This window comes from Microbacterium sp. Soil_C_42 (genome assembly GCF_057656735.1).
Window position 1 is genome coordinate 57672 of sequence record NZ_JBDGJU010000007.1, and the last position, 56400, is coordinate 114071.

General features: G+C 68.7%; 53 protein-coding genes and 1 tRNA gene (1 of these 54 cut by a window edge). 26 read left to right on the forward strand and 28 right to left on the reverse strand.

Annotated elements, in window-relative coordinates; translation table 11 throughout:
* Window positions 1-143: 143 nt before the first annotated feature.
* From AC3A46_RS06650 to AC3A46_RS06675, 6 genes are all read left to right on the forward strand, one after another.
* Window positions 144-1532, forward strand: coding sequence for an AAA family ATPase (locus AC3A46_RS06650; RefSeq protein ID WP_487664415.1), 1389 nt, complete (start codon window positions 144-146; stop codon window positions 1530-1532).
* Between the two features lie 96 nt (window positions 1533-1628).
* Window positions 1629-3671, forward strand: coding sequence for a vWA domain-containing protein (locus tag AC3A46_RS06655; RefSeq protein ID WP_487664416.1), 2043 nt, complete (start codon window positions 1629-1631; stop codon window positions 3669-3671).
* A 1303-nt stretch (window positions 3672-4974) separates the two neighbouring features.
* Complete coding sequence (locus AC3A46_RS06660) at window positions 4975-5139, forward strand: hypothetical protein (protein WP_487664417.1); 165 nt, start codon at window positions 4975-4977, stop codon at window positions 5137-5139.
* 82 nt (window positions 5140-5221) lie between these two features.
* Window positions 5222-5536 (forward strand): TraR/DksA family transcriptional regulator, encoded by a 315-nt coding sequence (locus AC3A46_RS06665; protein WP_311292758.1) that lies wholly within the window; start codon window positions 5222-5224, stop codon window positions 5534-5536.
* 544 nt (window positions 5537-6080) lie between these two features.
* Window positions 6081-6794, forward strand: a complete 714-nt coding sequence (locus AC3A46_RS06670) for a head GIN domain-containing protein (protein WP_487664418.1) — start codon at window positions 6081-6083, stop codon at window positions 6792-6794.
* A 157-nt stretch (window positions 6795-6951) separates the two neighbouring features.
* Window positions 6952-7746, forward strand: a complete 795-nt coding sequence (locus AC3A46_RS06675; protein WP_487664419.1) for an IclR family transcriptional regulator — start codon at window positions 6952-6954, stop codon at window positions 7744-7746.
* Between the two features lie 15 nt (window positions 7747-7761).
* Here the strand turns inward: AC3A46_RS06675 and AC3A46_RS06680 are convergent, their stop codons facing one another.
* The 3 genes from AC3A46_RS06680 to AC3A46_RS06690 are packed head-to-tail and all read right to left on the reverse strand — an operon-like array spanning window position 7762 to window position 11252.
* Complete coding sequence (locus AC3A46_RS06680) at window positions 7762-8514, reverse strand: IclR family transcriptional regulator (protein WP_487664420.1); 753 nt, start codon at window positions 8512-8514, stop codon at window positions 7762-7764.
* A 39-nt stretch (window positions 8515-8553) separates the two neighbouring features.
* The gene (gene alr, locus AC3A46_RS06685) at window positions 8554-9702 is read right to left on the reverse strand and encodes an alanine racemase (RefSeq protein WP_487664421.1); all 1149 of its coding nucleotides are present in this window, start codon (window positions 9700-9702) and stop codon (window positions 8554-8556) included.
* A gap of 26 nt (window positions 9703-9728) precedes the next feature.
* Window positions 9729-11252 carry an amino acid permease gene (locus AC3A46_RS06690; RefSeq protein WP_487664422.1) on the reverse strand — a complete coding sequence of 508 codons (1524 nt, stop codon included), beginning with the start codon at window positions 11250-11252 and terminating at the stop codon, window positions 9729-9731.
* Between the two features lie 285 nt (window positions 11253-11537).
* Between AC3A46_RS06690 and AC3A46_RS06695 the strand changes: the two genes are divergently transcribed.
* From AC3A46_RS06695 to AC3A46_RS06705, 3 genes are read left to right on the forward strand one after another with little or no spacing between them, the layout of a single operon-like run.
* Window positions 11538-12593: a homoserine dehydrogenase gene (locus AC3A46_RS06695; RefSeq protein ID WP_487664423.1), complete on the forward strand. Its 1056-nt coding sequence runs from the start codon at window positions 11538-11540 to the stop codon at window positions 12591-12593.
* Window positions 12590-14002, forward strand: a complete 1413-nt coding sequence (locus AC3A46_RS06700) for an aldehyde dehydrogenase family protein (protein ID WP_487664424.1) — start codon at window positions 12590-12592, stop codon at window positions 14000-14002. Before AC3A46_RS06695 ends, AC3A46_RS06700 begins: the two co-directional genes overlap by 4 nt.
* A complete protein-coding gene (locus AC3A46_RS06705) occupies window positions 13999-15378 on the forward strand; it encodes an aspartate ammonia-lyase (RefSeq protein ID WP_487664425.1) in 1380 nt (459 codons plus the stop codon). The genes AC3A46_RS06700 and AC3A46_RS06705 overlap by 4 nt, the downstream gene beginning before the upstream one ends.
* Window positions 15379-15410: 32 nt before the next feature.
* On the opposite strand, the gene AC3A46_RS06710 is transcribed toward AC3A46_RS06705, so the two are convergent.
* Window positions 15411-15854 (reverse strand): Lrp/AsnC family transcriptional regulator, encoded by a 444-nt coding sequence (locus AC3A46_RS06710; RefSeq protein WP_487664426.1) that lies wholly within the window; start codon window positions 15852-15854, stop codon window positions 15411-15413.
* Between the two features lie 120 nt (window positions 15855-15974).
* Here AC3A46_RS06710 and AC3A46_RS06715 point away from each other — a divergent pair, with 120 nt between their 5' ends.
* Both AC3A46_RS06715 and mmuM read left to right on the forward strand, forming a co-directional pair.
* Window positions 15975-17246, forward strand: coding sequence for a trans-sulfuration enzyme family protein (locus AC3A46_RS06715; protein ID WP_487664427.1), 1272 nt, complete (start codon window positions 15975-15977; stop codon window positions 17244-17246).
* Complete coding sequence (gene mmuM / locus AC3A46_RS06720; protein ID WP_487664428.1) at window positions 17243-18142, forward strand: homocysteine S-methyltransferase; 900 nt, start codon at window positions 17243-17245, stop codon at window positions 18140-18142. The genes AC3A46_RS06715 and mmuM overlap by 4 nt, the downstream gene beginning before the upstream one ends.
* 1095 nt (window positions 18143-19237) lie before the next feature.
* Here mmuM and AC3A46_RS06725 read toward each other — a convergent pair.
* The 4 genes from AC3A46_RS06725 to AC3A46_RS06740 form a co-directional block, all read right to left on the reverse strand.
* Window positions 19238-20479, reverse strand: a complete 1242-nt coding sequence (locus AC3A46_RS06725; RefSeq protein ID WP_487664429.1) for a WD40 repeat domain-containing protein — start codon at window positions 20477-20479, stop codon at window positions 19238-19240.
* Window positions 20480-20694: 215 nt separating this feature from the next.
* Window positions 20695-21297: a hypothetical protein gene (locus AC3A46_RS06730; RefSeq protein ID WP_487664430.1), complete on the reverse strand. Its 603-nt coding sequence runs from the start codon at window positions 21295-21297 to the stop codon at window positions 20695-20697.
* Window positions 21298-21446: 149 nt separating this feature from the next.
* Window positions 21447-22094 (reverse strand): DUF5701 family protein, encoded by a 648-nt coding sequence (locus AC3A46_RS06735; RefSeq protein ID WP_487664431.1) that lies wholly within the window; start codon window positions 22092-22094, stop codon window positions 21447-21449.
* Window positions 22095-22259: 165 nt separating this feature from the next.
* Entirely contained in the window at window positions 22260-22646 is a 387-nt protein-coding gene (locus tag AC3A46_RS06740) for a hypothetical protein (RefSeq protein WP_487664432.1), read from the reverse strand.
* A gap of 144 nt (window positions 22647-22790) precedes the next feature.
* On the opposite strand from AC3A46_RS06740, the gene AC3A46_RS06745 reads away from it, so the two are divergent.
* Complete coding sequence (locus tag AC3A46_RS06745) at window positions 22791-23105, forward strand: hypothetical protein (RefSeq protein ID WP_487664433.1); 315 nt, start codon at window positions 22791-22793, stop codon at window positions 23103-23105.
* Between the two features lie 118 nt (window positions 23106-23223).
* On the opposite strand, the gene AC3A46_RS06750 is transcribed toward AC3A46_RS06745, so the two are convergent.
* The 4 genes from AC3A46_RS06750 to AC3A46_RS06765 all read right to left on the reverse strand — a co-directional run bounded on the left by AC3A46_RS06750 (window position 23224) and on the right by AC3A46_RS06765 (window position 25924).
* Window positions 23224-23799, reverse strand: a complete 576-nt coding sequence (locus AC3A46_RS06750; protein WP_487664434.1) for an alpha/beta fold hydrolase — start codon at window positions 23797-23799, stop codon at window positions 23224-23226.
* 164 nt (window positions 23800-23963) lie between these two features.
* The gene (locus AC3A46_RS06755) at window positions 23964-24242 is read right to left on the reverse strand and encodes a DUF4190 domain-containing protein (RefSeq protein ID WP_487664435.1); all 279 of its coding nucleotides are present in this window, start codon (window positions 24240-24242) and stop codon (window positions 23964-23966) included.
* A gap of 155 nt (window positions 24243-24397) precedes the next feature.
* The gene (locus AC3A46_RS06760; protein ID WP_487664436.1) at window positions 24398-24871 is read right to left on the reverse strand and encodes a DUF1643 domain-containing protein; all 474 of its coding nucleotides are present in this window, start codon (window positions 24869-24871) and stop codon (window positions 24398-24400) included.
* Between the two features lie 135 nt (window positions 24872-25006).
* Entirely contained in the window at window positions 25007-25924 is a 918-nt protein-coding gene (locus AC3A46_RS06765; RefSeq protein ID WP_487664437.1) for a helix-turn-helix transcriptional regulator, read from the reverse strand.
* A gap of 146 nt (window positions 25925-26070) precedes the next feature.
* Between AC3A46_RS06765 and AC3A46_RS06770 the strand changes: the two genes are divergently transcribed.
* Window positions 26071-26910: an SDR family oxidoreductase gene (locus AC3A46_RS06770; RefSeq protein WP_487664438.1), complete on the forward strand. Its 840-nt coding sequence runs from the start codon at window positions 26071-26073 to the stop codon at window positions 26908-26910.
* Window positions 26911-27021: 111 nt separating this feature from the next.
* Here AC3A46_RS06770 and AC3A46_RS06775 read toward each other — a convergent pair whose 3' ends face one another.
* Window positions 27022-27408, reverse strand: coding sequence for a hypothetical protein (locus AC3A46_RS06775; RefSeq protein ID WP_487664432.1), 387 nt, complete (start codon window positions 27406-27408; stop codon window positions 27022-27024).
* Window positions 27409-27925: 517 nt separating this feature from the next.
* On the opposite strand from AC3A46_RS06775, the gene mobF reads away from it, so the two are divergent.
* Window positions 27926-30679: a MobF family relaxase gene (gene mobF, locus AC3A46_RS06780; protein ID WP_487664439.1), complete on the forward strand. Its 2754-nt coding sequence runs from the start codon at window positions 27926-27928 to the stop codon at window positions 30677-30679.
* Between the two features lie 63 nt (window positions 30680-30742).
* On the opposite strand, the gene AC3A46_RS06785 is transcribed toward mobF, so the two are convergent.
* Complete coding sequence (locus AC3A46_RS06785) at window positions 30743-31942, reverse strand: Fic family protein (RefSeq protein WP_487664440.1); 1200 nt, start codon at window positions 31940-31942, stop codon at window positions 30743-30745.
* A gap of 94 nt (window positions 31943-32036) precedes the next feature.
* Window positions 32037-32249 (reverse strand): helix-turn-helix transcriptional regulator, encoded by a 213-nt coding sequence (locus tag AC3A46_RS06790; RefSeq protein WP_487664441.1) that lies wholly within the window; start codon window positions 32247-32249, stop codon window positions 32037-32039.
* A gap of 95 nt (window positions 32250-32344) precedes the next feature.
* On the opposite strand from AC3A46_RS06790, the gene AC3A46_RS06795 reads away from it, so the two are divergent.
* Both AC3A46_RS06795 and AC3A46_RS06800 read left to right on the forward strand, forming a co-directional pair.
* The gene (locus tag AC3A46_RS06795; RefSeq protein ID WP_487664442.1) at window positions 32345-33031 is read left to right on the forward strand and encodes a hypothetical protein; all 687 of its coding nucleotides are present in this window, start codon (window positions 32345-32347) and stop codon (window positions 33029-33031) included.
* The gene (locus AC3A46_RS06800) at window positions 33018-34172 is read left to right on the forward strand and encodes a tyrosine-type recombinase/integrase (RefSeq protein WP_487664443.1); all 1155 of its coding nucleotides are present in this window, start codon (window positions 33018-33020) and stop codon (window positions 34170-34172) included. The genes AC3A46_RS06795 and AC3A46_RS06800 overlap by 14 nt, the downstream gene beginning before the upstream one ends.
* Before the next feature lie 33 nt (window positions 34173-34205).
* Here the strand turns inward: AC3A46_RS06800 and AC3A46_RS06805 are convergent, their stop codons facing one another.
* Entirely contained in the window at window positions 34206-34541 is a 336-nt protein-coding gene (locus tag AC3A46_RS06805) for a helix-turn-helix domain-containing protein (RefSeq protein WP_487664444.1), read from the reverse strand.
* Between the two features lie 210 nt (window positions 34542-34751).
* A tRNA-Met gene (locus AC3A46_RS06810) sits at window positions 34752-34827 on the reverse strand.
* A gap of 186 nt (window positions 34828-35013) precedes the next feature.
* On the opposite strand from AC3A46_RS06810, the gene AC3A46_RS06815 reads away from it, so the two are divergent.
* The 5 genes from AC3A46_RS06815 (at window position 35014) to AC3A46_RS06835 (ending at window position 38630) form a co-directional block, all read left to right on the forward strand.
* Window positions 35014-35838: a DUF4397 domain-containing protein gene (locus AC3A46_RS06815; RefSeq protein WP_487664445.1), complete on the forward strand. Its 825-nt coding sequence runs from the start codon at window positions 35014-35016 to the stop codon at window positions 35836-35838.
* Window positions 35839-35849: 11 nt separating this feature from the next.
* Window positions 35850-36497, forward strand: a complete 648-nt coding sequence (locus AC3A46_RS06820; RefSeq protein WP_487664446.1) for a class F sortase — start codon at window positions 35850-35852, stop codon at window positions 36495-36497.
* 37 nt (window positions 36498-36534) lie between these two features.
* Window positions 36535-37086 carry an RNA polymerase sigma factor gene (locus AC3A46_RS06825; protein WP_487664447.1) on the forward strand — a complete coding sequence of 184 codons (552 nt, stop codon included), beginning with the start codon at window positions 36535-36537 and terminating at the stop codon, window positions 37084-37086.
* Window positions 37073-37873 carry an anti-sigma factor gene (locus tag AC3A46_RS06830; RefSeq protein ID WP_487664448.1) on the forward strand — a complete coding sequence of 267 codons (801 nt, stop codon included), beginning with the start codon at window positions 37073-37075 and terminating at the stop codon, window positions 37871-37873. The genes AC3A46_RS06825 and AC3A46_RS06830 overlap by 14 nt, the downstream gene beginning before the upstream one ends.
* A gap of 160 nt (window positions 37874-38033) precedes the next feature.
* Complete coding sequence (locus tag AC3A46_RS06835) at window positions 38034-38630, forward strand: fasciclin domain-containing protein (RefSeq protein ID WP_487664449.1); 597 nt, start codon at window positions 38034-38036, stop codon at window positions 38628-38630.
* A gap of 90 nt (window positions 38631-38720) precedes the next feature.
* Here the strand turns inward: AC3A46_RS06835 and AC3A46_RS06840 are convergent, their stop codons facing one another.
* Entirely contained in the window at window positions 38721-39254 is a 534-nt protein-coding gene (locus tag AC3A46_RS06840) for a hypothetical protein (RefSeq protein WP_487664450.1), read from the reverse strand.
* Complete coding sequence (locus AC3A46_RS06845) at window positions 39251-39658, reverse strand: DUF4383 domain-containing protein (RefSeq protein ID WP_487664451.1); 408 nt, start codon at window positions 39656-39658, stop codon at window positions 39251-39253. The genes AC3A46_RS06840 and AC3A46_RS06845 overlap by 4 nt, the downstream gene beginning before the upstream one ends.
* 233 nt (window positions 39659-39891) lie before the next feature.
* Here AC3A46_RS06845 and AC3A46_RS06850 point away from each other — a divergent pair, with 233 nt between their 5' ends.
* Window positions 39892-40881, forward strand: a complete 990-nt coding sequence (locus tag AC3A46_RS06850) for an NADP-dependent oxidoreductase (protein ID WP_487664452.1) — start codon at window positions 39892-39894, stop codon at window positions 40879-40881.
* 81 nt (window positions 40882-40962) lie between these two features.
* On the opposite strand, the gene AC3A46_RS06855 is transcribed toward AC3A46_RS06850, so the two are convergent.
* Window positions 40963-42570 (reverse strand): flavin monoamine oxidase family protein, encoded by a 1608-nt coding sequence (locus tag AC3A46_RS06855; RefSeq protein ID WP_487664453.1) that lies wholly within the window; start codon window positions 42568-42570, stop codon window positions 40963-40965.
* Between the two features lie 305 nt (window positions 42571-42875).
* Between AC3A46_RS06855 and AC3A46_RS06860 the strand changes: the two genes are divergently transcribed.
* Window positions 42876-43514 carry a Rid family hydrolase gene (locus AC3A46_RS06860; protein WP_487664454.1) on the forward strand — a complete coding sequence of 213 codons (639 nt, stop codon included), beginning with the start codon at window positions 42876-42878 and terminating at the stop codon, window positions 43512-43514.
* 272 nt (window positions 43515-43786) lie between these two features.
* Window positions 43787-44680, forward strand: coding sequence for an aldo/keto reductase (locus AC3A46_RS06865; RefSeq protein ID WP_487664455.1), 894 nt, complete (start codon window positions 43787-43789; stop codon window positions 44678-44680).
* Window position 44681: 1 nt separating this feature from the next.
* On the opposite strand, the gene AC3A46_RS06870 is transcribed toward AC3A46_RS06865, so the two are convergent.
* The 7 genes from AC3A46_RS06870 to AC3A46_RS06900 all read right to left on the reverse strand — a co-directional run bounded on the left by AC3A46_RS06870 (window position 44682) and on the right by AC3A46_RS06900 (window position 53807).
* Window positions 44682-45983, reverse strand: coding sequence for a glycosyltransferase (locus AC3A46_RS06870; RefSeq protein WP_487664456.1), 1302 nt, complete (start codon window positions 45981-45983; stop codon window positions 44682-44684).
* Window positions 45980-48172: a glycosyltransferase gene (locus AC3A46_RS06875; protein WP_487664457.1), complete on the reverse strand. Its 2193-nt coding sequence runs from the start codon at window positions 48170-48172 to the stop codon at window positions 45980-45982. Before AC3A46_RS06875 ends, AC3A46_RS06870 begins: the two co-directional genes overlap by 4 nt.
* A gap of 123 nt (window positions 48173-48295) precedes the next feature.
* Window positions 48296-49159 carry a helix-turn-helix transcriptional regulator gene (locus tag AC3A46_RS06880; RefSeq protein WP_487664458.1) on the reverse strand — a complete coding sequence of 288 codons (864 nt, stop codon included), beginning with the start codon at window positions 49157-49159 and terminating at the stop codon, window positions 48296-48298.
* 42 nt (window positions 49160-49201) lie between these two features.
* Window positions 49202-50149 carry an SDR family oxidoreductase gene (locus AC3A46_RS06885; protein WP_487664459.1) on the reverse strand — a complete coding sequence of 316 codons (948 nt, stop codon included), beginning with the start codon at window positions 50147-50149 and terminating at the stop codon, window positions 49202-49204.
* 108 nt (window positions 50150-50257) lie between these two features.
* Window positions 50258-50749 (reverse strand): heme-degrading domain-containing protein, encoded by a 492-nt coding sequence (locus tag AC3A46_RS06890; RefSeq protein ID WP_487664460.1) that lies wholly within the window; start codon window positions 50747-50749, stop codon window positions 50258-50260.
* 121 nt (window positions 50750-50870) lie between these two features.
* Window positions 50871-52601 carry a cation:proton antiporter gene (locus AC3A46_RS06895; RefSeq protein ID WP_487664461.1) on the reverse strand — a complete coding sequence of 577 codons (1731 nt, stop codon included), beginning with the start codon at window positions 52599-52601 and terminating at the stop codon, window positions 50871-50873.
* Window positions 52602-52784: 183 nt separating this feature from the next.
* Window positions 52785-53807 (reverse strand): helix-turn-helix transcriptional regulator, encoded by a 1023-nt coding sequence (locus tag AC3A46_RS06900; protein WP_487664462.1) that lies wholly within the window; start codon window positions 53805-53807, stop codon window positions 52785-52787.
* 61 nt (window positions 53808-53868) lie between these two features.
* Between AC3A46_RS06900 and AC3A46_RS06905 the strand changes: the two genes are divergently transcribed.
* A complete protein-coding gene (locus AC3A46_RS06905) occupies window positions 53869-54927 on the forward strand; it encodes an ATP-binding cassette domain-containing protein (RefSeq protein ID WP_487664463.1) in 1059 nt (352 codons plus the stop codon).
* Window positions 54924-55730 (forward strand): ABC transporter permease, encoded by an 807-nt coding sequence (locus AC3A46_RS06910; protein ID WP_487664464.1) that lies wholly within the window; start codon window positions 54924-54926, stop codon window positions 55728-55730. The genes AC3A46_RS06905 and AC3A46_RS06910 overlap by 4 nt, the downstream gene beginning before the upstream one ends.
* A gap of 112 nt (window positions 55731-55842) precedes the next feature.
* Here AC3A46_RS06910 and AC3A46_RS06915 read toward each other — a convergent pair whose 3' ends face one another.
* A protein-coding gene (locus tag AC3A46_RS06915; RefSeq protein ID WP_487664465.1) for a sensor domain-containing protein crosses the window boundary here: on the reverse strand, window positions 55843-56400 show its 3' portion. It continues 789 nt past the right edge of the window; 558 of the gene's 1347 nt are visible here — the last part of the coding sequence; its start codon lies off the right edge, out of view — the gene reads right to left on this strand; its stop codon occupies window positions 55843-55845.

A 56400-nucleotide genomic window follows, 5' to 3' on the forward strand; every position in this document is an offset into this window, starting at 1 on the left:
CCCCTGGTGCGGGTGAACTTCAACTGACGCGGGCGCGCGCCGCCGCGGCGCGGCTGGGAGGGGGCGCACGGGACGCGGCTCGCGTCGCGATGGATTTCCCGCATCCGGCCCCGACGCCCGCGCACCAGGCGTAGCGTGCCGACATGACGCCTTCACCCGCGATCACCACCGTCGACCAGCTGCGCGCATCGGGTCACACCTACCGGCCCGTCCGCATCGAGATGCGCGAGAACCTGCTCGCCGCCCTCGCGAACGGCGACGATCCGTGGCCGGGCATCCACGGCTTCGACACCACCGTCATCCCGCAGCTCGAACGGGCGATCCTCGCCGGCCACGACATCGTCCTCCTGGGTGAACGTGGCCAGGGCAAGACCCGCCTCCTCCGCAGCCTCAACGGCCTGCTCGACGAATGGTCGCCGGTCATCGAGGGGTCGGAACTCGGCGAGCATCCGTTCCACCCCATCGCCCCAGCATCCATTCGTCGTGCAGCCGAGCTGGGCGACGACCTCCCCGTGAAGTGGCGCCACCGCCGCGAGCGGTACGCCGAGAAGCTCGCCACGCCCGACACGTCGGTGGCCGATCTCATCGGCGACGTCGACCCGATCAAAGTCGCCGAGGGGCGCTCGCTCGGCGATCCCGAGACGATCCACTACGGGCTCGTGCCGCGCAGCAACGGCGGCATCGTCGCGATCAACGAGCTGCCCGACCTCGCCGAGCGCATCCAGGTGTCGCTGCTGAACGTCATGGAGGAGCGCGACATCCAGATCCGCGGCTACGTGCTGCGCCTCGACCTCGATGTGCTCGTCGTCGCCACTGCGAACCCCGAGGACTACACCAACCGCGGCCGCATCATCACGCCGCTGCAGGATCGCTTCGGCGCCGAGATCCGCACGCACTACCCCCAGACGATCGATGAGGAGATCGCCGTCATCCGCCAGGAGGCCGACCTCGTCGCCGAGGTGCCGGCGCACCTGCTCGAGATCCTGGCTCGGTTCACCCGTAATCTGCGGGAGTCGGATGCTGTGGACCAGCGCGCGGGCGTATCCGCGAGGTTCGCCATCGCCGGCGCCGAGACGATCGCGGCCGCGGCTCTGCATCGCGCGACGCGTCAGCACGAGGAGGTCGCCGTCGCCCGTCCTGTCGACCTCGAGACCGCCGTCGACGTGCTGGGCGGCAAGATCGAGTTCGAGACGGGGGAGGAGGGTCGCGAGCGCGCCATTCTCGAGCACCTGCTGCGCACCGCGGTCGCGGACACGGCGCGGGCGCATCTGCGTGGGTTGGACTCGCGTGCGCTGGCCGACGCCCTGCACACCGGCGCGACGGTGATGACGGGGGAGCAGGTGCCCGCGGCCGAGGTGCTGTCGGCGATGCCGGTGCTGGGCGAGTCGGACCTGTACGACCAGGTGGCCGATCGGCTGGAGGCGGTGACGCCGGGTGAGCGGGCTGGTGCGCTCGAGCTGCTCCTCGAGTCGCTGTACCTCGAGAAGAGGATCGGCAAAGACAGTGCGGGCGGTGAGACGGTCTATGGCTAGGTACCCGGCGTCAAACCCCCGCTCGTTGAGCGAGCGAGGAACGAGCGAGTCGAAACGCCCCGAACGCGGTCGCAACCCATCCCTGAGGCATCCGTAATGCCCCGCTCCTTCCACCGCACCCCCGCGCACACCTCCCGTTACGGCCGTTACGCCGGCGGTGACCCGCTCGCGCCTCCCGTCCCCATCCAGTCCGCGCTCGAGGCGATCGGCCGCGAGGTCATGGAGGGAACCTCCGCCGAGCGCGCGATGCGCGAGTACCTCCGTCGCGGCGACCAGAACCGCCTCGGCCTCGACGAGCTCGCCCGCCGCGTGCGCGAGCGCCGAGCCCAGCTCACCCAGCGTCACCGCCTCGACGGCACCCTCGAGGAGGTCCGCCGCCTGCTCGACCACGCCGTGCTCGAAGAGCGCAAGCACCTCGTCCGCGACGTCGATCTCGACGACGACACGCGAGCCTTCGCCGAGATGCGGCTCGAGAATCTCCCCACCAGTACCGCCGCGGCGGTCAACGACCTCGCCGACTACGACTGGCAGAGCCCGACCGCACGGGCCGATTACGATCGCATCCGCGAGCTGCTCGGCCGCGAGCTCCTGGATCAGCGGTTCGCCGGCATGAAGAACGCACTCGAGAACGCGACGGATGCCGACCGCCAGGCGATCCGCGACATGCTCAACGATCTGAACGACCTGCTCGAGAAGCGCCGGCTCGGCGAAGACACGCAGGAGGACTTCGACGAGTTCATGCGCACGCACGGGGATCAGTTCCCCGAGAATCCGCAGAACCTCGACGAGCTGCTCGACGCCTTGGCGCAGCGTGCCGCGGCGGCGCAGCGGATGCTCAACTCGATGACCCCGGAGCAGCGCGACGAGTTGATGAGCCTCGCCGAGCAGGCGTTCGGCTCGCCCGACCTCATGCAGTCGCTGTCGCGCCTCGACGACAATCTGCGGTCGCTTCGGCCCGGCGAGGACTGGTCGGGTTCGGCATCCTTCTCCGGCGATCAGCCGACGGGTCTCGGCGAGGCGACCGGCATCATGCAGGACCTCTCCGACCTCGATTCGCTGACCGATCAGCTCGGCCAGATGTATCCGGGCGCGCGCATGGACGACATCGATCTCGACGCGCTCGAGCGGCTCATGGGCGAGGACGCGGCCGTCAGTGCCCGCACCCTGCGCGAGCTGGAGCAGGAGCTGAGGGATACCGGGATGCTGCAGCGCGCGTCGGACGGACAGCTCAGGCTGACCCCGCGGGCGATGCGGCAGCTGGGGCGCGCGTTGCTGAGGGACATCGCGACGCGCCAGTCCGGTCGCTCGGGGCGTCGTGCGACCCGCAACGTCGGTGCCGCCGGCGACCGCACCGGGTCGACGCGCGAGTGGGCGTTCGGCGACACCGAGCCGTGGGACATCCCGCGCACGGTGTCGAACGCGGTGCTGCGGACGGTGCTCGACGGGGGAGAGGCTTCTGCCGGCGTGCGGCTGGACACGCGGGACGTCGAGGTGGTCGAGACCGAGGAGCGCACGCAGGCCGCGGTCGCGCTGCTGGTGGACACGTCGTTCTCGATGGCGATGGACGGCCGCTGGGTGCCGATGAAGCGCACGGCGCTGGCGCTGCATCACCTGATCTCCACGCGGTTCCGTGGTGACAAGCTGCAGCTGATCGCTTTCGCGCGTCACGCCGAGGTGATCGACATCGAGCAGCTCACCGCGAAGGACGCGGTGTGGGACAAGGGCACGAACCTGCAGCACGCGCTGCTGCTCGCGCAGCGGCACTTCCGCAAGAACCCCGTGGCGCAGCCGGTGCTGCTGATCGTGACGGACGGCGAGCCGACGTCGCACCTGCGTCCCGACGGGAGCGTGTTCTTCGCGTACCCGCCGGACCCGCGGACGGTGGCGGTCACGGTGCGGGAGCTCGACAACGTGCAGCGGATGGGCGCGCAGACGACGTTCTTCCGCCTGGGCGAGGACCCCGGGCTGGCGCGGTTCATCGACGCGCTGGCGCGGCGGGCCGGCGGGCATGTGGTGGCGCCGGAGCTCGACGACCTGGGGCGTGCGGTGGTCGACAGCTACCTCGGCGCGAGGCACACGGGGCGCGGAACCCCGGAGGACTTCGGCGACATGCTCCACGGCCGGTCGTGGTGGTGGTGAGGGAACGGCGGCGCTGATAGAGAAGTGGAGCTCGCAAGCACACTTCGGCGGGCATGACGAGTCGCCGGCGTTGGCCGAGCTGGACCGCGACGCCGCTCCGTTCCTCGGCGGAGCGACGTCATGGACGACGATGGCCCGTCTCCTGGTCGAACTCGGACCCGCATCTGTGCTCTGACTGGTCCTCGCGCCCATCAAGAGTTGCTCGGCCTGGTTCACTGCTCGAGCCGCAGCCAAGGTGCGCCGACAGCTATGCGGAAGGCTTGCGCACCGGGTTTCAGCCCAGCGAGTTCACGAAGGCTGGCGTCATCGTCGAGCAGGTGGAACGTATGGGCCCTACCCCAGTCGCTCACCCCGAAGTGGTCCCCGTCGCCGCACGCGAAGGTCCAGTCCCCACTGTCCCGATCTACGTACCTGACGGGGCGCTGCCTCTCGATCGCGTGCATGCAGGTGAAGCAGAATTCCGGGAATCCGATGACTCTGCGGGTGCGGGAACACATAGGGGCGTACCTCTTCCATTGATCGGAGAGGGGCACGTCTCTCGGTGGTGAGTCGACCCTACGGATGGCTTCCGACAAGGACATCGGGTATGGGCTCATCTCGGATCAGGTGACCGTGCCTCCGGTTGCTCAGGTGACCGTCGTGGGCACGGCTGCCGGTGCTGCGCCCGCACCTGCGCCCGCTCAGCCCGGGTCAAGATGTGACCCGAACTATGCCGGCGCTTGCGTGCCTCAGGCGAGTGACGTCGGTTGCGCATGGGCGCGGGAGCGGGCCGGCCTACTTGGACGGGGTGGCTCGAGTGGTCAGGAGGGACATCTACGGCCTCGACCGGGACGGTGACGGGTACGCCTGCGAGCAGTGGTGACCATGGGACAGCAATCTCAAAGTTGAGTGCCATCGCCCGCCGGCAGGAGTGGATGCGGAGGGCTTCCGCGCGTGCCGCCACGGGCGGAACTGGTGATAGGAGCCTTCCTGCGCCGCGCGATCAGGACGGTGCCGCGGGCTCCTCACAGCGAGGAGCCCGCGCCGTTCGTCAACCGGACGCGCCCTTGCGTGGCTTGATGAACGCCCGTGGCTCCTGGCTCGCGCGCTTCTCGGCGCGCTTTTCCTTCGGTGACGATCGGGCGACCTTCTTCGTGTCGCGTGCTCGCGGTGATCGGCCTGACATACGGACTCGCTTCCCCTGGGTGGCTGGCGGGTGAACCCACGACCATAGCCGTCTTCCTGGGGAAGTCAACTCGCGCACCTCTAGCGCAGAAAAATCCGCTGACTTGCCTTTTTCTGGAAGCGGGCTATGGTGATGGCCATGACCCCGATGACCCGCCCACACCGCACGAAGCGTCTCGCCGACGCCTCCGTGGTGACGGCAGTGGTCGACATCGCGGGCGCCCGTCACGAGGTGCTGCCGCCCCGGCGGCGCGACGCGGATGGTCTGTCCGTGCAGCCCATCCGTCGCGTCGCGCCCCCGTGATGTCCGATCTGAACGATCGGTCCAACCGGACACACCCGCGCGTCGCACCTGCGGCGCTTTTTTTGTACCCCGAGGAGCACCAATGCCCATCAAGACCACCGAACCCGTTCCTCTCGACGGCGTGCAGCGCGAGCTCGAGCGGCGGCTCGAGGAGCGGCTGGCCGTCCTCCAGGAACTCGAGCCGTTCGCTCTCCCGAGCGTCGATCCCGTCGCCTACCAGTCGGCGGCATCCCACCGGATCGCGATCGAGCAGATCAGCGCGGCGCTCAATCGCATCACCCAGGGCACGTACGGCCGCTGTACCCGGTGCGGAGGGCAGATCGCCCCCGAGCGGCTCGAGGTTCTCCCGTACGCGGCCGCCTGCATCGAATGTCAGAGCCATGCCGAAGCCGCGTGACCGCAAGCCCTTCGCGATTCCGTCCGTCCCGCCGGTCGCCTGCGCCGGCGCGGCCGGCGCGCATCACGCAGGAGCACCCGTGCCGTCGCTTGCCGCCCGGGTCATCGTTCGAGCAGGCGCGCTCTTCCGTCTGCGCGGCGACCGTCAGGTTGTGCACCGCAGACTCGTCGATCGCCGCCCTGCGACGCCGCCCGCTTCGATTGCTGCGCCGGGAGCAGCGGACGCTGGCCCGGCGAGCACTTTCCGCGGTACCACCGCTCGCTACGTCGCGTTCGGCTGAACCCGACTGAGACCCGCACGATCAGGTCGGGGTCGGTCGTCGTGGTGGGGAGCGAGGCCGTGCCTGGGCGAAGCATCCACTTCGCCCAGGACGGTGCGCCGGTGCGGAGGTGGGTGGCACGAGCCCGCTCGTCGTTCCATCATGGTGAGGATGGGCGTGGCTGGGAGCGCTCAGGCTCCACGCGTTCGCCCTTCGTCCGGCGACGGGAGGTCGACGGTCGCTGAGGACCTGTCGGCAGACCTTCGATGGCGGAAGGAGTCACCGATGAACCAGCACGGATGCCGACTGCCCAGCGCCCTCGCCGTCGCGGCGTCGGTCCTCGCCCTGTCAGCGTGCTCGCTGATGATCCCCGTCGGGCAGATGACCTCCGAGGAGCGGGATATCGGCGAGGTGTCGCGCGTCGTGCTCGACACTTCGGGTGATCTTGTCGTGTCTGAGGGGGAGCCGGCGCTCACGGTGCACGCGCCGGAGGGGGCGATCGATCGCCTGACCTCCGAGGTTGAGGGCGACACCCTCGTGCTGGGCGCCGAGCCCGGCTTCACGATGGGGTTCGGCGACGTGCGGTACGAGCTGACTGTGCCACGACTGGAGCTGATCCAACTGACCGGCTCCGGCGATGTCGAGGCGACCGTGTCGGCGGACGGCACCGTGCAGCTCGACATCGACGGCTCGGGAGACGTCGACTGGTCGGGCATCTCGGCTGATCGGGTCGAGGTGCGCCTCTCGGGCTCGGGCGACGTCACGCTGACGGGCTCTGCCGCCGAGCTCTCCGTCGACCTGGAGGGCAGCGGATCCGTCGACGCCGAGGAGCTCGAGGCGCAGGATGCCGTCGTCAGCCTCTCCGGATCGGGCGAGGTCGACGTCGCTGCGAGCGACAGTCTTTCGGTCGACCTTTCGGGCAGCGGTCAGGTCACGTACTCGGGTGACCCGAGTACGGACGTGCGCGTGTCGGGTTCGGGGGACGTGGAGCGGCGCTGAACGGACGCAGGGCCGCGGCGGCATGGTGCCGGGTTCGTGCGGATCCGCTGCTCCCGGCTGTGCCATACGAGATCCGGCATGCGCGGCACCCCCTTTCCGCGCTCGTCACCCGAGCGGCGAGCCGAGCCGCAACGGGCCACCTCGATATCCTCTCCTTGTGACCCTGCGTGACGATGTCGCTCCCGAGCGGACCAGTATGGGCCGCGGGATGGACGTGGTGTCCTGCGTAGCGGAGATGTCCGCAACGAGCGGGCAGGGCGTATCGGTGCAGACCATTGCGCGAGCGCTGCAGCGCGACCGCTCGCAGGTCTCTCGCACCCTTGCCGCGCTGGCGGAGGAGCGGCTGGTGTCGCGAGGCCCCGACGGTCGCTACCGACTGGCGTGGGCTTGGTACGCCTCGGCGGAGCAGCTGGTCGAAAGGCGTCTGCGCAGCGACGGCCTCTCGATTCTGGACGAGCTGTCAGCGGATGTCGGTGAGGCGTGCTTCCTCGGAGTCCTCGAGGGCGATGCGACGGTCACGATCGTCGAGAGCGTGCCGCCCGCCGCCCGGTTGATCGGCTCGTGGGTCGGGCGAGCGTATCCGGCGTTCTGCAGTGACGCGGGTCAGGCGGTGTTGTGGGATGCCTCCGATGAGGAGGTTCGCGGTGTGTTCAGCCGCACGAGCTTCCGCAGCGCCGGTCCCAACGCCGCCGCATCGGTCGATGAGTTCCTCGTGCGCCTGAAGGAGTCGCGGACCAGGGGCTACGCGATCGTGGCGGAGGAGGCCGAGCCGGGCCTGTACTCGGTCTCGGCGCCGGTGTGGGACTTCCGGGGCGAAGTCATCGCCGGCCTGCAGATCGTGGGGGAACGGCACCGCCTGGAGTCGAGGTCGAAGACTCTGGGAGCGGCGTGTGTCGACGCTGCCCAGCGTCTGTCGGCGATGCTCGGCGCGGGCGAGGCTCGGGGCGAGTGAGCCGGAGCGGGTTGCTCACGACTCCTGGATGAGCTGGCTCAGCCGCGCGCAGGCGTCGCGAAGCGCACTCTGCGCTTCGCGTGTGCGGCGCTCCGAGAGGCCGCCGCTGCTGATGCCGATGGAGACCACGATGCCGCGCTGATCGCGGATCGGCAGTGCGAAGTCCCGCACGCCTTCGACGTATTCCTCGCGGGCGTCCACCATGCCGAGGTCGCGGTCCCGCTCGAGCAGCTGATGGAGCTGATCGACCGATCTTGCCGCGCCGGGGCCGCCGACTCCGACGAATTGCACGTCGGCAAGGAGGGCTTCGAGGTCATCGCGTGTGTGGTCCCAAAGGAGGGCCCGGCCGGGTCCGGTGCACCAGATGGGGGTCAGGATGCCGGGGCGCAGGTAGTCCGCGGACACGCCCGGGCCCTTCTCGGAACGGAGCAGGATCGCGCCCGGGCCCTCGGCGGCGACCAGTTGCGCCGAAACCCCCAACGTGGAGGCGAGCACGCGCAGACTCTCACGTGCTGCTCGGAGCCACGGCCGGCTCAGGGCCCCGGCGGCGCGGAAGTAGCCGTCGCCCGCCTTGAGCACCGCGGCGTTGTCGCGATCGAGGTAGCCCAGGTCCCGCAGCTCGCGTGTGAGGCGCGAGACGCGACTGCGCTCGATGCCGGTGGTCTCGGCCAGACGTGAGGCGTTGTGCCCCTGCCTGCCCGATCGCTCCTGCGCCACCGCCGCGTCAAGCAGCGCGAGACCCTGCAGCAGTGAGGACGGGGCGCTCATGATCTGGGGTGCTTTCTGGGCCGATGGACGAGGGGCCGGTCACCCGGTGGGGACCGATTCGGAGGCCGGCACGTCGACGACGACGCGCGGGTTCAGCCGAGCCCACGCGGTGTACGAGCCGGCGGCGATGGTTCCGCTTGCCCGTTCGATGTCGGCGGAACGGATCTGTGCGGATCCCTGCCGCCCGTAAAGTACCACTTCGTCGCCGACCTGGGCCGACGGCACCTGGGTCACGTCGATCACCAGACTGTTCATGGCCAGCCGATCGATGACCGGCGCGAAGGTGCCGTGGACGAGAACGTGCGCCCGGCCGCCGAGCGTGCGCGGGTACCCGTCGGCGTAACCGACGGGTATGACGGCCAGCCGGCTGGAGCGATCGATGCGTGCGGCCCTGTCGTATCCGACCGTGTTGCCCGCCGGGTAAGGGTTGATCGCCGCGATGCGCGACACCAGCCGCATGGCGGGGAGCAGGTCAGGAATCGCGGCCGAGGTGTCGCCGTACAGTGCCGCACCGATCCGGACCATGTCCATGCGCGAGTCGGGGACGGTCAGCGCCGCGTACGAGGTGGCGCAGTGCTTCTCGAATCGGCCGCGCGGAGCGCCCAGCACCCGCTCGGCCGCGCCGGCCTGGTTCCGGAAGGCAAGGGCGCCGGCGCGCACATCGTCGGCGTCTTCGCAGGGGAAGTGCGAGCAGACTCCGACGATCGCGAGCTCAGGGCTCGCGGCGATGCGTCGCAGGTGAGGCTGCGCCTGAGGGTCGTCCCAGTCCATTCCGTCTCGACTGAGCCCGGTGGAGTTGAGGGAGAGATGGACGCGGAGAGGACGCCCGAGCGAGCGGGCGGCGGCGACCACGACACGCGCGTGATCGCCGCCGCCCACCCACTCTTCGATATCGAGCCGGGCACCCTCCTGGATCTCGTCGCGCAGTGCTGTCCGGAGGCGGATGATGCGTCCCGGAAATCCCAGCCGGCGTACCTCCTCGGCCTCCTGGTTCGAGGTGATCCCGATGGTGTCGACACCAGCCGCCGTCAGGATCGGCAGGACGACGGGGATGCCGTGTCCATAGGCATCCGCTTTCACCACCCCGCAGAGCCGCGTCGTGATGCCGACCTCGCCTCGTACGACGTCGAGGTTGTGGGCGATGGCGCCCGCGTCGATCTCGACCCAGACAGGACTCGTGGTGCGCATGCGTGGAGGTGGTTGGTCGGCGCGGTTTACCCGCGGGACTGCCGCACGGGTTCTTCTGCGACGGGGTCGTCCGCCTCGTCGACGGGGGCCTCCTCCGACACGGCGACGACCGGGCGCGCGCCACGGCGTCCGTAGCGCCACCAGAAGTACAGGTAGCACAGCCCCACGAACGGAACCCCGAAGTACAGGGCGGCGACCTGGTTCGGGTCGAACGCGATGGCCACCAGCGAGATCGACAGCAGCACGAACGCCAGGATGGGCAGCACCGGGTACAGCGGGGTGCGGTACGGCAGCGTCGTGATGTCGCCGCCTTCGCGCACGAACCGGCGGCGGTGGAAGAACTGCGACGCCACGATCGACATCCACACGGCGACCACGGCGAAACCCGCGATCGACACCAGCACCAGGTACACCGTCTGCGGCGCGATCACGCTGGAGATCAGCGAGACAAGGCCGAGCGCCAGACTGACAGTGAGGGCGACGAGCGGGATTCCTCGGCGGGTGAGGCGCTGCAGCACCCGCGGCGCGTGCCCTTCCTCCGCGAGGGAGAACAGCATCCGCGCGCACGAGAACAGGCCGCTGTTGCCGGCGGAGAGCAACGCGGTGATGATGACGAAGTTCATGATGTCGGCGGCGTAGGGGATGCCGACGTACTCGAACACGTCCACGAACGGGCTGCTGGTCAGCCCGGCATCCTCATAGGGGAGAAGCGCGGCGATGACGGTGATCGACCCCACGAACAGGATCAGCAGGCGCAAGACCGTCGAGCGGATCGCCTTGGGGATGTTCTTGCCCGGGTCCTTGGTCTCACCCGCGGCGACGCCGATCAGCTCCGAACCGCTGAACGCGTAGAAGACGGCGAGGGCGGTGACGACGACGCCGGCGACGCCGCCCGGGAACAAACCCTCCGGCGTGACGAAGTTGCTGAACAGCGGGGCAGCGGGGTGTTCGGTCGACAAGGGCGTGAAGCCGAAGATCGCCATGCCGCCGAACACGATGAGCGCGACGATGGCGACCACCTTGATCAGCGAGAACCAGAACTCGGTCTCACCGAAGACCCTCGCCGAGATCGCGTTGATGGTGAACAGCGCCAACGCGAAGATCAGGCACCAGACCCATACGTCCACGCCGGGGAACCAGCGCTGCATCAGGATGCCGGATGCCGTGAACTCCGAGCCCAGGGCGACGACCCAGCACAGCCAGTACAGCCACGCGGTGGTGAAGCCGGTGGCGGGGCCGATGGACCGTGCCGCGTAGATGTGGAAGGCGCCCGAGACGGGATAGGCCAGCGCCAGTTCGCCGAGGCAGGCCATCACCAGCCAGACCACGAACGCACCGATCAGGTACGCGATGATCGCACCCAGCGGGCCGGCCTGGCTGATGGTGTAGCCCGAACTCAAGAAGAGTCCGGAGCCGATCACACCGCCGAGGGCGATCATGATCAGGTGTCGCGCGTCCATGGAGCGCTGCAGTCGTCGCAGTGGCACTTGGGTCGCGGTGGTGTGGGGGAGGGCGTTCGGAAGCGCACTCTGGTCGGGCAGCGGGCTCATGACTTCTCGCATTCGAGTCGGGAGTCGGTGTTGGAATGTCGCCGTGCTACATCATCACAACCATGTGTCTATGATGCACGACGCGCGTGTCGGGCAGATTACGGGGCGCGGGGGTCGGTGCACAAGGCATCAGCGGGAATTAGCGGCGTGCAAGGGCGATTCGGGCAGACCTTCTCCGCGGTGGTCAGTTCGGCATCCTGTGCGAGCGATCCGTCAGGCGCGGACTGACGCGACCGCTGGGGATGCTGAATCGAACCTCTTCCCGATTCTTTCAAGGAGCTCGACGTGGACCGTCATGACATTGCGCTGATCGGCTTCGGCGGCGTCAACCGTGCGCTGGCGCAGATCATCCTCGACCGTGGCGACGAACTCGCCGCTGACCTCGGCTTCGCCCTGCGTGTCGTGGCGATCACAGACCTCCGTCTGGGATCGCTCATGCAGGCCGAGGGCATCGACCTGGCCGACGTGTTCGCCATGCGCGACGGTGAGACCTTCGCCGGCCGGCCGGGGGGAACGGCGGCGCCGCAGAACGATTACGTGATCCGCAACAGCACGGCCGACATCGTGGTCGAAGCCACCTTCACCAACCCCATCGACGGGGAGCCGGGGATCTCGCACGTGCGTGCTGCGCTGGCGAGCGGGAAGAGCGTCACCACGACGAACAAGGGCCCGGTCGCGCTGGCCGGGCGCGAGCTGAACCGCCTCGCGGCTGCGAACGGCGTCACGTTCCAGTACGAGGGCTCGGTGGTCAGCGGCACGCCGATCCTGCGGTTCGCGTCCGAGACGCTTCAGGGGCTGCGCATCAACGCGGTCGAGGGCATCCTCAACGGCACCAGCAACTACGTGCTCGGTCAGATGGAGTCGGGCATGACGCTGGAAGGCGCGGTGGCGGAGGCTCAGTCGCTCGGTTACGCGGAAGCTGATCCGACGGCCGATATCGAAGGCTCCGACGTGCAGCTGAAGGTCGTGATCCTCGCCAACGAGCTCCTCGGTGCCGACATCACCACGGCCGATGTGACCCGGCGGGGGATCTCCGAGGTCTCGGCCGCCGACATCATCGACGCGGCTGCGCAGGGCAAGCGTTACAAGCTGATCGGCTCGGCGTTCCGCAGCGCCGCCGGAACGGTCACCGCCAAGGTCGAGCCGGTGGCGCTGCCGCTGACGCACCCGCTCGCCAGCGTCACCGGACCCACCAACGCGGTGTCGTTCGACACCGATCTGCTCGGCACCGTGACCGTCTCCGGCCCCGGTGCGGGGCGCATCGAGACCGCCTACGCCCTGCTGTCGGACATCATCGCGATCGACGCGCACCAGCGGGCTCGCGTCGAGGCCGGCCGGTGAGCATTGTGGAGGGCACGCACGCCATCACCTCCGGGTACCCCGACTTGATCGTCACGAGCCCTTTCGACGGAGAGGTGATCGGTGCCGTCCCGCAGAACGGGCCGGCCCAGCTCGAGCAGATTCTGCAGCGTGCTCGTACCGGATTCCAGCTGTCGCGGTCGTTGTCGCGGTTCTCGCGGCACGAGATTCTCCAGCGAGCGTCTGCGCTGCTGTGCGAGCGAGCCGAAACCGCCGCCGACCTGATCGTGCGTGAGGCGGGAAAGACCGTCCGGCAGGCGCGGAAGGAGGTGTCTCGTGCGGTCATGACGCTCTCCCTGTCGGCCGACGCGGCCCGCTCCGATGCCGGAGAGGTCGTCCCTTTCGATGCGTTCCAGGGGTCCGAGAACCGCCGCGGGTGGTTCACCCGCGAGCCGCTCGGCATCATCGTCGCCATCACCCCCTACAACGACGCGTTGAACCTCGTCGCGCACAAGCTGGGGCCGGCGATCGCCGGCGGCAACGCCGTCGTGCTCAAGCCGTCGCAGCTGACCCCGCTGACCGCGCGGTTCCTCGTCGACCTGCTCATCGACGCGGGCCTGCCCGATGAGATCATCACCGTGGTGCACGGCGACCGTGAACTGGCGCAGGCGCTCACCTCGGCCCGCGAGGTGCGCATGGTCTCCTTCACCGGAGGGTTCGCGACAGGGGAGGCGATCGCCCGCAACGCCGGTCTGAAGAAGCTCGCGATGGAACTGGGGGGCAACGCTCCGGTCATCGTGTTCTCGGACGCCGACATTCCCGCCGCGGTCGAGGCATGTGTGTCGGGAGCGTTCTGGGCTGCCGGGCAGAACTGCGTGGGCGCGCAGCGCATCCTGGTGCAGACCGAGGTGTATGAGGAGTTCCGCGACCGCTTCGCGGCGCAGACCATCGCTCTGAAGGCCGGCGACCCGCGAGACGACACCACCGATGTCGGCCCGATGATCTCCACCGCGTCCGCCGAGGCCGCTGAGCGGATCGTGGAGGATGCCGTCACGGCGGGCGCGCGCGTGCTCGCGGGCCACCGCCGGGACGGGGGCGTGTACTGGCCCACCGTCGTCGAGGGAGTGCCGTTCTCGTGCGAGCTGTGGGCTGACGAGGCGTTCGCGCCGGTGGTCGTGCTGTCGCCGTTCGAGACCGAGGAGCAGGCGATCGCGCAGGCGAACGATGTCGACTACGCGCTGCACGCTGCCACCTTCACCCGCGACATCGCACGTGCGCTTCGCGTGTCGGAGCAGCTCGACGCCGGCGGCGTGATGATCAACGACTCCTCCGACTACCGCGTGGACAGCATGCCGTTCGGGGGCTCGAAGTACGGCAGCATGGGCCGCGAAGGCGTGCGATTCGCGTACGAGGAGATGACCCAGCCCAAGGTCGTCTGCATCAACACATGAACCGCCTCGACACCCGACTCGAGCGCGATTCGCTCGGCGAGCTGGCGGTGCCTGCCGACGCGTACTGGGGCATCCACACGGCCCGGGCCCTCGAGAACTTCACGATCAGCAGCACGCCGATCTCACAGCATCCCGATCTCATCGACGCGCTCGTCACGGTGAAGGATGCTGCTGCCGCCGCCAACCACGAGCTCGGGCTGCTGCCGGCAGGCGTGGCGGACGCCATCGCCGTCGCCTGCCGGAGGGTGCGCGACGGCGAGCTGCACGACCAGTTCTGTGTCGACGTGCTGCAAGGCGGCGCGGGCACCAGCACGAACATGAACGCCAATGAGGTGATCGCCAACGCCGCCCTGGAGCACCTGGGGCTGCCGCGCGGCCGCTACAACCTGGTTCACCCCATCGACGACGTGAACCGGAGCCAATCGACCAACGACGTCTACCCGACTGCGGTCAAGATCGCCGTGGCGAAAGGCCTGCTGCGGCTCATGCCGGCGCTGGAGGAGCTCGCTGCGGCGTTCGAGGAGCGAAGCGTCGCGTTCGGCTCGATCGTCAAGATCGGCCGTACCCAGCTGCAGGATGCCGTGCCGATGACGCTCGGCGACGAGTTCGCCGCGTTCGCCGTCGCCATCCGCGAAGACGTGGTGCGCATCGCCGACACGGTGCCGCTGCTGCTGGAGTGCAGCCTGGGCGGGACCGCCGTGGGAACCGGAGTGACCGCTCCGGCCGGCTATCGCGAGATCGCTCTGGAACGGCTCCGTGAGCGTTCCGGACTCCCGATGACCCCGGCGGCGCACCTGTTCGAGGCGAGCTGGGACGCCAGTGCCTTCCTGCAGTCGTCCGCGGTGCTCCGCCGCAGCGCGATCAAGCTGTCGAAGATCAGCAACGACCTACGGCTGCTCGCCAGCGGTCCGCAGGCGGGGCTGGGTGAGATCCGCCTGCCGGCGCGGCAAGCCGGGTCGTCGATCATGCCGGGCAAGGTGAACCCGGTGATCCCCGAGGTCATGAACCAGATCGCGTTCGCGGTCATGGGCGCCGACGTGACGATCGGCGTCGCCGCCGAAAGCGGCCAGCTGCAGCTGAACGCCTTCGAGCCGATCATGGCGCACTCGCTCCTGCAGTCGCTGAGCTGGGTGACCAACGGCGTCTCGGCGCTGCGCCGATTCTGCGTGGAGGGCATCGAAGCCAACGACACCGTGCTCGAGCGCTACGTCGCATCGTCCATCGGCACGGTGACGGTCCTGGTGCCGTCCATCGGCTACGAGGCGGCCGCCCACGCGGCTCAGTACGCGCTTCGCACCGGCATCCCGATCGCCGACGCGGTGGCGCAGCACTCAGAGCTCTCTCGAGAAGAGGCGGCAGCGCTCCTCGCGCACTGAGGCGCTGCCGCCCGGTTGCCCGGGCGGCAGCGTCACCGGCGATCGATCGCGCGCGACAGCGACACCGCGGTCACGGTGTCGGCCACGCCGGGCAGCGCCGCGATCTGCTCCCAGATGTGACCCACGCGATCCATCGAGTCGGCTTCCAGCGTCACGAACAGGTCGTACGCTCCCGACAGCACGTCGCAGCGAGTGACCTCCGGGATGCCCCGCAATGCGGCGATCACCCGATCGTCCCGCATCCTGTCGACGCGATAGACCATGACCATCGCTGTCGCGCGTGGCCGCGACGCGGTTCCCCTGATGACGCTGTAGCCGGCGATGACGCCGTCGCGCTCCATGCGCTCGATGCGCTGCCGCACCGCATTGCGCGACAGATGCACCTTGCCGGCCAGAGCGACCATCGGCATCCTCGCGTCCGCAGTCAAGGCTGCGAGCAGCTGTTGGTCGATGTCGTCCAGATGCGATGCGGCCATCATGCCTCCGTGCGTGATTAGCAATTGCAAGTGTCAATATCACACAGTACCGTAGATCGGGATGCTGTCACAGATGGCTCCCCTGATGGCACGTCTCTTCGCGGGAGAGTAAGGAACGAAATGTCGCAACGGCCGGACCGCCGACGGGCTGAGACCCTGTCAGACCTCACCCTCGCCGTGCACGGCGGCAATCGCCTCGACTCCACGAAGGCGCTGCGGACGCCGTTGGTGATGGCGAACTCCTACGAGCTTCCCGACGATCCGAGCGACATCAGCTGGTCCGCCTCCGCGCCAGGGCTGTACACCCGGAACACCGGCGTCAACCAGGCCGGCCTCCAAGACAAGCTGGCCGCCCTCGACGGCGGCGAAGACGCCGTGGCGCTCGCCTCCGGCGTCGCCGCCCTGCACGCCGTCTTCTTCACGCACGTCCGCGTCGGCGATCACGTCATCGTCAGCGACGTCACGTACGAGGCGACCTGGAGACTGTGGACCGAACTCCTGCCGCAGCGATACGGCATCGAGGCGACGTTCGTCGACGTCGGCGACCTGGACGCACTGCGCGCCGCCTTCCGCCCCCACACCCGGCTCGTCTGCATCGAGGCGATCGCGAACCCCACCACCAAGGTGGCGGACGTCGGTGCGATCGCAGAGATCACGCATGCCGCCGGCGCGATCCTCATGGTGGACTCCACGTTCACTCCACCGCCCTTCTACCGCCCGCTCGCCGACGGCGCCGATCTCGTCGTCCATTCCCTGACGAAGTACATCAACGGTCACGGCGACGCCATGGGCGGCGCCGTCATCGGCTCGCGCGAACTCATCGAGCCGATCAAGGCCGACGCCATGGTCGATGTCGGGGGAGTGATCTCGCCCTTCAACGCCTGGCAGATTCACCGCGGTTCGGTGACCCTCCCGTTGCGCCTCCGGCAGCACCTGGCATCCGCACTCGCCGTCGCGGAGTTCCTGGAGAGCGATCCGCGAGTGGAGTACGTCTCTTATCCCGGCCTGCCGTCGCACCCCGAACACGACCTGGCGACGCGGCAGTTCGGCGGTCGCGGGTACGGCGGAATGATCGCCTTCGCCGTGGCCGGCGATCCCGACACGCAGAATCGGTTCGTCGCCAACCTCCGGCTCATCACGTCGGGCTTCTCTCTCGGGCACGACGACTCACTGATCGTGCACACCGGAACCGAGGGCGGTCGCGTCGCGGCCTACCCGCTGCCCTTCCGCACGTTCGGTCATCTGCGTCTCTCGGTCGGCATCGAGGAGACCTCCGACCTGCTCGCAGATCTCGAGGCGGCCCTCGACGCGACGTTTCCGTCGTCGGGGTGCCTCGTCGAGCCTCGTGCCACAGACTCTGCCCTGACCCGATCGGGGAGGATGAGCGGGTGACGAACCCGACGACACCTCGCGTGATCGTGCTCGACGGCGGACTCTCCAATGCGCTCGCCGAACGGGGTCATGATCTCACCGACGAGCTCTGGACTGCCCGACTGCTGCGCGACGCTCCGGGCGAGGTGGCGGCCGTACACCGCGCGTACTTCGACGCAGGCGCGCAGGTCGCCACGACCGCCAGCTATCAGGCGAGCGTCGCCGGGTTCGAGCGCGAGGGGATGACGCGCACCGAAGCGGAGAGCCTCATCACGCGGAGCGTGATGATCGCCCGCGAGGTGCGCGACGACGTCGCCGAGTCGACCGATGACGACGTCGTGCGTCTGGTGGCGGCATCCGTGGGTCCCTACGGTGCGGTGCTCGCCGACGGATCCGAGTACCGCGGCCGGTACGGGTTGAGCCGCGCAGCCCTTCGCGACTTCCACGCCCCGCGAATGGAACTGCTCGCGAGCGCGGGGCCCGACATGCTCGCCTTCGAGACGATCCCGGACCTCGACGAGGTCTCGGTGCTCCTGGAGCTCGCTGACGAGTTCGCGATCCCCGCCTGGTTGTCGTGCACGGTCTCCGGTGATCGACTTCGCGACGGCCGGCCGGCAGCCGAAGCCTTCGCCCTCGCCGCCGGCCATGATTGCATCGTGGCCGTCGGGGTGAACTGCTGCGCACCCGACGATGTGCTGCCGGCGGTGCGGGCGGCGACCGCCGCGAGCGGCAAACCCGCGATCGCCTACCCCAACTCGGGCGAGACATGGGACGGCGCAGCACGCCGATGGATCGGCGACCCGGAATTCGATCTGGCGCTCACGACGGCATGGACCGAGGCAGGCGCGCACTTCATCGGTGGATGCTGTCGCATCGGGCCGTCGACCATCGCAGCGATGGCACGCGCACTGGGCTGACGATCCCGCTCCCGGTGCAGCTGCGTGGCGCGCTGACTCGGATCAGGATCCGGAGATGCACGACGAGGAGAGGGCCCGCATCGATACCGGCATCGACGTGTTCTTCGGCGACCCACACGCGCTCTGGCAGTCGCTCCAGGGTCGACGCGACGGCGGGAGTCGAACTCGACCTCGGCGTTAACGACGAGGGTCATCAACCTGCAAAAACCGGGAAATTCCGCGGGAGTTGGGTCTTCGTGGATCCGCCTCGATCACGTCGATTGGGGGTCGCTTTCGCGAAAGTGTGGGCAAAGTGTGGGCAAGTTTTGGACGCCCCGCGAGGGGGCGATGCGGAGCGATCGGGATGCTGTCGATCGTCGTCGTCGTCGCCGATGCGCGCCACGGCTCCTTCGGCAGTGTGGCACATCCGCCGCGCTCCGTGCGGCGCTTTCGCGGCGTATCCTCAGCCCTCCGCTGGCGCTCCGGGCCTGCGGTACTCCACGGTCACCGCACTACGCACGACGGATGCGCTTTTGAGCAAGGAGCGCCGCGGCGGGGGAGTGTGTGAAGAGCCGCCCCGCGCGCAGGAGGATCCGTATACGGGCAGTGCGCGAAAGCGGTGCGTCGCGGGCAGGTGCGAGAGCGTGCGCTTGGCATCCCGCTGCGGGCACTGCCCGAAGCGGGGACGGCTTAGGGCGCCAATTCGGATCCCTTATCGGGCAGTGCGATTGGTGCGGCGTTCTGCCCGCGACGTCACCCATCCGACACGCGCGTGCAACCGACGCCGACTAGATTCTCGGGATGAGCGAATCCGTCGAGGCGTACCTGGCACTCGCGCTGACCTTGATGCTGCTGATCGCCACGATCTGGATGGGGATCGCTGCGGGCCGAAGCCGAAGGCGGTGACCTCGTATCCACAGGGAGCGGTTCGCGCGAATGCTGGGCCTGGATCGCGGATGATCCGCATAACGTCGGGGGCGGAGTAGGGGTCGGGCGTGCGCGTGGCAATGGTCTGCGCTTTGGTCCGGTGCTCGGCGAGGCTCCCCATAGTCGTCTGGCCCACGCACGACGGCTGGCCGGGGTGAGCGCTTCCGCTTGCGTCGTCGGGGTGAGCGCTCAGGCTCTGCGGCGTCGGGTGAGGACCCAGGCCACGAGTCCTGTGATCGCTCCGACGGCGACGCCGAGGAGGGCCGCGGCCGTCCAGCCCTGATCAGTCGGGCGCTGTTCGATGGCCCACTCGCTGACCAGGTCTCGCGCGAGGTCGGCGGATCCGATCGACGCGGCGGTGAACCCGGAGTCGTAGGTCGCGAAGGTCTGCGCGGTGCCGGTGTCGGCGTTGACCCACTGGAACTCGGCGCTGTTGTCGTCGGCGTAGCTTTGCAGCACGATCGTGTCGTCGTCGCGCCAGCCGAGGGCATCCGCATGCTCGACGCCCGCGAGCGGGAGCATCCTCGTCGCCCCGCTGGACGCGCTGGAGATCTGCAGCGACGCAGCCGTCGTCAGCCTGCGGCCCGTCGGCTCGTCGACCCATACGTCTTCGTGGACGAGGGTGGCCAGGCGGTTCCCGTCGGGTGACCACGCGTCGTCGCTGAACGCCTGCCCATCCAGTTCGGCGGGGAGTTCACGGATGCTGCGGCCCGCGGCATCCGTCACGACCGCACCCTGCGGGGTCTGCGCGACGACCCGCGATCCATCGGACGAGATCGCCGCCGACGTGACCCCCTCGAGCGGGTACTCGACAAGGTCGCCCGTGGAAAGCTCCAGCAGTGCAAGCGTTCCGCTCATTCGCGGTTCGGTGTACCTGCTCAGCTCACCGTCACTCACAAGGACGAGGACGTGATCGCCGTCGGAGGCGATGCTCAAAGGCACGCCACTGCGCCCGGCGCCGACCGCGACCTCTCGCGCGGGGCCGTCGACCAACGACTGGACGACGACGCTGCCGTGACCGTTCGCGCCGGCGATCACCGCGAACGTGCCGTCCGCGGCGAGCACCATGACCGCCGGGTCGCCCTGATCGGTCGGGACCGACCGATCCTCGGCTGAGCCGACGCGCCGATAAGTGCTGCCGTCCGCGCCGAGCGCGACCGCTTGGGGGAAGTCCATGAATTCGACACCGATCCCGTTCTGGTAGATCATCGTCGCCGGCATCCCCAGGTCACCGCTCGACGTGAACCAGGAGTACGTCGCGACCTCCTCAGGAAACACGACACCACTCGTCGCCGGCACGTTCCCCGACGCGATCACACCAGGAACGGCGGCGACGACGAACCCGGCTGCACCCGCGATCAGTGCGGGGAGTATGGGCTTGCGCGGCCGCATAGCAGCCGGCGAGCCGACCGAAACCGCCGCCGTAGACATCGCACCTCCTGCCTGCACGATAACGGCGGCTAACAGGCGAGCAGTGACCGGCTCGTGAACGTAACGCGACGCTTCCATGCTGAATGTGCACTAAACGGGGTCGCCCAGCGCGCCGATCTTCGGCTTTGTCGCGGGACTTGGGGCCCGAAGGCAGCCGTGAGTAGCGGGCCCATCACCGGGCGTCGCACGGGAGTGAGCGGCTTTCGTAGTGCGGCTCAGTCTCCGGCGCTCCCAGGTAGGACGTCATCCGCTCGGACAGACGCTGAGTCCAGCCGCGGGTCGTTGCGCAGCTGCCGGAAGACCGGCAGCTCGGCGGCGATGATGAGCGAATCCGGATACAGCCGGCCGCCCCATGCCAACCGATTCTCGACGTCCCATGCGAACTCGGGCACCCGACGCCCGGCCTCCACGTCAGCGGCAATCAGATTGGCTGCGAAGTAGTCCTCACCATGCACGCGGACGGGCGAGTCGGTGGGCACTTCGCCGTATCCCACCCAGCGGAGGCATCGAAGCGCGAGGTTGTCTATGGCCTCGCGCAGCGCCTCAGCGGTCGAGCTGTCGAGCACGCCCATGCACGAGACCAGTTCCCGGACCTCAGGCTGGGTCGCGGCAAGGTGCTGCGTCGCTTCGAACCAATTCAGCGATGCCGGATGCTCGTCGACGTCCACGTATCGAGACCAACGCACGTAGTTCCCGGCGCGGTCGATGAACGGCAGATAGACGCGGAGCATCGGCAGATCCCGGTGAGACGCCGGGATGAAGTCGCGGGCGGGCGTGTGCCATCCCGACTGCTCCAACTCAACTGTCGTCTGCGCCATGCGTTGACCGTAGCGAAGGTCGCCGATTTCGCGTGCTCGCACCTGGCGGCGAGTACCGGGATGGAACTTGCTCCCACCGGACCGTAAGCCGGTCCGGTACCGCGCCGAGCGGCTGCTCAGCGCCAGGGGTCGACACGAGGCGTCCTCGATCACCGCCGGGCGGAGGCGATTCCGAGCCAGGTGTGCCGGTTTCCCCACCAGCACCAGCCGAGCTTGGGCGCACCTTTGCGCTCCTTGCCGTCCCGGCCCGTGCCCGATGCGTTCCAGAGGGCGGGCGTGCGCGTGTCGTAGACGACTTTGCCGGCGCGATCGACCGCCTTCACCTTTCTCGAACCGATCGTCATGAAGCAGTTGTTCGCTTCGATGACGTCGGGGTGGGTGATGGCCCAGCTGAGCCCTTCGTGAAGGGTGAGTCCCCGTCGACCCACCGCAGTGATCTGAGGAAGTGCTTCTTCGGGCGTGACGTTCTGCAGTTCGTCGCCTCGTTCGACGCCGTAGACAAGGTAGAGCGGATGCTCGGGGAGGCTGAACCCGAAAGGAAGGAACTGGTCGACATCCGTCATGTCTTCCACGACGAAGCCCGGTTTGCCGACCCGTGACATCAACGGTGCGAGCGTGGATGCCGCAAAAGTGGCCGGATGGAGCCCGACGAGCGCGGTCTCGTCGCGTGCCGTCGACGCGCGCAGCGACTCGGCCGCAGCTTTCACCGCAGCCCGGTCTCCGTGTGCGAGTTCGAACAGTCCCACTGACTCCAATGCGTCGACTTGCTCAGCAACCGTCTTGGTCACGCGGGCCATGGTCCTCCTCGATGGTTGGAATGCAGCCTGTTCTGGAACCCGCGCCTTCTGAGTCGTATTCCCTGGCCGTTCCCTCCGCCGCCGCCCATGCCGGTCGCCAAGCGCGCGGACAGGGGTGAGTAGCCGGACTTGAACCCGATACCCACTCGACTGCACGACGGTCCCTCAACGATCGGCGCGAGCGTCGACCTCTCCGTGAGCGTGCTCGGGTGCGGCTGAGCGGCGGGCTTGCCTGTTCGTGACATGGAGTTGTCGAAGATAATTCGGATGAATGAGCTCCGAAAAGCAGAACCAGGCGTACGGATGGGGTAGATCGCGGAAGATGCCGCGCCACGCTGCAGCGGAGTACAGGATCGTCGATGCGCCGACCGCGAGGACGAACACGATGGCGGCGGCGAAGTTGCTGGCGTCGATGGCCACTAGCGCCACGGCCGCGAGCACTAGGAGGATCACGCTGCTAATCAAGGGGACGACACGAACTCGGGGGACGCGGCAACTTGCGAGCAGAACGCCGAGGCACGCGCCAACCAGGGTCATGATGGCGGCAATCATCAGTCCAGGTTCTCCTCGCGTCGATGTGAAGTCGTGGTGCGATGTCCTCTGATCCTCGCATTGCGAGGACCGAGCACGGGTGCGGAACTCGCTCATAAGCCGGTCCCTCTGCGTGCTCGGTGACGCGCCTGCCAGACTTTGCAGATGGAAGTGCACGCCACCGGACATGCCGAGTCCAGCCACGAGCTTCGGTCTCCCGCTTACCGTGTGCACTTCTGGGAGCAGCCGGCTCCGGGGTATGCGTTCAACCTGGACGCCTACGTACTCGTTGATGCCTCGGACGTCGAGGAAGTTCAGCGATGGGTATTGAACAACGCTCGTGGCAGAGTGTTTGAGCTCTTCCTCGAGATGGAACGGCAACCGGTCAGAGAGGGGCTGGAACGCCGGACCGTACCCCTTGTCCGCCTGGCTGGACAGAACCCCACAGAGGTCGAGCACGTCGTCGTCCTCACTGATTAGTCGCTCGGTAAGCGAAGCGAAGGGCCAAGTTCGCGGCGTCGACGATGCCGTCCCACGTCGGGTGGCTCGCTCGCAGGCCGGTCGCTCACCGGGCGCCCTTCTCGCTGCGTGCGAGTCGTTATGGCCAGACGTTTTCGTCGAGGAAGCGCTCACTGGCGGTAGCCAGAACGGCAATGTTGTGTGCTGACGGTTCCAGCGGGCCAGGCAGGAAGAGACCATGGTCGGCTCCCTCCAGTTCCAGCACGTGCGGTGTCAGAGAACGAGCGACCGCGCCGTCCCACAGCGGATCCGCGGTCCCTCCCACCAACAGGAATGGGGCGGTGCTTTGGGCTAGAGCGTCACGCACAAACGAGTTCGTCAACAGAGGGGTGACCCAGATCGCCGGGACTGAGAGCCGCGCGGCAGCGGACGCCGCGTGCGTACCGAGCGACTTCCCGATCATCACCGCCGATCCCGGCTCAAGGGCCGTGAGGCGTGGTTCGACACGGGCAGCCACCCACGAGGCGACTTCTGAGCTGTCCAACCCATCGACCGTTTCGGCATCCGTCCACTCGATAGGCTCCGGCTTGGCTCCTCGGCGGATGGCCGCGAATGTCGGGAACAGCAGCTGCGGGACGTAGGGACCCATGTTGCGCCCTGGGACGATGATGGCGCGGCGGACGGAAGGCGTCACCGAAGCGGCAGGGGCGGTCATCCATGAACGCTACAACGCGGAGCCGCCCGCAAGTCGGTCCGCTTGCGAGCCGCTGTAGTCCGTCGATTCGCCGGTCGCAGCGTACAGGTCAGCGATGGTCGGACGCCTTTACGAGCTGGGACGGTATCGACCGCGTCTCGCTGGGCGCGACGATCGAGGTCTCGTTAGCCTCCGTTGGGAACACTCATCGCGAACAGCGTGAAGAAGAGAACGGTGAAGATGATGCCACAGGCGATCGCTACCCAGGCGATGATCACCGCGGCGAGCGCGAGGCCGCGACCGCCCTCACCGGTGCGCTTGATCTGCGACAGTGCGATGTAGCCGAAGACGAGACCCAAGATCGCTCCGAACCACACCGTTACGATCGCGACGATCGCGAACGTGTTGGTTCGAGGCGTTGCGGGGTAGCCGGGCTGGGGAACTGGCGTGGGAGGGTTGGTCATGCCCGCACACTATCGCGGGCCCCCTCACCTAAGAACCTGTCGACCCAGCAACGACGCTCGCGTTCGTGGAGGGGAATGGTTGCGGTTGGAGTCGCGCCGGCTGCGCAAGGCGGTCCGCTACCGGGCCCGCGCGAACCGGCGGGACCGATTTGGTCCTACGACGTTCTGCGTGCCGGCCAGTCAACGAGGGGTGAGTCGCCCTTGACGTAGAGCGGGTGCTGAGGGTGTCCGTGCGTCGTGATCTTGAGCGCCTTGAGCGGCGGCAACAGCGTAAGCGCTAGAGCGACTCGGGCTGGGCTGGCATTCGTTCCCCAGCCGGCTACGACGGTGCCCGTAGCCTCGGCCAGGATGCGGTCATTGTCGGGGCCGATGGGGTCGGGTGCGGCGAGCATCTCCTTCGGGCTTGGCGTGCGGTAGGCGTACAGGTTGAGAACCTTGAGACCGCCGTACCCGTCTCTTGATGCGAAGCTCACACAGCGTCGAAGGGTGGGATCAAGTTCCTCCGCGTCGGCGGTGCTTGGATTCAGCAGCACGAAGGTCATCGTCGGCAGCGATTGGTCCCAGACGCGAGTCAGGCTGTATCGGTAGTCGCCGCGGATGTCTGCGGCGGCGGATACGAAGTCAGTCACCGTCTGATCGTATTTTGAGTCGCCGACACCGCCTGGGTTCGGGCGGAAGAGTGGTGGGCAGGCCCGGGCGGGGTCCTCCTGCGTGCGCGAGAGGAATGGGTCCAGCCCGACGGCAGTGGTCCGTGTTTGGCTTGTCTACGGGAAGTCGCTCGACGAGGCTGGCCGGTACTCGGCGGCGGTAGGCGTGGTCCTGTGGGTGTGGTTACTCGTCGCCCAGTTTGCGAGGAGTTGTAGGCGGTCGTGCGATGCCGATCCGGGTTCGGCGGAGAAGACGAGCATCTGCAGCCCGCGGTCGGCGGCGAGATCCATGCTCTGGTAGGTGAGGTCGAGGTCTCCGACGAGCGGGTGGTGGATGCTCTTGATTCCGGTGCGGTGCTCGCGGACGTCGTGTGCGCCCCAGAGTCTGCGGAACAGGTCGCTGCGGGTGGACAGTTCCCCGACGAGATCGCTGAGTTGCCGGTCGTAGGGTGATCGGCCGGCTTCGGCGCGGAGAATCGCAACGATCTGTCGGGTGGTGGCCTCCCAGTCTTGGTAGATCTCCTGGGCGCGGGGATCGAGGAACACGAACCGGGCGGCATTCACCGGCGGCTTTCCCGGGTCGAACATCTCGGAGAACAGGGCGCGGCCAAGTTGGTTGGTCGCGATGGCATCGAGGCGACCGTTCTGGATGAAGACGGGCACCGTGGACATCGCATCGATGGTCTGCTGCATGCCCGCAGTCAGCGTCGTCTTCCGGGTAGACGCGCGTCGCCGTTGCGGGTGGGCGCCGGCGTTGGCGGTGCGGATCAGGTCGTACAGGTGCGCGTGTTCGGCTTCGTCGAGTTGCAGGGCCCGGCTGACGCCATCGATCACGGCCTCCGAGACACCGGTGGCGTTGCCTCTTTCCAGGCGCTTGTAGTACTCGGAGCTCATTCCGGCAAGCAGGGCGACTTCCTCGCGGCGCAGCCCCGGCACGCGTCGACGGCCACCGAAGTCAGGCAGGCCTGCCTGGGCGGGGGTGAGTCTCGCGCGCCGGGAGGTGAGGAACTCTCCAATGTCGTCGTGGGCGTCCATGCCATCGACGGTACGCCGACTGGCGGCCGCCCTGGGGGTCCCTGCGAAGGCACCCATAACCAGGGCCGCGCTAAGAACCCCTGTACCGCGTTGACTCGAATCAGCCGACCGGCCACGGACGGCACAGACTTCGAGAAAGGCACATCATGATCAGCAAGGCTTGGCTCATCACTGGCGCAGGCCGCGGCCTCGGCGTCGACATCGCCCGATCAGCCCTCGCGGCCGGTCACTGCGTCGTCGCCACCGGCCGCGACGCCTCCCGCGTCGAGAATGCGATCGGTTCGCACGAGAACCTGCTCGCCGTCGCGCTCGATGTCACCGACCCGGCGGCCGCCGAAACGTCGGCAGCGGCGGCGGTCGACCGGTTCGGGCGAATCGACGTGCTCGTGAACAACGCCGGCAACTTCTACGCCGGCTACTTCGAGAACACCAGCCCCGCACAGCTGCGCGCCCAGATGGAGACCAACTTCTTCGGACCCCTCAACGTCACCCGCGCCATCCTGCCGGTGATGCGCACGCAACGCTCCGGCCAGGTCATCACCATCACCTCGGCTGCAGGGCTGATGGGCCAGGAGTTCGTCGCCGCGTACGCCGCGTCCAAGTTCGCCCTCGAAGGATGGATGGAGTCACTGCGGTACGACGTCGAGCGCTTCGGCATCAAGACGATGGCCGTCGAACCGGGGTTCTTCCGCACCGAGCTGCTCGTCGAGGGCTCCTCAACGATCTGGCCTGCGCTGGAAATCGAGGACTACGCCGACCTCACCGCGCAGACCATCGCGGCATGGAAGAGCATGAACGGCCTCCAGGGCGGCGACCCGAAGAAGCTCGCCGACGCCCTCGTCACCCTTTCCGACTCAGAGGAACTCCCACTGCGGTTTCTCGCCGGCGCCGACGTCATGGCCGGGGTCGAGCAAAACCTCGCCGTCATCCAGAGGCAGATCGACGCGCACCGCGACTTGTCCGCGTCCCTCACCTTCGACGAGTGAGCTGGCAGGGGGCTGACGCCGCTCGGATGCCTCATCTGTTAGCGCGTGCCGCTGGCGTCCGGAACCGTTGAGCAACCAGAGAGCATGCTCCGCTGCTCGGTTGCCGGTCCCTCAGCGATCGGCGCGAGCGTCGACCTCTCCGTGAGCGTGCTCGGGTGCGGCTGAGCGGCGGGCTTGCCTGTTCGTGACATGGAGTTGTCGAAGATAATTCGGATGAATGAGCTCCGAAAAGCAGAACCAGGCGTACGGATGGGGTAGATCGCGGAAGATGCCGCGCCACGCTGCAGCGGAGTACAGGATCGTCGATGCGCCGACCGCGAGGACGAACACGATGGCGGCGGCGAAGTTGCTGGCGTCGATGGCCACTAGCGCCACGGCCGCGAGCACTAGGAGGATCACGCTGCTAATCAAGGGGACGACACGAACTCGGGGGACGCGGCAACTTGCGAGCAGAACGCCGAGGCACGCGCCAACCAGGGTCATGATGGCGGCAATCATCAGTCCAGGTTCTCCTCGCGTCGATGTGAAGTCGTGGTGCGATGTCCTCTGATCCTCGCATTGCGAGGACCGAGCACGGGTGCGGAACTCGCTCATAAGCCGGTCCCTATCGGTGCGCACGACGAACGCGCCGTGGACTTCTGCGACCCTCCGTCTGCTGTTGTCAGCGTTAGGTCCGCTCAGGCGTCGACTGACGACCACGTCGATACCGTCCCAGCACCGCCCGGCAGGGTATCTGGTCCATCGAGCTGCCTGGACCTCGCAGATCCCTCGCGAAGGATCTTGCACGACGACGCGAGAGCGTCGCAGTTGACCGGCTCGCGTAAAGGCCCGATGGACGTCCCACCTACGCGCGGCTCCACGACCGGCCAAGCACGCCCCTCGCCCCCACCCCTGGACCGCACGTCTGTCCAACCGCCAGTTTCCGCCGCCGACATAGGCGACACCCCCAACAGAGATGCAATGCACGTAGGCACCATGCCTGGTGATGACACGACTGCGCATGTATCCTGTCAGCATGCGCGGGGGACTGCGAAGCTGGAAGCGGGGAGCTGACTCCCGCGGCATCCGCAATGCCATCTCGTACGCGTTCGAGGGAACCTGCGATGCTCACCATCGTGAGCCGATTGGTGCCGACATGGCCGCCCGCTATGCGGAACGCGATGAATCGACCGTTACGCGCTTCACAGTTGTAAGCGGCGCGATCGCCCGGGACGAACTCGATGCACCCGCACTCCGTCGCTGGATTCAGGGAGAGAACCCTGCGACGGGCGAGCCGCGTGGGCTGGTGAGCCGCTCCGAGAATTCCGATCTGATGCTGGACGGTACGATCAACTTTCCGAAGTCGTACAGCATCGCAGCTTTGCTCGCTCCTGATCTCGCCCTCGAGTTCGAAGCGCTGCAGGATCGGATGCGCGACAGGACGATCACGCTCTGGCAGCGCGAACTCAATGCCCGCCGCGGTCATGGCGGCAGCATCCGTGAATCCATCGCCAGACTCGAGGTCGTCGAGTTGCAGCACCGTCGATCGCGGGCCCTCGACCCGCACATTCACCGGCACCTGTGGTTGAACATGAAGGTCCAAGGTGCCGACGGCAAGTGGTCGAGCCTGGATTCGCGGGTCGCGATGAAGTTCCAGACGGTGGTGAACGCCGAGGGTGAGCTGGCTGCGCGCACCGATCCGAGATGGATCGCGGTTCTCGCCGCTCACGGGTACACGCTCGATGACGACGGGGAGATCGTGCAGCTCGCGCACGTGGTGCGCCCGTTGTCGCGGCGCTCGAACAAGATCGAGGCGAACAGGATGCGCTTGATCGGGGCCTGGCGTGGCGAGCACCCGGGCCGCGAGCCGGGCGCCGAAGAGCTGCACCACATCGATGCCCTGGCGTGGGCGCAGGGTCGCCCGAACAAACCGACGCACCTTGACGAAGCGGAGTGGGAAGCCCGAGTGCGTGCCGAGCTTGGCGAGATCGACCCGCTCTTGCTCGGGACTCGCAGCGGCGCCCGGATTGAGCCGACGCTGCTTGTCGATCTCGACCGCGACCTGCTTGCGCAGATGGCAATCGCCGATGCCGACGCCAGGTCGGTGTCGAGCAGCGGGCGGTTCTCGCCGTGGGACATTCGCGCGGGAGCGATCCGAGCGATCTCGCGCAGCCGGGTGATGGCAGACCGGGCATTGCTCGATGAGCTGATTGACGATGTGGTCGCGCGAGCACTCGATGACACCGTTGATCTGGTGCCCGATGACGCAACTAAGCCGCCGCACGTCAAAGCGCTCATGGCGTCGGCGACAGTGCTGCTCAAGCTGCGCGTCGGCAACCGGTTCGCCGGCTTGGCCACGCCCGGCGTAGTGCCGCAACAGGGGCAGATGCGCGAACTCGCGGCCCGCTGCGCGGGGGAGCACGGCGCACTCGACGATGCGCAGCTGGCCGCGGCATCCGTCATTGCCGGCACAGGTCGACTCGTCTCGATCACCGGCCCCGCAGGATCTGGAAAGACGACATTGCTCCGCGTCGCACGCGAGGCGCTGGCACTGCAACGCCGAGCGCTGATTGTCGTCGCGCCGACGAAGAAGGCCGCCGTCGTCGCTGAGCGTGAAGTCGGCGCGCCGGCCTCGAGCCTGCACGCCCTGCTCGCGGACTACGGATGGAGATGGGGCGAAGATTCCGCAGGCGGTCAGCGCTGGTCGCGCCTGAGCTTCGGGGATATCGACGAGTCCACCGGTCGGCATTACCTCGGACCCGAGCGATTCGCGCTGAGGCGCGGCGATCGCGTCATTGTGGACGAGGCCGGAATGGTCGACCTGCAAAGCGCGGACGCGCTCGGCGCCGTGCTCCAGGAGACGGGCGCGGGAATCGCAATGATCGGCGATCCGCGTCAGGCGGCGCCGGTCGGTCATGTCGGTGCGATGGCGTTGCTGACGCGCCACGCCGACCACGTCGTTGAACTCCGTTCCGTGCATCGCTTCGCTGATCCCGCGTATGGCGAACTGACGTTGCGACTGCGTTCCGCGTCGACATCGGCGGAGGCGCTTGCGGTCGCGGAGGAACTCGACGCCGGCGGTCATGTTGCCCGTGTTGCAAGCACCGATGCCGCACACGATGCAATGGTCGACGCGTGGTTTGAGGGCGTTGCTCGCGGGGAGCGCGTCGCGCTCGTCGTCGCAACGAACGACGATGCCGATGCAATCAGCGGGGCGATCCAGCAGCGCCGACTTGAGAACGGGGAGCTCGCGACGGATGCTGTCGCATTCGGGCGGGACGGCCAGCGGATGCTCGTCGGCGACATCATCCAGACGCGGCGCAACGACAGCGTGGCCGGCGTGCAGAACCGCGCAACGTGGATCATCACGGGAATCGATGGCGATCGGCTCGCCCTGACCAACCTCGCCGACTCCACCGAGAGACGGACGGTGCGCGCGGAGTATGCGGCGGAACACGCTCACCTCGCGTACGCGTCAACGGTGCACGGCATCCAAGGCGAGACGGTGGATACGTCGATTGTGGGTCCGGGCGTTGATGCCGCCGGCCTCTATGTCGGGCTCACGCGGGGGCGTCGCTGGAACGAGGCGATCGTGGTGGCGGGATCTGCTGATACTGCGCGGGCCGAGCTGACGGATGCGATGCGTCGCGGCATCCCGGAGCCGACGATCGAGGACTCCCGAAGGGCTGCGCAGATCGACCTCCGCCGGGCTGCGCGGCGGGTCGTGGCGCCCGTGTCGACGGGGCCGGTGGTGTCGCCGGCCCAGGGTCGGGGCGGGCTGGGACTGTAGCCGTGTAGCGCTCAAACTGACGACTCGTCACCTTTCACACTGACGACTCAGTCATTTCGCTCGTCATGACGCTTCCCGTCGTCCAGCGCGCTTGGCGAATTGGTCGAGCGCAGCGAGTACCTCGTCGCTGCGCCAGAACGGGCCGAGCTGGTGTTCGGCTTTCGACTTCAGGATGCCGGCATCCACGAGCGCGGTGAGTGGTGGGTAGACGTTCGGCTGCTGCACGCCGAGCTCCGCGGCCGCGGCGGCAGAAGAGAGCACGGGGCGTCGCAGGAGGATGTCGAGCAGCTTCCAGGCGTTGCTGGAGCGGCGGACGGTAAGGCGAGTGTCCCAGCTTGCGCGGATCTGGTCGAGCTCGGCCACGAGGGTGCGGGCGTTGGCTACGGCGCGCAATGCGGCATCCGCGAACGCCGTCACGATGGGCGAGACATCGCCCTCTCGATAGGCGGTGAGGGCACGGTGGTACCCCTCGACGTCGGCGAGCAGCCCGGCAGAGACGGGCACAGCCACATTGCGAGTGACTCCCCGGTATCTCAGCATCGCTTGGGCCAGTGCTCGCCCGGTACGACCATTGCCATCGGAGAACGGATGGATCGTCTCGAACTGCGCATGCGCGATCGCTGCCGACACGAGAGGAGCGACATCCGATCGGCGTGCGAATGCGGTGACATCCTCGATCAGCGCCTCGATGCGCGAGTGATTCGGCGCGACGAACTCGGCGCCGACGGGTGAGTCGCTGCGCGTGCCGATCCACACCGCCTCGTCGCGCCATGTCCCCGGTGTGTGGCGAGGCTGCTCGGCCATCAGGACCTCGTGCATGCGAGCGATCGCATCGGGCGTGAGGCTGTCTGCGAGTTCGATGGCTGCGGTCATCGCGCGCGTGTTGGCCGTGACGAGCTCCGCATTGCGACTCGTCTTCGCGCCGAGCTCGGCGCTGCAGATCGCTCGCGCGGATGCCGTGATGTTCTCGATCTGCGACGAGGATGCTGCCTCCGAGCGCAGAAGGATTGGAGCGAAAGACGCCACGCGCTCCCCGAGCTCGGCGTCGAGGCGGCTCAGCTCCCTCGACGCCACGTCGGCGGCGGATGCGGCCTCCGTCAAGGGGTCAGGAGTGAGTTCCGCGATCCGAGCAGGAAGCGCTGACCGGTACGTCGCTCCATAGGCATCGAGACCGGGACTCGCTGCCCACGCCGTGCTGGGTAGCCAGGTCTGGTCTTCCCACTCGATCGCCGGCCAGGTCGACGCCTGCCGAGGTGTGCTCATAATGTCGATGCCCAATCTTATGAGTAACTTGGTTAATCATAAGGCTGCGCGAGCGCCCTATGGGTAGCGGCAGCTCCGTGTGCCTAAATTCGCGCTACCTCGCCGCGAGCACGTCATCCGTCCGCGTGCAGGCGCGACTCTCCATCCACGCGACCACTTCGGACCGCTTGTAGAGGATCGTCTTCGCCGAGAGGCGGTAGAACTTTGGCCCGACACCGCGGTAGCGAAGCTGCGCGATGGCGGCTTTCGTCATGCACATGAGCGTCGCGGCCTGGGGGAGCGTGAGCCACTCATCGTCAGCATCCATCTCGACCTCCTTGCGTCACCATGTCATCGATACGCACAAGGTAATCCCATTGCGTACCCATGTCAATAGCGCGCAATGTATGCGAGGATGCACGCGTGCAGAATCTGGTGAAGTCGTCGGGCAAAGGCATCCTCGTTCCGCCCGGCATCCTGGTGCGGCCAACCATCGTCGCTGCGATTCCCACTCCGCTCGGCGGACTCGGACCGGACGACGACGAGGGCCTCGCTCGGGCAAACTTTCGCCTTGAATACTCGGAGCCGAAGGGGCGCTACGAGATCGCCGCCTTCGGCATCGACCGACGCGACACGCCGATTGAGATCACCGGTGCGTTCTGGCGCACTGTTCGAGTCCACTCGATCGTGCGTCCAGCGATCGAGTTGGCCCTCCCTTCGTGGACGTGGCCTATCTCGGCGCTGAGGACGCCGCGGGCGTCGGATGCTCCTACCGGCGTGACGCGACTCGAGGCTCAGTCGGAGGAAGGGCTGCTTCTCGCTGCAACGGCGTATCGGATTGCGGAGATTTCGAACGAGAATCCTGCGCTCGCTGTGGCGGAGTCTCTCGGCCTGAAACAACGGACTGCAACCAACTGGATTCAGCGGGCCCGCGCTGCGGGCTACATGACAACCTCCGGCAACGAGAGCGCCGTCCGGCGCATCGCCGAAGAGATCAAGAGGGCGAACCCGAACACGCTCCCCTCAGAGGAGGAGCTCGTGCGGCGCATCGTGTGGAGTGCCGAGCAATTCGAGTTCGAACGCACAGGAGTATTCCGTGGGGACGATTGAGGCGTACGAGACTGCGCGCGGCAAGCGGTACCGCGTCCGCTACCGCACGCCAGATCACCGGCAGACGGACAAGCGGGGGTTCCGTACGAAACGGGATGCCGATCTCTTCCTCGCGACCGTCGAGGTGTCGAAGGCCACGGGGGAGTACATCGAGCCGGCGCGAGCGCGCACGACCGTCTCGGAGCTCGGACCCGGATGGCTCGAGGCCAAGAGGTCTCGCCTGAAGCCATCGAGCTATCGCGCGCTCGAGGATGCGTGGCGTGTCTACGTCGTGCCGCGGTGGGGCGCCACGCCCGTCTCGGCAATCACACACAGCGACGTGCGTACCTGGGTATCGCAGCTCGCGGCCGGCACGGCGAGAACCGACCGGCGTGACAGCATCCGCACCCGCGGGCAGGCTGCCCGCAAGAAGAGCGCCACGGTCGTGATCCGGGCGCATGGGGTGCTCGCCTCCGTTCTCGACATCGCGGTCAAGGACCGCCGCATCCCACACAACCCTGCGCGGGGCGTCGACAACCTGCCGCGCAAGCACCGCAAGGCTCATCAGTACCTCAGCCACGAAGAAGTCGAACGGCTCGCCGTCGCCGCGGGCGAGTACTCGACGCTCGTGTACCTCGCCGCGTACACGGGGCTCCGCTGGGGAGAACTGACCGCTCTGCGGGTGCGTGACGTGGATGCGCTGCGGCGGCGTCTCGCCGTGAACGAGAACGCAGTGCGTGTCGGCGCCGAGATCCATGTCGGCACGCCGAAGACCCACGAGGTGCGGTCGGTGCCGTACCCCGAGTTCCTCGAGCTGCCGATCGCGAAGCTGTGCGAGGGCAAGCCGCGGGATGGTCTGCTTTTCGGCGACGGTGTCGGCTACCTCGGCCGCCCGCGCTCATCAGGAGCGTCGCGATCATGGTTCATGACGGCACTGGATGCTGCGGGCCTCGAGCGGATGACCGTTCACGACCTGCGGCACACCGCCGCGTCGCTCGCGATCAGCTCGGGAGCGAACGTCAAGGCGGTGCAGCGGATGCTGGGCCACGCGTCGGCCGCGATGACGCTCGATGTCTACGCCGACCTGTTCGACGACGACCTCGATACGGTGTCGGCGTCGCTGAACGAGGCGCGGATCCAGGCGATTGCCTCTGGTCAGTAGCCTCCACGGTGATAGCCCGCGAGGTGAACGAGCTCAGGCGGATACGTGGTGCGGGTCGGGTGTTTCGGACGTCGTCAGCACTACCCGCAAGCCCAAGGCACGTGAGAGGCGATCAATCGTCGAGAGGGTGGGGTTTGCGACCCCGCGCTCGATCCTGCTGATCTCGCTCTGCTGTACACCTGACAGTTCGGCGAGTCGCGGCTGGGACAGGTTCAGCTCGTTGCGCCGCGCCGCAAGGTCCGCGCCCAAGGCGAGGTGGCTCTCACGCTCGTCGGAGAAGACCTGCTCGGCGACCTCGTACGCCGCCCGCTGGCTGGCGCTCCAACGAGACTTCCGCCTGTTGGCGTAGTCCTCGAACGAGGTGGTCATGTTGTTCTCCAGAGATGTGCCTCAGCGTGGGCCGTCACCCGATTATGGGTCATTGCACATAGAACCTCACAGAGGTCCTGACGCACCGCAGGCGAGTATCTTCATTCGCCCTCTCGAAAAGTGTGGGCAAAGTGTGGGCAAAACCGCGTCGGCCACAAACCCGAAGGGCCGCGATCCCTTGGAAACACTGGGATCGCGGCCCTTCCGAAGTGGACGCGACGGCGGGAGTCGAACCCGCAACGCACCCGGGTATGAACCGGTGCCCGGGACCGCCCGGATCGCCGCGATGACCCCACGGTAATCGCCGCGGGCACGGATCGCTCGTCGGTGTCAGAGCGTGTCCGGCGATGACGAGATGTGACACCACGCCACAAGTCGCAAGAATCCGTCCGCGCCTGCATCCGAACTCCTCCTCCTGCCGGAAGAACTCTTCAACATGCGGCGACCGGCCGCTCGGAGAAGGAGGAACACCGTGCGAAAGAAGGTTCTCGCGGCGATCGCCGTCGGCATCGCCGCCGCGCTCAGTGTGGGTATCCCCGCAAGCGCAGCCACGAACACCAACGCCGTGCTGTCTGTCCTGCACGGCATCCCTGACACGCCCGTCGACGTCTACGTCAACGGGGCGCTCACCCTCGACGACTTCCAGCCGGGTGACCTGGCAGGTCCGCTGGATCTGCCCGCCGGCGCCTACGAGGTCGCGCTCACGGCACCCGATGCGACGGACGCCAGCTCGCCCGTGCTCGGCCCCGTCACCCTCACGCTCGAATCCGGCAAGAACTACACGGCGGTCGCTCACCTCGACGAGTCCGGCTCGCCGACGGTGACTCCGTACGCCAACGACACGTCGCCCACCGCGGCGGGGGAGGGGCGCCTCACGGTCCGGCACGTCGCGGCCGCACCCGCGGTCGATGTGCTCGCCGGCGGCACTGCGGTGATCGAGGGGCTCGCAAACCCCGATGAGGCATCCCTCGACCTGCCGGCCGGAACGATCGAGGCCTCGGTGGCCGCGGCCGGCACCACCGATCCCGTGATCGGACCGGCGCCTGTCGACGTCCAGGAGGGCGTGCTCACGATCGCGTACGCGTGGGGCAGCCTCGAGGACGAGAACCTCGAGCTCGCGGTGCAGACGATCACGGGCCTGCACTCGGCACCGGACGGCGTGAACTCCGGCACGGGTGGCCAGCTCGCGCAGCGCGACATGTTCCAGCAGTGGATGTGGGCGATCGGCGGCATCGCGGTCGCCGCGGCGGTGGCGGCATCCGCTCTGGTCGTCGCGCGCAGCCGGGCGCAGCGCTGAAGGGTCACGACATGAGCAGGGCGATCGCAGGAGTCGGAGCATCTCTTGCGATCGCCCTCGCGCTGACGGCGTGCGGCTCGCCCCCAGGGGCCGCCCCGTCGGCGCCGGCACCTTCTGCGACTGCGACAGCGACGGCGACGGCGACGCCCGACCCGACGCCCGCCGTCGAGGTGCCGATCGCGGCGGCCACCCCGTCTCCGGCCCGGCGGCCCGTGCCGCCGGTGAGGGTGGTCGCCGCCTCGATCGACGTCGACGTGCCGGTGGTGCCGGTCGGCGTCGAGACCGGGGGCTTCATGGAGCTGCCGGCCGACCCCGCGATCGGCGGGTGGTACCGGTTCGGCGCGGACCCCGCGGCATCCGATGGCAATGTCGTGATCTCGGCCCACGTCGACTCGCCGCAATTCCCGATCGGGCCGTTCAGTCGGCTGCGCGACCTCCCCGTCGGGGACGTCGTGGACGTGACGGACGCCGCGGGCGATGTGCGCCGCTACGCCGTGAAGAGCGTCACCTTCTACCCGAAGGCGGAGCTGCCGGTCGACCAGCTGTTCGCACGCTCGGGCGCGCGCAGCCTCGTGCTGATCACGTGCGGCGGCGACTTCGACTCCCGCACGGGCCGTTACGCCGATAACGTGGTCGCGATCGCGACCCCGGTCACGTGAGCCGGCGATGGCGCCGGACGAGCAGAGGGGAACCACCGTGGACGACGAGGAAGAGCGCGAACTGTGCGGCCGTTTCGCCGCCGGTGACGAGCGCGCCCTCGAGCAGATCTACCGGCGATGGTCGCCGATCGTGTTCACCCTCGCGCTGCGGGTGCTCGGCGACAGGGGGGACGCGGAGGACGTGACGCAGAAGACCTTCGTCTCGGCGTGGACTTCGCGAGCGTCGTACGACCCGGCCAAAGGAAGGCTGTCGACGTGGCTCGTCACGATCACCCGCCGCCGCATCGCCGACACCCTCGATGCGCGCCGGCGCGTGCGCGAGCTGCAGGAGAAGCTGCAGCGCTTCGCCGTCACCGATGAGCCGCTGTCGTCCGAGATCGATCTCGGAGACCGGATGCTGCTGGCCGATGAGATCGACCGCCTCGAGCCCGACGCGCAGCGCGTGGTGCGGCTGGCGTTCTACGACGACCTCACCCACCAGCAGATCGCGATGCGCCTCGACATGCCGCTGGGTACCGTGAAGAGTCACATCCGCCGAAGTCTCACCCGCCTGCGTGACCGATTGGAGGTGTCTCATGTCGCACCTTGACCCCGAGCGTCTTGCGCTGGTCGCCGTCGGAGAAACGCTGACGGATGCCGAGCACGAACACCTCGCGACCTGCGACGTCTGCTCGATCGAGCTGGCAGAGCTCGAGCACACCGTGGCTGTCGGCCGGTCCACCGTGACCCTCGGCGAGCTCGAGACGCCGCCCGAGCGGGTGTGGGACCGCATCCTCGATGAGGTCCGGTCGCAGCAGCCGGCGGCAGCCGATTCGGGCATCGTCTCCTCGCCCGCTGCCCCGCCGACCTCGGCCTCTGCGCCGCCTGCCGCCCCGCCGACGGCGGCCTCTTCTCCTGCGAGCGCGTCGTCTGTCGCAGACGGACAGCCGAAGCGCCGCGGACGGCCAGGGGGACGGATGCTGTTCGCCCTGGCGGCGAGCGTCGCCGTCGTCCTGGCGATCGTGGGGGTGTGGAGCTTCGTCAGGGCGCCGCAGTCGGTCGAGATCGCGTCGGCGACCCTGGCCGCGTTCCCCGATCACCCCGGCGCCGCAGGCACCGCGCAGGTGATCGAGCTCTCCGACGGGGAGCGCACGCTGACCGTGAGCGTCGAGGACTTCGACGAGAGCGACGGTTTCCGCGAGGTGTGGCTGATCACCGCGGATGCCTCGGCTTTGGTGAGTCTCGGCGAGCTCGACGGGAAGGAGGGCACGTTCGTGGTTCCGGACGACGTCGACCTGCGCGACTACGTGCTCGTCGACGTCTCGCAGGAGCCGCTGGACGGAGATCCCACCCACTCCGGCGACTCGATCGTGCGCGGGGAGCTGGAGTTCAGCTGACGCCGAGGGCGTGCCGGCGTGGTGTGTCCTCGCTTCGAGCTCGGTCGTGTCCGAAGCGGACGCCGTGCCGCTGCATCCAACTCCCGAGGTTCGGGCGAATACCTCTATGGCACCGTCCGTTCGGACCGTGCCAGGACTCGCATCGAAGGAGATCGGAACCATGAAGAAGTCTCGCCTTGCCGTCGCGGCGGTCGCCGCCCTGGCACTCGTGTTCACCGCCGCGCCCGCCCAAGCCCACGGCGGCTCCGCCCCCGCCCCCGCCGGCACGATCGTGGACGTCGCCGTCGCCGCATCCGGCGGTGGCACCCCTGACAGCAATCACTCGGATTACGACATCCTCGTTCAGGCGGTGCTGGCCACCGGGCTGAACGGTGCGCTCGCCGACACGAGCCAGACCTACACGGTGTTCGCGCCGAACGACCGCGCGTTCCTGCGGCTGTTGACCGACCTCACGGGCACGGCGCCGGCCAGCGAGGCTGACGCGCTGGCCGCCATCACGTCGACGTTCAGCATCGAGCAGATCTCGAACATCCTGCTGTACCACGTGGTCGCAGGCGAGAAGCTCGGCCCGGTGAAAGTGCTCACGGCGCGGTCTCTGACCATGGCCAACGGCGGTGTCGTCAACCCCCGCGGAATCAACCTGCGTGACGAGACCCCTGCCCTCAGCGACCCGCGGCTGGTGTTCTGGGCGAGCAACATCCCCGCGACCAACGGCGTGATCCACACGATCGATCGCGTCCTCGTCCCGGCCTCCTGACGGCGGGTGGCGGGCCGTGGTGGACCTCGACCGACGCAGGGAGGCCACCACGGTCGCGCCGCCGAGATCGGCCGCGATGCGGCATCCCGTTCAGTGTCCGTCGTGGGTGATGACGGGGAGAACGGTGCCGTCCGCGTTCAGGAGCGCCGCGCCCTGGCAGGCGCCGAGAGCGGGCACCACCACGACGGTGACCAGTGCTGCCGCGGTGAACAGGCCCCACAGGCTCGACCGCGGGGACGGGTGCCGCGTGCCCCGCACAATCCCGCAGGCGGCGGCGACGCCGAGCGCGAGCAGGACCGCCACCGCGAGGATGCTCGCGCGCCCCGGCGCGGTCGCGAGCAGCGCGACGGCGACGCCCATGCCGACGAAGAGGCCGGAGGCGGCCACTCGCGGAAGCGGGGTGCGGTCGAGCCAGAGGCCCGCTGCACCCCATCCGAGTGCCCCCAGGCCCACGCCGACCGAGAGTGCTCCGAGAACCGGGGACAGCGCGTCGGCCTGCACCGCCACGATCGCCGCCGCGCCGAGCGCGACCGCGACGAGCCCGAACCCCCACGCGGCGACCGGCACCCACGACGGCGCGCGGCTGACGCGCTCCGTCGTGGGTTCCCTCGTCGCGGCGGTCATGCGGTCGCGACGCGCGATGTCCGCTCGGCAGCCAGGCCGACGCCGAGCAGCACGATGGCGCTCGCGAGGTGCAGGAAGTGGTCGGGCGCGTTGAGCGCGAGGATGTTCGCCGGCGTGCCGACGAGGAAGAAGCCGACGACTCCGAGCAGCAGGTACGCGGCGCCGACCGTGATGTTCACGATCTTGGCCGGGCGTGCCCCGGCGATGCCGGCGATCAGGAGCGCCGCTCCGATGAGCAGGTGGGCGACGTTGTGCAGCGGGTTGACCTCGAAGATGCCCAGGAGCAGCCCGCCCTCGGTCGCGATGAAGCTGACGGGACCGGTGACGAAGAACCCGAGAAGGCCGACGAGGAGGTAGACGGCGCCGAAGACCGTGGCGACGATGCGGTTCGGTGACGAGCCCATGAGAGTCCTCTCTTTCCCGCGGCGATCTGCCGCGCTGTGAAAGGTCTTCGGGGCGGGGACGGAATCGGATGGGATGCTGCGCCGCAGGGCAGCTCGTTGATCGGGGCGATTCGTCCCGATGCGCTCTCTCGACGGCCGATGGGGTGCCGACTGCATCCATGACCGCCCATCCGCCGGAATACATCCTCGAGGCTCGATGACGAGCCTCGAGCGAACGGCAGGAGGGGATCGCGATGCGAGCACCGACGGAGGCATTCACTTACCGCTACACCCACTACGGCGACGCTGACGTACTCAAGCGTCATCAGTACCCGATGCCGGCTCCCGGGCCGGGAGAGGTGCTGGTCGAGGTGATCTCGACGGCGATCAACCATATGGACGCCTTCCTGCGCAACGGCAGGGAGGACACCTGGCACGACGACCCGTGGCCGCGGTCCTCCGGCAGCGACTTCGCGGGGATCGTCCGTGGCTGCGGCCCGGGCGTGACCACGTACCGGGTCGGCGCCGACGTCGTCGGGCACACCCGCACCGGCGCTCACGCGAGCCACATCGTCGTGCCGGCAGACCAGCTCGTTGCCAAGCACGGCGCGATCGAGTGGGAGGTCGCCGGCGGTCTCTTCCTCGCGGGCGCCACCGCGTTGGAGACTCTCGACGACCTTCGGATCGGCCCCGCCGACACGGTGGTCATCTCCGCGGCGGCGGGGGGCGTCGGCAGCATCGAGGCGCAGATCGCGAAGCACCGCGGCGCCCGTGTGATCGGCACGTGCGGCGAGCGCAATTTCGACTACCTGCGGCAGCTGGGCATCACGCCTGTGAAGTACGGCGAGGGAATGGCCGAGCGGATCCGGCGTGCCGCGGGCGGACCGATCACGGCGTACATCGACAACTTCGGCAAGGACGGGCGGGAGGTCGCGGAGGCCCTCGATGTTCCTCCCGAGCGCTATCGCTCGAGCGCCGACAGGCGCCAGGTCGAGCTGCGGCTGCTCCGCGACGACGCCGAGTCCGTCTCGCATGCGACGCAGGTGCTGCAGCGCGTGGTGGACCTCGCCGGCGCAGGGGCGTTCCGCCTCCTCGTCTCGGGCCTGTACCCGATCGAGGACATCGTGGACGCCTTCGAAGACCTGGCCAAGCTCCACGCGCGCGGGAAGATCGTCCTGGCCACCCGTCCGGTCACGCGTGCGCGCACGCTGCGAGCCCGGGAGGTGTTCGAGCGGATGCCCTGACGCGGGCTCCTCATGGCGCCGACCGAGCGGGGGACTCAGACGATCTCAGGACCGCCTGAGTCCCCCGCGCGAGGGGTGGGATCAGCCCGCCATGACTCGGGCGTGAAGAGCCTGCACCGCGTAGCGCGCCGACCAGAATGCGCCGTGCTGCCAAGCGGAGATCTCCGACATCCAGTCACCCGCGAAGTACACGTTGCCGGCGCCGGTCTGGAGCTTCTTGAAGCCCGCTGAGCTCGTGTTGGGGAACGCCCACGCCCCCTCGATGTAGGGCACTCTGTGCCACGCGATCGAGAAGGACTGCTCGAGCTCGGTGCGGTACTTCTCGCCGTGGATCTTCACACCCTGCGCCACCGCACGGGCCTCGCGTTCGCGTGGGCTCAGCGTCGCGTAGGTGCGAGCGGCGTTGCCGGTGTTGTAGTAGCCGACGACGAGACCCTTCTTCTCGCCGTACCCGTACGACGGGTACCAGACGTGCTGCAGGTCCATGTCCGTCTCGGTGATCCCGCCGTAGATGCGGTGGTCGTTCTCCCACCACCGCGAGCGGTACTGCAGCCCGATCTTGCCCGCCGGCGACGCGGCCGAGAACTCACCGAGCGCAGAGTCGATCTCGGATCCCCAGTTCGATTTCCACTTCCGCATGAGGTGCGCCGGCGCGCTCACGATCGCGAAGTCCGCGTCGATGACACGCGCCGGTCCGTTCGGCGGCTGGTACGTCACGGACACCCCCGACGCCGTGTTCTCGATGCCGGTGACCGGGGACTGCAGGAGCACGTTCTGCTTGCCTATCGCCTTCACGAAGTAGTCGTAGATCGAGTCCATGCCCCCCTTCGGCTGGAACATCAGCATCGCCTGCTCCCAGTTGATCTCGAACGGGAAGTAGTTGCCCATCCTCGTGCCGAGAACCTCCGAGATCGTGCCAGGGCCGGGCAGGGGAGTCCCGTGCTCGTTCCAGGCGGACGGGTAGACGGAGTAGCCGCGGTTGGAACCGCCCTTGTAGGTGCCGTCAGCCTGGAGAGAGCCCCAGCGGCTGAGGAAGTCACGCAGCCGCTCCTTGTCGGTCGCCGTGATCTTCTGGTCGAGTGCACCCTGATCGGTGGCATGCCGGAGGAGCTCGGAGGTGTAGCCGAACCAGTCGGCCTTGGCGGTGCGGTAGCGGGTCGGATTTCCCGGAGTCGAGCCGGAGTTCTCGTTGTAGAGGTAGGCGTCGGCGTTCGCGTTGGTGAAGACCTCGAAGGGCACGCCGAGCTCGCGGATGTAATCCATGGTGACCATCCACTGCGCGATGCGTCCTGCGCCGGCATTCATGTAGATGCCGTTGTCCCAGTTCGCCGTCTGCGTGTTGCCGTCGAGGTCGGTCTCTTTGTCGCCCGGCCGTAGGGTGAGAGTCCGCCCACCCGCACGGTGGCGCGCCTCGAGAACCGTGACCTTGTAGCCCGCCTTGTGGAGTTCGTACGCGGACGCGAGCCCCGCCGGGCCCCCTCCCACGATGACGACCTTCTTCGAAGAGCGCCCCGTCAGGGAGAAATCGCTTCCGCTGGGCGGCGTCCACGCCATCTGGGCGGCCTGGGCCTCGGTCGGCGCGAGGCCGAGCGCTCCCATCGTCGCCAAGAGCACGCCGGCGCTGGAGCCTGCACCTACGGCGTGCAGAAAGCTGCGGCGGGAGACGCCGGCCGTTTTCAGAGTTTCCACGTATTGCCCTCTCGATCTCGCGCACCGCCCCGCGACGACAGCCGCCCTGCGAGGCATGATCAGCGCTTCATGTGCACCCGTGGGCAATATGTCACTCCGGTGAATCGCGGCCATTTCCTCGCGTTGCAGCGATGTAAACGCCGGTGGTTCGGGCATGTCACCACGCCGCCGGAATGTCTCAGGTCCTGTCACCTTGGGGACTTTCCGGTGACATCCATGGGAAACAAGTGAGTGCGAGGCTTCAGCGCCATGACGCAGGCGCCGGCACGGCTGGTTCCTTGCCTGGAATCCGAGGAGACGACCCCATGAAGACCCGCACCAAGCTCGTACTCGCCGTGGCCATCACCGCGGGAATCGCCGTCCCCGGCACTGCGGTGGCCGCCGAAGGGCTGTTCAGTCCGAAGCCGACGGAGGCCTTCACCTTCGTCACCGGTGACACTCCGTCGATCGCCGACGGCGTGGCGATCGGCAAGAATGTCGCGTGGTACAAGTCCTCGGGCCTCGGGCCCTCCGCTCTCAACACCGCTTCCGGCGTATCGGCCGAGGCCCGTTACATCCCCGGTGACGTGTTCCCCGGCGGTGTGCTGCCCGCGGGCGTCACGATCACCGAGGCGCAGTCGATCAACGTCCTGATGAGGATCGGCGAGAACCTGAAGAAGGCGGGCCTGTCGTATGAGGACGTGACCTCGATGCGCGTGTTCCTTCAGAACCCCGCCGGCGAGCAGGCGGCGGACTTCGCCGGGTGGAACCGCGGCTACCGTCAGTTCTTCGCGAACACGAACCTGGCCACCGGGGAGCCGCTGCAGGTTCAGCTGGGCACCACGGTCGGTGCGCCGAAGGTCGTGAACCCCGCGCGTCCGTCCCGGTTCACGATCGAGGTCGAGAACCTGCCCGTGAACGGATGGCTGGTCGAGGTGGAGGTCGACGCCGTCTATTCCGAGTGAACCCACGGCGCGCTGTGCCGGCTGCGGCCGGTGTGATCGCGTGAGCTGAACGGCACGCGAGGGGCCCTTCGTCTCGTTCATCGCTCACTCGGTGACCGGCTGCCGGGGGCGGGCTGTCCGCCGCCCCCGGCATGCTGGCCCGGGCACGCAGGGAGGAACGGATGCTGCGGGCCGAGGTTGCTCGTCGGTGCGGGGCGTTTCGACTCGCTTCGCTCGCTCAACGACCGGGAGGCGGGGAGTGGCAGGCTGGGGCTATGCGAGAAGGAGATGCGATGAAGCAGCGCACGCTGGCAGGGCGGCAGGTTTCGGCGATCGGGCTCGGGGCCATGCCGCTGTCCATGAACAACGACAAGGTGTACCCGTCGTTCGACGACGCGGTCGCCACCGTGCACGCGGCGCTGGACGCCGGCGTCACGCTCATCGACACCGCCGACATCTACGCGCCGGACGGCGAGGAGATGGGGCACAACGAGCGCATCGTCGCCGAAGCGCTGCGCACGTGGGACGGCGATGCGTCGAGCATCTTCGTGGCGACCAAGGGTGGGATCACGCTCGGCGCGGACGGCTCGAAGGGACGCGACGGGTCAGAGGCGTACCTGCGGTCGGCGGCCGAGAAGTCGCTCGACATCCTCGGCGTCGAGCAGATCGAGCTGTACCAGTACCACCGCCCTGACCGCTGGCTCGTCTACGGCGACATCATCGCCGGGTTGAAGGCCATGCAGGACGACGGCCTCATCCGCGCGGTCGGCATCTCGAACGCGAGCGTCGAAGAGATCCAGATCGCCATCGACGTGCTCGGCGAGGGCAACCTCGCGAGCGTGCAGAACGAGTTCTCGCCGAAGCATCCGGGAAGCATCGACGAGCTGCGCTTCTGCGAGAAGCACGGCATCGCGTTCCTGCCGTGGAGCCCGCTGGGCGGCACGGGCGGGGGAGCGCGCCGGGTCGGCGACCGGTTCTCGGCGTTCCGCGAGGTCGGCGAGGATCATGGCGTGAGCCCGCAGCAGGCGGTGCTCGCGTGGGAACTGGCGCTGGGCTCGCACGTCATACCGATTCCGGGAGCTCGCCGCGCCGCATCCATCACCGACTCGGCGCAGGCGGCGAACCTCGAGCTCAGCGCGGACGAGGTCACGCGGCTGTCGGAGTCGGTGGGGATCTTCGAGGACTGACTCACCCGGCGGGAGAGGCGGCCAGAGCGGCGAAGGCCAGGGTCGGCCCAGGGCGCTCGTGCTGCGCGGCTGCCTCTGTGCGGAGCGCCTCGCGGCCCGGCCATGTGGGATCAGCGAGAGCAGCGATCGCCTCGCTGAGCTCGTGATCGGTCGCGGTGTTCGGCGCAAGGGCCAAGCCGGTGCCGGAGCGCTCGACCGCGGCGGCGCCGGCGAACTGGTCCGTCGAGAACGGAAGCACGAGAACGGGCACACCCTGCCCGACCGACTCGGTCACGGAGTTGTTGCCGCCGTGGGTGACCGCGGCGGCCGCGCGGCCGAGCAGGCGCACCTGCGGCACGTATTCGCGCACCAGCCAGCCTTCCGGAACCGGCCCGAGAGCGCTCGCCGGAGTCGAGCCGATCGCGATCGCCGCGCGCAGCCCCGTCCGCGCGATCGCCGCCGCCACGCGCGCCAGCACATCGCCCCGCACCGACAGGAAGCTGCCGAAACTGACGTAGACGAACGGCGTGACGTCGCGAAGGAACTCGTCGATCTCGGGATCGTCGCGCTCGTCGCGGCGCGTCGAGCCGAGGAAGACGTGGGGCGGCAGCATCCGTCCGTCGTCCGCCAGAAGGCCGGGGTAGTTGTACAGCACGACGTCGCCGTGGAGGGCGAACGCATCGGCGACCTCGGCGGCTTGCGGATCGAGCGACCGAGCCGCGGTGTTCCACTGATGCGCGAAGCGGTCGGACACTTCGACGCAGAGTCGGCGCAGCTGCGCGAGCTCGGCGGGGCCGGGGTCGAACGCGCGTGGCCAGGCCGGCGGAAAGCCGTAGACCTCGCCTTTCACGGGCAGCGCGGACGGATGGCCGAGCACCACATCCGCGTAGTCGATGCCGGCGGTGTGCAGCGCGAGGCGGGCGCTGAAAGCGAGGTGGTCGACGAGGATGGCATCCGGGCGCACCCGATCGACGACCTCGAGCGTCGCTCGCGCCCGCTCTTCGGCCTGCCACATCAGGTCGGTCAGGCGCTCGCGGGCCTGGTACATCAGGGTGGGAATCATCCCGCGGCGGGTGGCGTCGAAGAAGCGCTCCAGAGATGCCGCCTCCGCCGTCTGCTGCTCTCGCGTGCGCATCACCCCCGCGTTCGCCCCTCTGCTCAGGGGCAGGTCGACGCGCTCGAGGCCGAAGTCGGCGACGATCGGCGCCGTCGCCGAACCGGTGGCGACGACGACGCGCTCCCCGGCATCGCGCCACGCGGTGGCGAGCGTCGCGAGCGGCAGCAGGTGCGAGGCGTAGTCGGGACTGATGACCAGGAGCGTCATGCGGGCTGCCTCGTCGCCTGCGCGAACTCGGCCTCCTGCGCGACGACCGAGGCGTAGATCGGGCCGAGGGTGGCAGCCATCGCCTGGATCGTGAACTTCGATGCGACGACCTCGCGTGCTCGCACCGCGCGGTCCTCGTCGGCGTCGGCTGCTCGGTCGAGGGCCGACGCGATGGCGTGGGCGAGACGGTCGGCGTCCCACGTCGCCGTGAGGAATCCGGTGTCGCCGTGGTCCACGTAGGTCGCCGGCCCGCCGCCGTCGGGTGCGACCACCACGAGACCTGTGGCCATCGCCTCGAGCACCGCGAGGCCGAACTCCTCCTTCAAGCTGGCGCACACGTACACGCCGCCGACGGCCGCGAGCCGCGGCATCCCGAATCTCGCCGCCGCCATCCAGCGTGCGGCGACGTCGTTGGGGCGATGACCGGGAAGAATCAGCCCGCGGCGCGCGCGTTCGTGCGGGGGTACCGCGGCGGCTATGCGATCCAGCTCGCCCTGCTCATCCCGCGACGGATTCTCGAGGTCGCCTCCGATGATCAGCAGGTTCGCGCGGTCGGCGAGGGGCGATCCGGCCCACGTCTCGACGAGGGAGGCCATGCCCTTCACTCGGTGCAGTCGCCCTGCCGAGACGAGCAGTGGCAGCCCCCGGCGATCGGCGTCGAGGGAGCCGAGCAGCGCCTCGAGTTCGGCGAACGCATCGTGTGCCGGCGTCGCATCCGCGCCGGTCGCTGCCCGCGCCTGGGCGACCGCCCTGTCGGTGACCGCGAGATCGACCCCCTCCGCGACGACGGTGTGCCGCTCGCTGCGCGACGTCATGTCGATTCCCACGAGTTCCCGCATCTCGTCGACGAGGTTCGGGCGCGGAAAGAACACGGTGTGAGACGCCGATGCGGCGAGCTCCTTGACCAGTCGGACCCGGAACCAGAAGTGCTCGCGAAGGTCGGCCTCACCGAACCTCGCCCGCGTGAGGGCGCCGGATTCCTGCAGCGAGTGGATCACGCTGTGCGGATCCGGCGCGACGGTGAAGATCGTCGGGATGCCGAGCTCCCGGGCGACGTCCGCGGCCGCCAGGCTTCCCACGTCGGCCATGCGCAGGTGCAGGACGTCGACGTCGCCCGCGGCGCGGAGGATGCGACGAATGCCGCGCCGCGCAGCGACCCGGTACGGCCACGCGGCCGCGGACGCCGCCGGCGTATCGGGGAGAGGGATGTGCCCGTAGAGGTGGCCGGTCCCCGTGCCGGCGAGCTGGAGCAGATCGACGGTGCTCTGCCCGGGCCGGCCGCGAGACAGAGTGAGGACACGCGTGACCGGGCTGTCGTCGGTCGCGATCAGCGCATCGCCGAGGCGCACCAGCAGAGTCGCGATTCCGCCGTTGTCACCTGCTCCGGCTGCCGAGAGCGCGGGGTCGATGTCGGCATGCAGGAAGAGCTGCGCGACCGTGAGCGCTCGCGGCGTCCGGTCCGGGAGCGAACGGCGGAATGCGGGCGGAGCGGTGCTCGCGCCGGGGAGGGGGTCGAGATCGATCAGCGCGAGGCGAGCGATCGGAGCGAGAGGACCGCCGGTTGCCAGGAGTGCACCGAGCTCCTCCTCGAGGCCCGCGGTGTCGCGGCGCTGCCCGAGTGCGGCGATCGCGGTCGCGCGCACAGCATCGTGCTCGGCGGGGTCCGACGCAACTTCGCGCAGCAGGCGTGCAGCGACCGGTTGTGTCACGAGCCCGAGGGTTTCGACGAGCGCTGCTCGGGGCGCGGCATCCGTGAATCCCAGCAGTGCTGCCTCGATGCCGATCGCGATCGTGTCGCTCGCGTGGCCTGACCACCTCTCGATGGTGTGCTGAGCCAGCATGCCTGTGAACCCGCCGGCGGCGACCAGCGCGAGCAGGCGTCCCACGGCTTCCGGGCGGGGCAGACTCTGGCCGAGCGCCCAGGCGGCATGCTCCCGGATGAACGGCCGCTCGTCCGACAGCAGGCCGGCGAGCTGCCGCTGCGCTTCGTCGTCGTGCATCTCCGCCAGCGCGTGCACCGCCGCGATGGCGGAGATGTCGTCGGTGCCGGCGAGCGCCGTCGACAGCACCCGCAGAGTTCGTACGCTGGGGTCGCGGCCGGCTTCGAAGGCGAGATCGTCGGCGGCGAGCAGCGCCTTGACGATCGTCGGGGCGTCGAGAACGTCGTCCATCGCGGTCTGCACGCCCACGTTCCACCTCACTCACCGCACGGGGCGCCCGTGCTGTCGAAAGGCTATGCCTCCACGAGGACGCGCACGGGTGCTTGACAAGATGGACGGGCCGGTGCAGGGAACCCGGCGACCGGCGCCACCTCATCGGCCGGCGGCGATCTCCTGCGTGCCGATCACGGAGAGCAGCTGCAGGCGCTCGGAGCTCGGGGTGCCGGGCGTCGCGGTGAGCACGAGGAGGGTCTGCCCCTGCTCCGGGTCGATGAGGAACTGGCACTGCATGTCCATCACACCGACCTCGGGGTGCTGCAGCCGCTTCTCGCGCGCGTGGGTCGAGCGCACCTCGTGCTCTGCCCAGAGCGCGGCGAACTCGGGGCTCTCCTGCAGCAGCGACGACACCATCCCGCCGGCGCGGGAGTCGGCGCCGAACTTCGCGTAGGCGGTGCGGATCTCTGCGGCGAACGCGCGCGAATGCATCGGGTGGTCCTCGGCCGGGTACACGGTGCGCGCCGACGGATCGGTGAACCAGCGGTAGCCGACGCTGCGCGCGAACCCCTCGAAGCGCGTCTCGTCGCCGAACAGCGCGCGGGCGGCCGGGGTCTGCGCGAGCGTCTCGCCGAGCTCGGTCATCACCTGCGCGGGAGTGTCGGCGAGGCGGTCGAGGATGCGCATGAGGCCGGGCGAGACGTGCTCGCTGCGCAGTGCCCGCGCCGGTGCCGTGTGACCGGCGAGCCGGAACAGGTGGTCCCGCTCGTCGAGCGTGAGCCGCAGCCCGCGGGCGATCGCGGCGAGCATCTGCTCCGACGGCTGCGGGCCGCGGGCCTGTTCGAGCCGGCTGTAGTAGTCGGTCGACATGTCGCAGAGCACCGCGACCTCCTCGCGCCGAAGCCCTGTCGTGCGGCGCCGAGACCCGCGGCGCAGTCCGACGTCCTCGGGCTGCAGCGCCTCGCGGCGGCGACGCAGGAAGTCGGCCAGCTGTGCTCTGTCCATCACCTGAGTCTGCGGCATCCGTCACTCCTCATCCAGGGCGTTCGGTCTCGCTTCGCCCGGTCACCGACCGGGGGTCGCCACCCGCACGCCGGTGAGCTGCTCGGAGAGCTCCCACACGCGCCGGGCGTCGGCCTCGCTGCGCAGGCGCGAGTACAGCGGCTGCTCCGCGGGCAGCCCGCGCAGATGGCGGAACCCCTTCGGCCCGTAGAGGTGGCCGCCGCGGGCGGCGGGGCTCGTGGCCGCGTACACCGCCGACAGCGCCGCCGACGCGGGCGTGCCGAACAGGAGGCCGCGGCGTGACATCGCCCGGATGAACTTCACCGCGGTCGTATCGGTGGACCGCCCCATGCCCGGCTGCGCGGCGAGCAGATTCGTCGGCGTGATGCCGGGATGCGAGAGGGTGCTGCGGATGCCCCAGCCCGCAGCATCCGATCTCCGCTGCAGCTGCATCGCGAACAGGCCGAGCGCGATCTTCGACGAGCTGTACGCCTTCATCGGGTCGTAGCCGTGCTCCCAGTTCGGGTCGTCCCCGTTCACGGCGCCCTGATCGGCGGCGATGCTCACCTGGCTGGTGACGTGCGCCTTCGCCTCGACGAGCAGCGGAAGCAGCTCGGCGACGAGCGCGAAGTGGCCGAGATGGTTCGTCGCGAGCTGCAGCTCGAACCCGTCGACGGTGACCTGGCGGGTCGGCGGGGTCATCACGCCGGCGTTCGCGATGAGCAGGTCGATCGGGCGGCCTTCGTCGTTCAGCTGCGCGGCGAGAGTTCCGACGGAGTCGAGCGAGGCGAGGTCGAGGGGGAGCACACGGATGCTGCCGGCTCCGGTCTGACGGCGGATGCGGGTTGCTGCGGCCTGACCCTTCTGAAGATTGCGGACGGGCATGAGGACGTCGGCACCGGCGCGCGCGAGGCGCGCGGCGATCTCGAGTCCGACGCCGTCGCTCGCGCCGGTGACGAGGGCGAGCTTGCCGGTGAGGTCGGGAACGGGGATGTCGAGAGGCTTGGGCATGAGGGGCTCCTGTGTGGGTGGTGCTTCTCATGCTGGACGCGGGGGCGGCGCGGATTCAGGGCGCGGTCATCCAGGGATCGGGGGTCCGTGGATATCGCCCGCAGTTCGTCACGCGTCGGCGCGCGAGATGTCGGCGAGCCAGGCGCGCAGGTGCTCGACGACGAACGCGTGGTCGTCGGCCTGCGGGAGGCCCGAGACGCCGACGGTGCCGACGACGCCGACGCCATCGATCGAGATCGGGAACACCCCGCCATGCGCCGCGTACCGGGTGGTGTCGAGGCGGCCGTCGGTGTCGAAGTCCCCGCCGGCGGCGCGGAAGGCGAGGCCCACTCCGTACGAGGAACGGCCGTAGCGGCGGGCGACGCGCGTCTTGCGCTCCAGCCAGCCGTCGTTGTCGGCGCTCGATCCCGGCAGCGCGGCGTGGAACACCCGCGCCTCGCCGAGCGAGATGCCGATCACGATCGGCAGGCCGAGGGCCGCCGCCTCCTCGCGCATGCGGGAGCCGAGGGCCCAGGCATCCGTCACATCGAAGCGCGGGAGGATCACCTCGGCTTCGTCGGCTTCGACGCGGGCGAGCAGGGCGGCGATGTCGTCGGTCATGGGACGAACGTACCCGCTGGGCGGGGCGGTGGCGGCTCAGCGTCGTGGGGCCGCGGCGCCGATTCCTCCCCAGGCCGTCGCGCGCCGGGTCTCTTCGAGGTTATCCAGAGTGGGAAGCACGTCAGTGGTCGCCGGAATGGCGTGACAGGCGGGTCTCCTCGAGGTCGAGCATGGCCTGCGCCTCGGCGAGCACGCGTGAGGAGTAGACGCCTTGGGCACGCAGCTCCAGCAGGCGCTCGCGCTCCGCATCGACGACGGCGAGGCGCAGCTCGCGGTACCGCTGATGCGGCATCTCGCCGGGTTTGCGCACCACGCGTGCGCGCTCCCAGGCGGCCTCGGTGCTGAGGAAGGAGGCCCGCCTCACGCGTTCGATGACATCGGGGTCTATCGGGGCGGTGGTGGCAGCATCCGTCTCGATCTCGTTCAGTGTCTCGAGGCCGACGTTGCTGATGTCTTCGAGGAGCGACGCGAGCTCCCTGCGGTCCTCTTGAGCATCGATGCCCTGCACGTTGAGCAATCGGATGAGCCACGGCAGCGTGCCGCCCTGCACGACGATGCTCACCACCGCGACGGTGAACGCGATGAGGATCAGCTGCGACCGGTACGGGGTGTTCTCGGGCAGCGACTGCGCGGCGGCGAGCGTCACCACGCCGCGCATGCCCGACCAGCCCAGCACGATCCCGCCGCGCCAGTCGATGTGCTCCTGGCGCTGCTGCTCGAGGTCGGCACGCCGGCGCTCGTAGTCGCGCTCGAGGCGATCCCGGGTGCGGGCCTGCCGCGCCGTGCTGACCGGGTGACTCCGGTAGTAGTACAGGGCGAGAAGCGCGTGGTACGTCCGCTTCTCGGTACGCTCCTCGCGCTTGCCGAGCGCGTAGACCATCGGTCCGATCCAGAGGAACCGGATCACGATGAGGGCCGCGGTCGCGAGCAGGCCGATGAGGATCGCGTCGCCGGCGCTGAGAACCGTCGGGTCGACGTGATCCACCAGCGTGCGGATCTCGAGGCCGATGAGCAGGAACACGCCGTTCTCGAGGAGGAACTGGATCGTGCGCCAGTTGATGCGGTCGCTGATCCTCGCCTGCGCGCTGAACTTGGTGGGGGCCGCGTGGCCGGTGTAGAGGCCGGCGACGACGACCGCCATCACGCCGGACGCGCCGAGCGCCTCCGCCGGGGCGAAAGCGACGAACGGGACCGCGATCGACAGCGCCGTGTCGAGTACGGGATCGCTGAGCTTGGAGCGCACGAACACGGTGACGTATCCGGCGACGAGGCCGATCACGACCGCGACGACGACGGCGTAGACGAAATCGACGACTCCCGCCCACGGCGTCGTGAGACCGCCCACCGCCGCGGCCGCGACAGCCGAGCGCAGCAGCACCAGCGCCGTCGCGTCGTTGAGGAGGCCCTCGCCCTCGAGCACGGTGAGCAGCCGCGGCGGAAGGCCGAGGCGCCGGCCGATCGAGGTCGCCGCCACTGCGTCGGGCGGGCTGATGACCGCTCCGAGTGCGATGGCGGCCGCGAGGTTGAGGTCCGGCAGCAGCGAGAACAGCAGGAAGCCCGCGGCGAACGCGGTCACGATCACCAGCACGACGGACAGGCTCGCGATCGACCCCACGTTCCGGCGGAAGTCGGTGATCGGCACACTGATCGCGGCAGCGTACAGGATCGGCGGCAGAACCCCGTCGAGGATGATCTCGTGCGGCACCTCGATGTCGGGCACGCCCGGCAGATACGACAGCCCCACCCCCACGACCACGAGGATGATCGGCGCCGCCACCCCGAGCTTCTGGGAGAACGCGGCGACCGCCACGATGACCGCCACGGCGATGACCGCGTAGATCCCCAGCTCCATGGGCTCAGCCTATTGAGCGACTGTCCGGTTCGAGGGGTCGTGTGCCGATGGGTGAGCGAGGGGACGGATGCTGCGCTTGTGGGTGGTGCGCCGCGCTCCGACGTTTCGACTCTCAAGCTCGCTCGACGAGCGAAACCTTGGCCCCCGGTCGGCGCCCGAAGTCGAAACGCGACGGTCTGCGAGCTACGCCGGCAGCTGCCGCTTCCGGGCCAGCGCCCGCTCGGGCGGCACAGGGGGAGCGGGCGCGTCCAGGGCTCGCAGCATCCGTTCGAGCGTCTCGCGCAGCTCTTCCCGAGCCGGCGACGGCAGGTCCGTCGTGTACTCCACCCCTGCCGGGATCCATGTCAGGCCGTACATCGTCTCCCGGAAGTCCGAACCGCCCACCGGCCAGCGCGTGTGCGCGGCGTCCTCGGCGGTCGCGCCCTGACCCCACTGGCCGAAGTAGTCCCGCATCTCGTTCAGCGGCAGCTCCATCACGGCATCCGCCTCGACGGCCTGACGCGCCCACGAGCGCGCGACGAAGATGAACTCCTCGATCTGCTCCGGCGTCAGGGGCTTCGGCTCGAAGAGCACGCGGGTGTGCGCGACGTCCGCCAGCCGATCCACGCGGAACGTGCGCCAGTCCTCCTTGTCGAGATCCCAGCAGAGCAGGTACCAGTGCCGGTCGGCGGGCGCGAGGGCATGCGGTTCGACGCGGCGATGCGTGACCTCGCCCGACGCCGCCGTGTAGGTGAACCGCACCCGCTCGTGGTCGCGCGTGGCGAGGGCGAGCTCGCCGAGCACCTCGCCCGACACGGCGGCGCCGGCGTTGAGTCCGGCGGGCTGCACGGTCTCGGCCAGCGCGGCGACGCGGCGGCGCAGGGGAGTGGGCAGCACCTGCTCGAGCTTCGCGAGCGCGGTGATGGTCGTCTCGGGACCGCTCACGAGGCGCTGGGATGCCGCCACCCGCAGCCCGATCGCCATCGCCACGGCCTCTTCATCGGTGAGCAGCAACGGTGGCACGGCGCTGCCGGCCTCGAGGCGGTAGCCGCCCGCCGCGCCCGGGATCGACTCGATGCGGTAGCCCAGCTCGCGCAGCCGCTCGACGTCGCGCCGCACGGTGCGCTCGGTCACGCCCAGGCGATCGGCCAGCTCGGAGCCGGGCCAATGCCGGTGAGTCTGGAGCAGGTTGAGCAGCGACAGGGCTCGCGTGGTGGTGTCGGCCATGCCAGAAGAATCTCATGCATCGCGGACAATATCTGTCCGCATCCGCTCGTAGCTTGGGGCCATGGCGAACGAATCGATCATCCAAGCGCAGGGCTTGACCAAGCGCTTCACTGTGAAGGGCAAGACCGTCGAGGCCGTCGACGACCTCGCGTTCGAGGTGTCGCGCGGCGAGCTCGTCGCGTTCCTCGGACCCAACGGCGCCGGCAAATCGACCAGCCTGCGTCTGCTCACGACCCTCATCCCGCCGACATCGGGCACAGCTCGGGTCGTCGGGTTCGACATCCTGAAGCAGCCCGCCGAGGTGCGCGCCCGCATCGGCTACGTCGGCCAGCTCACGAGCGGCAGCTTCTCGCAGCGCGCCCGCGACGAGCTGCTGAGTCAGAGCGCGTTCTACGGCATGTCCAAGGCCGCGGCCCGCGCGCGCGCCGACGAGCTCATCGAGTCCCTCGACCTCGCCGGCTTCGCGACCCGGTCGGTGCAGCAGCTGTCGGGCGGTCAGAAGCGCCGGCTCGACGTCGCTCTCGGCCTCATGCACGCGCCGCCGCTGCTGTTCCTCGACGAGCCGTCGACCGGACTCGACCCGCAGAGCCGCGCCAACCTCTGGCAGCACATCATCGATCTGCGCGCGCAGTACGGCACGACCGTCTTCCTCACGACGCACTACCTCGAGGAGGCCGACCGCTACGCCGAGCGCGTCATGGTCATGGACAAGGGCCGCGTGATCGCCGACGACACCGCGGCACGACTGAAGGCGGAGCTCGCGGGCGACGTGCTCACCTTCGGCTTCGGAAGCGAGACGGATGCTGCGGCCGCCGTCGCCGTGGTGCAGCGGCTCACCGGGCGCGAGGTGCGGCGGGTCGAGGCATCCGTCGTCCTCACCGTGCCGGAGGGTGACGCGCTGCTGCCCGCCGCGGTGCGCGCGCTCGACGCGGCCGGTCTCATGGTGCGGACCGCGACCGGTGTGCCTCCGACGCTCGACGACGTGTTCCTGGCGCTCACCGGCCGCACGCTGCGCGAGGCCGGCGAAGGCGAGGGCGAATCCGACGAGAGCGCGGAGGCGTCGGCCGAGGCATCCGGAACCGCCAAACAGGTGACCGAGACGACAGGAGCGAAGCGATGACCGACCAGATGCAGACTCGGATCGAGAGCCGGCCCGACACCGCAGTGCGGGCGAACCCGGCGCGCGACACGTGGAACGTGCTGACGCGCGAGCTGAAGCCGGTCGTGCGCGATCCGTTCACGCTGATCTTTAGCCTGGTGCAGCCACTGGTGTTCCTCGGGCTGTTCGCGCCGCTGCTCGTCGGCTCGTCGGGCGCGCCGGTGGGCGAGACCCTGCAGTGGTTCGTGCCCGGCGTGCTTGTGATGATCGTGCTGTTCGGCACCGGCGCGACCGGGTCGAACCTGCAGTACGAGATGATGACGGGCTCGCACGAGCGCACGCTGGTCGCGCCGCTCGCGCGATCGTCGCTGCTGGTCGGCCGTGCGCTCAAGGAGATCGCGCCGATCGTCGTGCAGGCGCTGATCATCGTGCTCATCGCGTGGCCGTTCGGCTTCACGATCAACGTGTCCGGACTCGTGATCGGGCTCGCGCTGCTCGCGGTGTTCGGCGTGGGGCTGGGGTCGCTGTCGTACACGCTCGCGCTCAAGACCAAGGACCGCGAGTGGCTCTTCTGGGGCGTGCAGCAGACCCTCATCTTCCCGCTGCTGATCCTGTCGGGCATGCTCCTGCCGCTCGACGAGGGGCCGGCCTGGATGCGCGCGGTCTCGACGGTGAACCCGGTGAACTGGGTCGTTCAGGCCGAACGCGCGCTGTTCGCCGGCGACCTCGGCGCGATCGAGGTGCTGTGGGGCTGGGTCGCGGCGATCGTGCTCGCGGTGGTCGGGCTGGCCGTCGGGATCCGCGCGATGCGCAAGAGCAGCTGACGCGGGATGGATGCCTCGGGCCGGCGCTGCTCGCCGGTCCGAGGCGTTTCGTCTCTGCGTTTCGACGCGCTTCGCTCGCTCACCGAGCGGGGATCGGCGTCGGCAGCGGGGCTTACTGGAGGACCGGAGTCGAGGCGGTGCGGGCGACGGCGACGCGGTCCCCGCCGGCCATCTTCGCCTCGTACATGGCGTGGTCCGCGGCGCGGATGAGCTGGTCCATGACCGGGGCGCCGTCGTTGCCCACCGTCACCACGCCGACGCTCGCCGTGATGGACAGCGCGGGCGGCAGATCGTCGTAGGGCTCCGCGATCGCGGCGCGGATGCGGTCGGCCAGCGCTGCGGCGTCGCCGACGCTGTCCACCGCGGCGACCGCGATGAACTCGTCTCCACCGAACCGCCCGAGCACATCCGACTCGCGGATGACCCCGCGCAACCGCTGCCCGATCTCCCGGAGGAGGGCGTCACCGGCGGCGTGACCGAGCAGGTCGTTCACGGCCTTGAATCCGTCGAGATCGATGAAGATCACGGTGAGTGCCGAGTAGTCCTGGAAGAGCGTGCGCGTGACGTCTTCCTCGATCAGTCGCCGGTTCGGCAGTCCGGTCACCTCGTCGTGCATCGCTGCGCGGCGCAGAGTGTCTTCCAGCCGGATCCGCGCGATCGCCTGAGCCGC

Bases quoted from the DNA above. Each gene is read 5' to 3' on its own strand.
- AC3A46_RS06650 (WP_487664415.1), top strand. From the start codon at position 144: ATGACGCCTTCACCCGCGATCACCACCGTCGACCAGCTGCGCGCATCG.
- AC3A46_RS06820 (WP_487664446.1), top strand. From the start codon at position 35,850: ATGAGCAGGGCGATCGCAGGAGTCGGAGCATCTCTTGCGATCGCCCTC.
- AC3A46_RS06785 (WP_487664440.1), bottom strand. From the start codon at position 31,942: ATGAGCACACCTCGGCAGGCGTCGACCTGGCCGGCGATCGAGTGGGAA.
- AC3A46_RS06665 (WP_311292758.1), top strand. From the start codon at position 5,222: ATGCCCATCAAGACCACCGAACCCGTTCCTCTCGACGGCGTGCAGCGC.
- AC3A46_RS06740 (WP_487664432.1), bottom strand. From the start codon at position 22,646: ATGATTGCCGCCATCATGACCCTGGTTGGCGCGTGCCTCGGCGTTCTG.
- AC3A46_RS06725 (WP_487664429.1), bottom strand. From the start codon at position 20,479: ATGTCTACGGCGGCGGTTTCGGTCGGCTCGCCGGCTGCTATGCGGCCG.
- AC3A46_RS06745 (WP_487664433.1), top strand. From the start codon at position 22,791: ATGGAAGTGCACGCCACCGGACATGCCGAGTCCAGCCACGAGCTTCGG.
- alr (WP_487664421.1), bottom strand. From the start codon at position 9,702: ATGCGCACCACGAGTCCTGTCTGGGTCGAGATCGACGCGGGCGCCATC.
- AC3A46_RS06910 (WP_487664464.1), top strand. From the start codon at position 54,924: ATGACCGACCAGATGCAGACTCGGATCGAGAGCCGGCCCGACACCGCA.
- AC3A46_RS06705 (WP_487664425.1), top strand. From the start codon at position 13,999: ATGAACCGCCTCGACACCCGACTCGAGCGCGATTCGCTCGGCGAGCTG.
- AC3A46_RS06860 (WP_487664454.1), top strand. From the start codon at position 42,876: ATGAAGACCCGCACCAAGCTCGTACTCGCCGTGGCCATCACCGCGGGA.
- AC3A46_RS06680 (WP_487664420.1), bottom strand. From the start codon at position 8,514: ATGAGCGCCCCGTCCTCACTGCTGCAGGGTCTCGCGCTGCTTGACGCG.
- AC3A46_RS06715 (WP_487664427.1), top strand. From the start codon at position 15,975: ATGTCGCAACGGCCGGACCGCCGACGGGCTGAGACCCTGTCAGACCTC.
- AC3A46_RS06845 (WP_487664451.1), bottom strand. From the start codon at position 39,658: ATGGGCTCGTCACCGAACCGCATCGTCGCCACGGTCTTCGGCGCCGTC.
- AC3A46_RS06895 (WP_487664461.1), bottom strand. From the start codon at position 52,601: ATGGAGCTGGGGATCTACGCGGTCATCGCCGTGGCGGTCATCGTGGCG.
- AC3A46_RS06660 (WP_487664417.1), top strand. From the start codon at position 4,975: ATGACCCCGATGACCCGCCCACACCGCACGAAGCGTCTCGCCGACGCC.
- AC3A46_RS06870 (WP_487664456.1), bottom strand. From the start codon at position 45,983: ATGACGCTCCTGGTCATCAGTCCCGACTACGCCTCGCACCTGCTGCCG.
- AC3A46_RS06735 (WP_487664431.1), bottom strand. From the start codon at position 22,094: ATGGCCCGCGTGACCAAGACGGTTGCTGAGCAAGTCGACGCATTGGAG.
- AC3A46_RS06670 (WP_487664418.1), top strand. From the start codon at position 6,081: ATGAACCAGCACGGATGCCGACTGCCCAGCGCCCTCGCCGTCGCGGCG.
- AC3A46_RS06710 (WP_487664426.1), bottom strand. From the start codon at position 15,854: ATGGCCGCATCGCATCTGGACGACATCGACCAACAGCTGCTCGCAGCC.
- AC3A46_RS06890 (WP_487664460.1), bottom strand. From the start codon at position 50,749: ATGACCGACGACATCGCCGCCCTGCTCGCCCGCGTCGAAGCCGACGAA.
- AC3A46_RS06880 (WP_487664458.1), bottom strand. From the start codon at position 49,159: ATGCCGCAGACTCAGGTGATGGACAGAGCACAGCTGGCCGACTTCCTG.
- AC3A46_RS06755 (WP_487664435.1), bottom strand. From the start codon at position 24,242: ATGACCAACCCTCCCACGCCAGTTCCCCAGCCCGGCTACCCCGCAACG.
- AC3A46_RS06840 (WP_487664450.1), bottom strand. From the start codon at position 39,254: ATGACCGCCGCGACGAGGGAACCCACGACGGAGCGCGTCAGCCGCGCG.
- AC3A46_RS06905 (WP_487664463.1), top strand. From the start codon at position 53,869: ATGGCGAACGAATCGATCATCCAAGCGCAGGGCTTGACCAAGCGCTTC.
- AC3A46_RS06835 (WP_487664449.1), top strand. From the start codon at position 38,034: ATGAAGAAGTCTCGCCTTGCCGTCGCGGCGGTCGCCGCCCTGGCACTC.
- AC3A46_RS06885 (WP_487664459.1), bottom strand. From the start codon at position 50,149: ATGCCCAAGCCTCTCGACATCCCCGTTCCCGACCTCACCGGCAAGCTC.
- AC3A46_RS06730 (WP_487664430.1), bottom strand. From the start codon at position 21,297: ATGGCGCAGACGACAGTTGAGTTGGAGCAGTCGGGATGGCACACGCCC.
- AC3A46_RS06900 (WP_487664462.1), bottom strand. From the start codon at position 53,807: ATGGCCGACACCACCACGCGAGCCCTGTCGCTGCTCAACCTGCTCCAG.
- AC3A46_RS06765 (WP_487664437.1), bottom strand. From the start codon at position 25,924: ATGGACGCCCACGACGACATTGGAGAGTTCCTCACCTCCCGGCGCGCG.
- AC3A46_RS06770 (WP_487664438.1), top strand. From the start codon at position 26,071: ATGATCAGCAAGGCTTGGCTCATCACTGGCGCAGGCCGCGGCCTCGGC.
- AC3A46_RS06830 (WP_487664448.1), top strand. From the start codon at position 37,073: ATGTCGCACCTTGACCCCGAGCGTCTTGCGCTGGTCGCCGTCGGAGAA.
- AC3A46_RS06865 (WP_487664455.1), top strand. From the start codon at position 43,787: ATGAAGCAGCGCACGCTGGCAGGGCGGCAGGTTTCGGCGATCGGGCTC.
- AC3A46_RS06850 (WP_487664452.1), top strand. From the start codon at position 39,892: ATGCGAGCACCGACGGAGGCATTCACTTACCGCTACACCCACTACGGC.
- AC3A46_RS06690 (WP_487664422.1), bottom strand. From the start codon at position 11,252: ATGAGCCCGCTGCCCGACCAGAGTGCGCTTCCGAACGCCCTCCCCCAC.
- AC3A46_RS06805 (WP_487664444.1), bottom strand. From the start codon at position 34,541: ATGACCACCTCGTTCGAGGACTACGCCAACAGGCGGAAGTCTCGTTGG.
- AC3A46_RS06750 (WP_487664434.1), bottom strand. From the start codon at position 23,799: ATGACCGCCCCTGCCGCTTCGGTGACGCCTTCCGTCCGCCGCGCCATC.
- mobF (WP_487664439.1), top strand. From the start codon at position 27,926: ATGCGCGGGGGACTGCGAAGCTGGAAGCGGGGAGCTGACTCCCGCGGC.
- AC3A46_RS06775 (WP_487664432.1), bottom strand. From the start codon at position 27,408: ATGATTGCCGCCATCATGACCCTGGTTGGCGCGTGCCTCGGCGTTCTG.
- AC3A46_RS06790 (WP_487664441.1), bottom strand. From the start codon at position 32,249: ATGGATGCTGACGATGAGTGGCTCACGCTCCCCCAGGCCGCGACGCTC.
- AC3A46_RS06655 (WP_487664416.1), top strand. From the start codon at position 1,629: ATGCCCCGCTCCTTCCACCGCACCCCCGCGCACACCTCCCGTTACGGC.